Source organism: Thermococcus sp. 4557, assembly GCF_000221185.1.
Taxonomy (GTDB): Archaea; Methanobacteriota_B; Thermococci; order Thermococcales; family Thermococcaceae; genus Thermococcus.
On the sequence record NC_015865.1, the window covers coordinates 721400 to 778165 of the forward strand.

Annotated in this window: 54 protein-coding genes and 6 tRNA genes (2 of these 60 only partly in view); 39 read left to right on the top strand and 21 right to left on the bottom strand. The window is 56.8% G+C overall.

Annotation, left to right across the window (positions count from 1 at the left end):
- From GQS_RS03730 to GQS_RS03770, 9 genes are all read left to right on the top strand, one after another.
- A protein-coding gene (locus GQS_RS03730; RefSeq protein ID WP_014012336.1) for a 50S ribosomal protein L10 crosses the window boundary here: on the top strand, positions 1 to 383 show its 3' end. It extends 637 nt beyond the left edge of the window; only the last 383 of its 1020 coding nucleotides appear in the window; its start codon lies off the left edge, out of view; it ends in the stop codon at positions 381 to 383.
- 78 nt (positions 384 to 461) lie between these two features.
- Positions 462 to 779, top strand: coding sequence for a 50S ribosomal protein P1 (gene rpl12p, locus GQS_RS03735; protein WP_014012337.1), 318 nt, complete (start codon positions 462 to 464; stop codon positions 777 to 779).
- A gap of 125 nt (positions 780 to 904) precedes the next feature.
- A tRNA-Arg gene (locus tag GQS_RS03740) sits at positions 905 to 980 on the top strand.
- A gap of 487 nt (positions 981 to 1467) precedes the next feature.
- Positions 1468 to 1935 (top strand): dCTP deaminase, encoded by a 468-nt coding sequence (gene dcd, locus GQS_RS03745; RefSeq protein WP_014012338.1) that lies wholly within the window; start codon positions 1468 to 1470, stop codon positions 1933 to 1935.
- Positions 1936 to 2272: 337 nt separating this feature from the next.
- The gene (gene hpkA, locus GQS_RS03750) at positions 2273 to 2476 is read left to right on the top strand and encodes an archaeal histone HpkA (RefSeq protein ID WP_014012340.1); all 204 of its coding nucleotides are present in this window, start codon (positions 2273 to 2275) and stop codon (positions 2474 to 2476) included.
- Positions 2477 to 2549: 73 nt separating this feature from the next.
- The gene (locus GQS_RS03755) at positions 2550 to 3824 is read left to right on the top strand and encodes a TIGR04013 family B12-binding domain/radical SAM domain-containing protein (RefSeq protein WP_014012341.1); all 1275 of its coding nucleotides are present in this window, start codon (positions 2550 to 2552) and stop codon (positions 3822 to 3824) included.
- 79 nt (positions 3825 to 3903) lie between these two features.
- A complete protein-coding gene (locus GQS_RS03760) occupies positions 3904 to 4305 on the top strand; it encodes a toprim domain-containing protein (protein WP_014012342.1) in 402 nt (133 codons plus the stop codon).
- Positions 4302 to 5711, top strand: a complete 1410-nt coding sequence (gene dnaG / locus GQS_RS03765) for a DNA primase DnaG (RefSeq protein ID WP_014012343.1) — start codon at positions 4302 to 4304, stop codon at positions 5709 to 5711. Before GQS_RS03760 ends, dnaG begins: the two co-directional genes overlap by 4 nt.
- A 77-nt stretch (positions 5712 to 5788) precedes the next feature.
- Positions 5789 to 7510, top strand: coding sequence for a glutamate--tRNA ligase (locus GQS_RS03770; RefSeq protein ID WP_014012344.1), 1722 nt, complete (start codon positions 5789 to 5791; stop codon positions 7508 to 7510).
- Between the two features lie 62 nt (positions 7511 to 7572).
- Here GQS_RS03770 and GQS_RS03775 read toward each other — a convergent pair whose 3' ends face one another.
- From GQS_RS03775 to GQS_RS03785, 3 genes are all read right to left on the bottom strand, one after another.
- On the bottom strand, positions 7573 to 8865 hold the full coding sequence (locus tag GQS_RS03775) for a sodium-dependent transporter (protein ID WP_014012345.1): 1293 nt from the start codon (positions 8863 to 8865) through the stop codon (positions 7573 to 7575).
- Positions 8866 to 9005: 140 nt separating this feature from the next.
- A complete protein-coding gene (malP, locus tag GQS_RS03780) occupies positions 9006 to 11507 on the bottom strand; it encodes a maltodextrin phosphorylase (protein ID WP_014012346.1) in 2502 nt (833 codons plus the stop codon).
- A 112-nt stretch (positions 11508 to 11619) separates the two neighbouring features.
- Positions 11620 to 13497, bottom strand: coding sequence for a phosphoenolpyruvate carboxykinase (GTP) (locus tag GQS_RS03785; RefSeq protein ID WP_014012347.1), 1878 nt, complete (start codon positions 13495 to 13497; stop codon positions 11620 to 11622).
- Between the two features lie 225 nt (positions 13498 to 13722).
- On the opposite strand from GQS_RS03785, the gene GQS_RS03790 reads away from it, so the two are divergent.
- The 5 genes from GQS_RS03790 to GQS_RS03810 all read left to right on the top strand — a co-directional run bounded on the left by GQS_RS03790 (position 13723) and on the right by GQS_RS03810 (position 18608).
- Complete coding sequence (locus tag GQS_RS03790) at positions 13723 to 14808, top strand: sugar phosphate nucleotidyltransferase (RefSeq protein ID WP_014012348.1); 1086 nt, start codon at positions 13723 to 13725, stop codon at positions 14806 to 14808.
- A 10-nt stretch (positions 14809 to 14818) separates the two neighbouring features.
- Positions 14819 to 15526 (top strand): phospho-sugar mutase, encoded by a 708-nt coding sequence (locus GQS_RS03795; protein WP_014012349.1) that lies wholly within the window; start codon positions 14819 to 14821, stop codon positions 15524 to 15526.
- Positions 15527 to 15627: 101 nt separating this feature from the next.
- Positions 15628 to 16251 carry a dTMP kinase gene (tmk, locus tag GQS_RS03800; RefSeq protein ID WP_014012350.1) on the top strand — a complete coding sequence of 208 codons (624 nt, stop codon included), beginning with the start codon at positions 15628 to 15630 and terminating at the stop codon, positions 16249 to 16251.
- 240 nt (positions 16252 to 16491) lie between these two features.
- The gene (locus tag GQS_RS03805; protein ID WP_014012351.1) at positions 16492 to 17382 is read left to right on the top strand and encodes an ABC transporter ATP-binding protein; all 891 of its coding nucleotides are present in this window, start codon (positions 16492 to 16494) and stop codon (positions 17380 to 17382) included.
- Positions 17379 to 18608: an ABC transporter permease gene (locus tag GQS_RS03810; protein ID WP_014012352.1), complete on the top strand. Its 1230-nt coding sequence runs from the start codon at positions 17379 to 17381 to the stop codon at positions 18606 to 18608. The genes GQS_RS03805 and GQS_RS03810 overlap by 4 nt, the downstream gene beginning before the upstream one ends.
- On the opposite strand, the gene GQS_RS03815 is transcribed toward GQS_RS03810, so the two are convergent.
- From GQS_RS03815 to GQS_RS03830, 4 genes are all read right to left on the bottom strand, one after another.
- On the bottom strand, positions 18562 to 19323 hold the full coding sequence (locus GQS_RS03815) for a DUF2334 domain-containing protein (RefSeq protein WP_014012353.1): 762 nt from the start codon (positions 19321 to 19323) through the stop codon (positions 18562 to 18564). The two genes, GQS_RS03810 and GQS_RS03815, sit on opposite strands and share 47 nt — an antisense overlap.
- Positions 19324 to 19361: 38 nt before the next feature.
- On the bottom strand, positions 19362 to 20228 hold the full coding sequence (locus GQS_RS03820) for an alpha/beta hydrolase (protein WP_014012354.1): 867 nt from the start codon (positions 20226 to 20228) through the stop codon (positions 19362 to 19364).
- A complete protein-coding gene (locus GQS_RS03825; protein WP_014012355.1) occupies positions 20225 to 21478 on the bottom strand; it encodes an MFS transporter in 1254 nt (417 codons plus the stop codon). Before GQS_RS03825 ends, GQS_RS03820 begins: the two co-directional genes overlap by 4 nt.
- Positions 21479 to 21549: 71 nt before the next feature.
- A complete protein-coding gene (locus GQS_RS03830) occupies positions 21550 to 22872 on the bottom strand; it encodes an SLC45 family MFS transporter (RefSeq protein ID WP_014012356.1) in 1323 nt (440 codons plus the stop codon).
- Between the two features lie 108 nt (positions 22873 to 22980).
- On the opposite strand from GQS_RS03830, the gene GQS_RS03835 reads away from it, so the two are divergent.
- The 6 genes from GQS_RS03835 (at position 22981) to GQS_RS03860 (ending at position 29296) form a co-directional block, all read left to right on the top strand.
- Complete coding sequence (locus GQS_RS03835) at positions 22981 to 23682, top strand: glycerophosphodiester phosphodiesterase family protein (RefSeq protein ID WP_014012357.1); 702 nt, start codon at positions 22981 to 22983, stop codon at positions 23680 to 23682.
- Positions 23683 to 23707: 25 nt separating this feature from the next.
- A complete protein-coding gene (locus GQS_RS03840) occupies positions 23708 to 24451 on the top strand; it encodes a glycerophosphodiester phosphodiesterase family protein (protein WP_014012358.1) in 744 nt (247 codons plus the stop codon).
- Positions 24452 to 24505: 54 nt separating this feature from the next.
- On the top strand, positions 24506 to 25987 hold the full coding sequence (gene glpK / locus GQS_RS03845; RefSeq protein WP_014012359.1) for a glycerol kinase GlpK: 1482 nt from the start codon (positions 24506 to 24508) through the stop codon (positions 25985 to 25987).
- 218 nt (positions 25988 to 26205) lie between these two features.
- Entirely contained in the window at positions 26206 to 27693 is a 1488-nt protein-coding gene (locus GQS_RS03850; RefSeq protein WP_014012360.1) for an NAD(P)/FAD-dependent oxidoreductase, read from the top strand.
- Positions 27693 to 28949, top strand: a complete 1257-nt coding sequence (locus GQS_RS03855; protein WP_014012361.1) for an FAD-dependent oxidoreductase — start codon at positions 27693 to 27695, stop codon at positions 28947 to 28949. The genes GQS_RS03850 and GQS_RS03855 overlap by 1 nt, the downstream gene beginning before the upstream one ends.
- Positions 28946 to 29296, top strand: coding sequence for a DUF1667 domain-containing protein (locus GQS_RS03860; RefSeq protein WP_014012362.1), 351 nt, complete (start codon positions 28946 to 28948; stop codon positions 29294 to 29296). The genes GQS_RS03855 and GQS_RS03860 overlap by 4 nt, the downstream gene beginning before the upstream one ends.
- Before the next feature lie 5 nt (positions 29297 to 29301).
- On the opposite strand, the gene GQS_RS03865 is transcribed toward GQS_RS03860, so the two are convergent.
- From GQS_RS03865 to GQS_RS03890, 6 genes are all read right to left on the bottom strand, one after another.
- Positions 29302 to 30108 (bottom strand): hypothetical protein, encoded by an 807-nt coding sequence (locus GQS_RS03865; RefSeq protein ID WP_014012363.1) that lies wholly within the window; start codon positions 30106 to 30108, stop codon positions 29302 to 29304.
- 108 nt (positions 30109 to 30216) lie between these two features.
- Positions 30217 to 30846, bottom strand: coding sequence for a hypothetical protein (locus GQS_RS03870; protein ID WP_014012364.1), 630 nt, complete (start codon positions 30844 to 30846; stop codon positions 30217 to 30219).
- Between the two features lie 14 nt (positions 30847 to 30860).
- A complete protein-coding gene (locus GQS_RS03875; protein WP_148236361.1) occupies positions 30861 to 31502 on the bottom strand; it encodes a hypothetical protein in 642 nt (213 codons plus the stop codon).
- Between the two features lie 53 nt (positions 31503 to 31555).
- Positions 31556 to 31759, bottom strand: a complete 204-nt coding sequence (locus tag GQS_RS03880; protein WP_014012366.1) for a hypothetical protein — start codon at positions 31757 to 31759, stop codon at positions 31556 to 31558.
- The gene (locus GQS_RS03885) at positions 31756 to 32463 is read right to left on the bottom strand and encodes a PrsW family intramembrane metalloprotease (RefSeq protein WP_014012367.1); all 708 of its coding nucleotides are present in this window, start codon (positions 32461 to 32463) and stop codon (positions 31756 to 31758) included. The genes GQS_RS03880 and GQS_RS03885 overlap by 4 nt, the downstream gene beginning before the upstream one ends.
- 44 nt (positions 32464 to 32507) lie before the next feature.
- Entirely contained in the window at positions 32508 to 33275 is a 768-nt protein-coding gene (locus GQS_RS03890) for a hypothetical protein (RefSeq protein ID WP_014012368.1), read from the bottom strand.
- Positions 33276 to 33434: 159 nt separating this feature from the next.
- Here GQS_RS03890 and GQS_RS03895 point away from each other — a divergent pair, with 159 nt between their 5' ends.
- Positions 33435 to 33719: a hypothetical protein gene (locus GQS_RS03895; protein ID WP_014012369.1), complete on the top strand. Its 285-nt coding sequence runs from the start codon at positions 33435 to 33437 to the stop codon at positions 33717 to 33719.
- On the opposite strand, the gene GQS_RS03900 is transcribed toward GQS_RS03895, so the two are convergent.
- Positions 33720 to 34400, bottom strand: coding sequence for an HAD family hydrolase (locus GQS_RS03900; protein ID WP_014012370.1), 681 nt, complete (start codon positions 34398 to 34400; stop codon positions 33720 to 33722). It lies immediately after the preceding gene.
- A 176-nt stretch (positions 34401 to 34576) separates the two neighbouring features.
- Between GQS_RS03900 and GQS_RS03905 the strand changes: the two genes are divergently transcribed.
- The 3 genes from GQS_RS03905 (at position 34577) to gcvPB (ending at position 38844) form a co-directional block, all read left to right on the top strand.
- On the top strand, positions 34577 to 35872 hold the full coding sequence (locus tag GQS_RS03905; RefSeq protein ID WP_014012371.1) for a phospholipase C: 1296 nt from the start codon (positions 34577 to 34579) through the stop codon (positions 35870 to 35872).
- A gap of 122 nt (positions 35873 to 35994) precedes the next feature.
- On the top strand, positions 35995 to 37335 hold the full coding sequence (gcvPA, locus tag GQS_RS03910) for an aminomethyl-transferring glycine dehydrogenase subunit GcvPA (RefSeq protein WP_014012372.1): 1341 nt from the start codon (positions 35995 to 35997) through the stop codon (positions 37333 to 37335).
- On the top strand, positions 37336 to 38844 hold the full coding sequence (gene gcvPB / locus GQS_RS03915) for an aminomethyl-transferring glycine dehydrogenase subunit GcvPB (protein ID WP_014012373.1): 1509 nt from the start codon (positions 37336 to 37338) through the stop codon (positions 38842 to 38844).
- 317 nt (positions 38845 to 39161) lie between these two features.
- Here the strand turns inward: gcvPB and GQS_RS03920 are convergent.
- Positions 39162 to 39238, bottom strand: a tRNA-Thr gene (locus tag GQS_RS03920).
- Between the two features lie 141 nt (positions 39239 to 39379).
- Here GQS_RS03920 and GQS_RS03925 point away from each other — a divergent pair.
- From GQS_RS03925 to GQS_RS03980, 12 genes are all read left to right on the top strand, one after another.
- Positions 39380 to 39455 (top strand) — tRNA-Asn (locus tag GQS_RS03925).
- Positions 39456 to 39460: 5 nt separating this feature from the next.
- Positions 39461 to 39538, top strand: a tRNA-Ile gene (locus GQS_RS03930).
- Positions 39539 to 40387: 849 nt separating this feature from the next.
- The gene (locus GQS_RS03935; RefSeq protein WP_014012374.1) at positions 40388 to 40636 is read left to right on the top strand and encodes a DNA-directed RNA polymerase subunit H; all 249 of its coding nucleotides are present in this window, start codon (positions 40388 to 40390) and stop codon (positions 40634 to 40636) included.
- A gap of 17 nt (positions 40637 to 40653) precedes the next feature.
- Positions 40654 to 44022, top strand: a complete 3369-nt coding sequence (locus tag GQS_RS03940) for a DNA-directed RNA polymerase subunit B (RefSeq protein WP_014012375.1) — start codon at positions 40654 to 40656, stop codon at positions 44020 to 44022.
- Positions 44023 to 44026: 4 nt separating this feature from the next.
- Positions 44027 to 46744: a DNA-directed RNA polymerase subunit A' gene (locus GQS_RS03945; protein ID WP_014012376.1), complete on the top strand. Its 2718-nt coding sequence runs from the start codon at positions 44027 to 44029 to the stop codon at positions 46742 to 46744.
- Between the two features lies 1 nt (position 46745).
- Positions 46746 to 47921 carry a DNA-directed RNA polymerase subunit A'' gene (gene rpoA2 / locus GQS_RS03950; protein WP_014012377.1) on the top strand — a complete coding sequence of 392 codons (1176 nt, stop codon included), beginning with the start codon at positions 46746 to 46748 and terminating at the stop codon, positions 47919 to 47921.
- 13 nt (positions 47922 to 47934) lie between these two features.
- Complete coding sequence (locus GQS_RS03955; RefSeq protein WP_014012378.1) at positions 47935 to 48243, top strand: 50S ribosomal protein L30e; 309 nt, start codon at positions 47935 to 47937, stop codon at positions 48241 to 48243.
- Positions 48243 to 48680, top strand: coding sequence for a NusA-like transcription termination signal-binding factor (locus tag GQS_RS03960; protein ID WP_014012379.1), 438 nt, complete (start codon positions 48243 to 48245; stop codon positions 48678 to 48680). The genes GQS_RS03955 and GQS_RS03960 overlap by 1 nt, the downstream gene beginning before the upstream one ends.
- A 10-nt stretch (positions 48681 to 48690) precedes the next feature.
- Positions 48691 to 49134, top strand: a complete 444-nt coding sequence (locus GQS_RS03965) for a 30S ribosomal protein S12 (protein ID WP_014012380.1) — start codon at positions 48691 to 48693, stop codon at positions 49132 to 49134.
- A 5-nt stretch (positions 49135 to 49139) separates the two neighbouring features.
- On the top strand, positions 49140 to 49787 hold the full coding sequence (locus tag GQS_RS03970) for a 30S ribosomal protein S7 (RefSeq protein WP_014012381.1): 648 nt from the start codon (positions 49140 to 49142) through the stop codon (positions 49785 to 49787).
- Between the two features lie 82 nt (positions 49788 to 49869).
- On the top strand, positions 49870 to 50064 hold the full coding sequence (locus GQS_RS03975; protein ID WP_148236362.1) for a hypothetical protein: 195 nt from the start codon (positions 49870 to 49872) through the stop codon (positions 50062 to 50064).
- 67 nt (positions 50065 to 50131) lie between these two features.
- Complete coding sequence (locus GQS_RS03980) at positions 50132 to 50515, top strand: hypothetical protein (RefSeq protein ID WP_014012383.1); 384 nt, start codon at positions 50132 to 50134, stop codon at positions 50513 to 50515.
- A 202-nt stretch (positions 50516 to 50717) separates the two neighbouring features.
- Here the strand turns inward: GQS_RS03980 and GQS_RS03985 are convergent, their stop codons facing one another.
- From GQS_RS03985 to GQS_RS04005, 5 genes are all read right to left on the bottom strand, one after another.
- Complete coding sequence (locus GQS_RS03985; protein ID WP_014012384.1) at positions 50718 to 51836, bottom strand: alkaline phosphatase family protein; 1119 nt, start codon at positions 51834 to 51836, stop codon at positions 50718 to 50720.
- A gap of 3 nt (positions 51837 to 51839) precedes the next feature.
- Complete coding sequence (locus GQS_RS03990; protein WP_014012385.1) at positions 51840 to 52028, bottom strand: hypothetical protein; 189 nt, start codon at positions 52026 to 52028, stop codon at positions 51840 to 51842.
- A gap of 65 nt (positions 52029 to 52093) precedes the next feature.
- Positions 52094 to 53362 carry an Nre family DNA repair protein gene (locus GQS_RS03995; protein ID WP_014012386.1) on the bottom strand — a complete coding sequence of 423 codons (1269 nt, stop codon included), beginning with the start codon at positions 53360 to 53362 and terminating at the stop codon, positions 52094 to 52096.
- A 746-nt stretch (positions 53363 to 54108) separates the two neighbouring features.
- Positions 54109 to 54183, bottom strand: a tRNA-Cys gene (locus GQS_RS04000).
- Positions 54184 to 54204: 21 nt separating this feature from the next.
- A tRNA-Ser gene (locus GQS_RS04005) sits at positions 54205 to 54290 on the bottom strand.
- 102 nt (positions 54291 to 54392) lie between these two features.
- On the opposite strand from GQS_RS04005, the gene GQS_RS04010 reads away from it, so the two are divergent.
- Positions 54393 to 54596 (top strand): MoaD/ThiS family protein, encoded by a 204-nt coding sequence (locus tag GQS_RS04010; RefSeq protein WP_014012387.1) that lies wholly within the window; start codon positions 54393 to 54395, stop codon positions 54594 to 54596.
- Positions 54597 to 54610: 14 nt separating this feature from the next.
- On the opposite strand, the gene GQS_RS04015 is transcribed toward GQS_RS04010, so the two are convergent.
- The gene (locus tag GQS_RS04015) at positions 54611 to 55810 is read right to left on the bottom strand and encodes a pyridoxal phosphate-dependent aminotransferase (RefSeq protein ID WP_014012388.1); all 1200 of its coding nucleotides are present in this window, start codon (positions 55808 to 55810) and stop codon (positions 54611 to 54613) included.
- A 186-nt stretch (positions 55811 to 55996) separates the two neighbouring features.
- Here GQS_RS04015 and GQS_RS04020 point away from each other — a divergent pair, with 186 nt between their 5' ends.
- On the top strand, positions 55997 to 56242 hold the full coding sequence (locus GQS_RS04020) for a hypothetical protein (RefSeq protein WP_014012389.1): 246 nt from the start codon (positions 55997 to 55999) through the stop codon (positions 56240 to 56242).
- Positions 56239 to 56766, top strand: the 5' portion of a protein-coding gene (locus GQS_RS04025; RefSeq protein ID WP_014012390.1) for a lysine exporter LysO family protein. The gene runs 66 nt beyond the window's last position; only the first 528 of its 594 coding nucleotides appear in the window; it begins with the start codon at positions 56239 to 56241; its stop codon lies beyond the right edge, outside the window. Before GQS_RS04020 ends, GQS_RS04025 begins: the two co-directional genes overlap by 4 nt.

The window sequence follows — 56766 nt, forward strand, 5'->3', positions numbered from 1 at the left end:
TCAACCTGCTCCAGCAGGCCTACATGCACGCGTTCAACCTGTCCGTCAACACCGCCTACCCGACGGGCCAGACCATCGAGGCCATCATACAGAAGGCCTTCCTCGGCGCGAAGAACGTCGCTGTGGAGGCTGGCTACGTCACCCCAGAGACCGTCGAGGACATCTTTGGCAGGGCTCTGCGTGCAGTCCTGCTCATAGCACAGGAGCTGCCTGAGGACCTGCTCGACGAGAAGACCAAAGAGCTTTTAAACCAACAGGCACAAATAGCCGTTGCCGCTCAGCCTCAGGAGGAGAAGGTTGAGGAGGCTGAGGAAGAAGAGGAGGAAGAAGAGGAAGCCTCAGAGGAGGACGCGCTCGCCGGACTGGGCGCGCTCTTCGGCTGAACTTTCCATTTCCCTCGTATCCCTGAACAAATCCGTGTGAAATGAATGAAAAAATGAAGATGATTGGAGGTGCGAAAAATGGAGTACGTGTATGCCGCTCTGCTGCTCCACGCCGCTGGTAAGGAGATAACCGAGGAGAACCTCAAGGCCATCCTTGAGGCCGCTGGTGTCAGCCCGGACGAGGCTAGGATAAAGGCCCTCGTTGCCGCCCTTGAGGGCGTCAACATCGACGAGGTCATCGAGAAGGCCGCCATGCCGGTTGCCGCCCCGGTTGCCGTTGCCGCTGCTCCGGCTGCCGAGGCCCCGGCTGAGGCCGCCGCTGAGGAAGAGGAGGAAGAGGAAGAGGAGGCCAGCGAGGAGGAGGCCCTCGCCGGTCTCGGCGCCCTCTTCGGCTGAACTCCTTTTCCCTTTTGTCCGCCCCCGGGCGGACACCCAGCAACTTTTCTTTGAAGTTCTTAATCAAAGGGAATGATTCTCTGACCACCGCAAACTTTATTTTTGGGCCCCGTTACTTACCACGGGGGCCCGTGGCCTAGGGGATATGGCGCCGGCCTTCGGAGCCGGTAGTCGCGGGTTCGAATCCCGCCGGGCCCGCCATAAGAAACTTTTGCCAAGCAAAAGTTTCATCAAAGTTCATAGCTCCTTTTTGAGGGTTCGAGGTTAGAATGATTTTCTCGTTGAATAGCTTGTCCTTGATGTGGGAACTTTCTAGATTGCTCCTTCATTGTGGGTTTAACATTGGAATAGACGCCCGAGGGGCGTCATGAAGGAAGTAAACCCTCTGGCAAGGCTGGTCTAAATGCCTTCCCCTTGGAGCAAGAACTTGTTCTGATAAAAATCCTGCATTACGGCCCTATTAGAAGAGCTACGAACTTTTGGCAAAGCTTTTTCCAAAAACTTCCGCGAAGTTTGGCCAAGTTCGTGATTTTTTGACGTGGTGTTCTACTGAAAAAGGGAATCACAAACTTTGATGAACCCTTTCACATCGCCCGGTGCCGGCCAACCGCTCAGCCCAAAGAGGGCATAAGCGCATCGGCAGGATTGTTTTTATACCACTCCCCTAAATCTTCAGCGGTGGTTACCAATGATGCTCCCGGACTGGAAAATCAGGAAAGAAATTCTAATCGAACCCTTCAACGAGAAGTCCCTCCAGCCGGCAGGCTACGACCTGCGCGTTGGGAGGGAAGCCTACATAAACGGAGAACTGATAGACGTTGAAGAGGCCGGAAAAGTTGTGATTCCCCCAAAGACATACGCCCTCATCCTTACCCTCGAGCGTGTTAGGCTCCCGGACGACGTCATGGGTGACATGAAGCTCAGGAGCAGCCTTGCCAGGGAGGGTTTACTCGGCTCGTTCGCATGGGTCGATCCTGGCTGGGACGGCAACCTTACCCTCGGGATCTACAACGCCTCCGATGAGCCCATCGAGCTCTCCTATGGAGAGCGCTTTGTACAGATAGCCTTCATAAGGCTGGAGGGTCCCGCAAAAAGTCCCTACCGCGGGAACTATCAGGGGAGCCAGCACCTGGCGCTCTCAAAGAGGAAGAAGTAATTTCCTTGGGATGGGGATTTTCCCTCTTCTTCTCCCTCCCGTCGCCCACGTTTGAATAATTTTCCGGTGCCGTTAGCAGTATCGACCAGCGCTTTTTTTCAATCGTGCCCCCAGCCGTTAAAAGGCCCCACCTGGGTGGGCCCTCCGATGGGCCGTAGTGTCATGACGGCAGAACTGGAAGGAAAGCAGGTGTCGATGAACACCCAGCTGGCCAAGCTAAATTTATTCCAGGGTGCATCCGGCGTTAAAGCGGCGGAAACGCCTCCGTTTACCGAAAGGTTTATATATCTCCAATTCCTTAAAGAATACCGAAGAACCCGTTAAGGAGGTGTTGCGAATGGCCGAGCTTCCGATTGCCCCGATTGACAGGCTTATAAGGAAGGCCGGCGCTGAGAGGGTCAGCGAGGACGCTGCCAAGGTTCTCGCCGAGTACCTCGAGGAGTACGCCATCGAGCTTGCCAGGAAGTCCGCTGACTTCGCCAGGCACGCCGGCAGGAAGACCGTCAAGGCCGAGGACATCAAGCTTGCCATCAAGGCTTGAAGGCCTTTCTGGCTTCTTTTACTTCTCATTTCTGAACCGTTAGCATTTTAAGTCAATTCTCCAGGCTTCAAACATGCCCGAGATAGCCGTCCGAATGACCAAGCGCAATCACAACGCCTTCGTTCATCTGCTCGGGGCCCTGGAGAGCCAGGGCTTTGACCTGAGCGAGCTCCTGATAACAAAGGATTTCCGGGAGATACTGAAGGCCAGACCGAAGGTTGTTCTCTACTCCTTCTTCACCGAGGAGATATGGGGAAACCTGCCCCAGGAGATCCACCTCCTGAAAGATATGGGAACCCTTCTCGTCGCGGGCGGCTACCACGCGATAGCCATGCCGAAGCACACCCTCAATCAACTCGGCTTTGACATCGCGGTTATAGGCGAAGGGGAGGAGGTTCTCTACCAGCTCCTCACCGTGCTGAAAAGGACAGGGTACCGAATCACAAAGGAGCTCCTCGACATCAGGGGACTGGCCTTCTACCTCAACGGTGAGTTCCTCTTTACGGGCTTCGCCAAGGTTGAGGATTTCTGGCGCTTCCCTCCATATCCCGAGAGCGTTCGTTTGATCTCCCCCATAGAAATAACCCGCGGCTGTCCCTTCGGCTGCTACTACTGTCAGACACCCTATATCAAGGGACTGAGGATGAGGCACAGGCCGATAGACCAAATCGTAAAGTACTCCCGCAGAATGAGGGACATGCGCTACATAACCCCCAACGCCTTCGCCTACGGCTCGCCGGGGGCAATACTAAAGCTCAACAAGCTCGAGGCCCTGCTCAAGGCCCTCCAGCCCCTTCGGAAAGAGGGCAGAAGGCTCTACTACGGCACGTTCCCGAGTGAGGTCAGGCCCGAGTTCGTCCTTCCGGAGACGCTGGAGCTCCTCATCGACTATGCAGACAACAGGAGGCTGGCCATAGGCGCCCAGAGCGGGGACGATGCCATGCTCAGAGCAATGCACAGGGTTCACAGGGTCGAGCACGTCCAGCGGGCGGTGGAATACATGCTCGAGTACGGCTTCGAGCCGGTCGTTGACTTCATAGTTGGCCTTCCGAATGAAACGGAGGAGAGCCAGCGCAAGAGCATCGAGCTGATGAAGTGGATCATGGGGAAGGGCGGGAAGGTCAGGGCCCACTACTTCATGCCGCTCCCAGGAACGCCCTGGGCGCGCTGCAGGCCGAGTCCGCTGAGCGAGGAGATGAAGAAGTTCCTCGGCAGGATGGCCGCGAAGGGCAAGATAGAGGGCTCGTGGGGCAACCAGATTGAACTGTCGGGGAAGCTTCAGAGACTCTTGGAAGAATTCTACGAGGAGCCGATGAGCCACACAGTGCCCGTCAAGAACGTCTGCTGATTACCATTCACATGGACGTGTCAAAGAGCCATCCAATAAGCTTATAACCCCATTCTTTCGTTATCCAACCGACGGCGAAATGTACGCCGAAAACTATAAAAGATTCCTGGAGCTTATAGATAAACTGCGAGAGTTTGAGGGTGCCCTCATAGTGGAGGGCATGCGAGACGAGGTGGCTCTGAGGAATCTGGGGGTCAGGGCGGAGATAATAAGGCTCTCCCGCCTGCCTTTAACGGAAGTTGCGCTCATCGCCTCATCATATAAAGAGGTCATGATACTTACGGACTTCGACAGAAAGGGCGAGGAACTCGCAAGGAAGCTCCTCCGGTACCTGGAGGGCTATCCCTGCAGGGTCGATGCAGAGACGCGCAGGGAGCTCAGGAGAATCGCAAAGAAGGACATCAAAGGAATTGAGGACCTATACGGCCTTTACCTTAAGGTCGTCTCCGTTTCTGACCCCCATCCGGAGGGGATTCGATGAAGAGGAAGAAGACAGTGCTTCACCACATTTTGGCTGAAAAGCAGAAGTTTGAAAAACGGAAAGAGGGTGATGGTATGTCAGCCAAGGACGAATTCGGAACGACCAAGTATGTAATATACGCGGAGTTTGAAGCAAGCGGAATTGTTGAAAGGCCGGACGTTGTTGGTGCTATTTTTGGACAGACTGAGGGTCTTCTCGGTGACGATCTTGACCTCAGGGAACTCCAGAAGACCGGAAGGATTGGAAGGATAAGGGTTGAAGTTCACACCAAGGCCGGAAAAACCTACGGAACGATAACGGTCCCTTCAAGCCTCGACAGGGTTGAGACCGCGATTCTGGCGGCCGCCCTCGAGACCATCGACCGCGTTGGTCCGGCGGAGGCCCACATAAAGGTCCTCCGCATCGAGGACGTTCGTGCCACCAAGAGGAAGTACATCATAGAGAGGGCCAAGGAGATACTCGAGGGGCTCATGGAACAGGAGATCCCCGAGACCCAGGAGCTGACCGAGGAGGTCAAGAAGGCCGTCCGCGCCAAGGAGCTCATCGAGTACGGCCCAGAGAAGCTCCCTGCCGGGCCGCACGTTCCGTTCTCTGACTCAATTATCGTCGTCGAGGGAAGGGCCGACGTCCTCAACCTGCTCAAGCACGGCATAAAGAACGCCATAGCCGTGGAGGGCACCTCGGTTCCAGAGACGATAACCAAGCTCAGCAAGGAGCGCATCGTTACCGCCTTCACCGACGGCGACCGCGGCGGCGAGCTCATCCTCAAGGAGCTCCTTCAGGTAGCAGATGTTGACTACGTTGCCCGTGCCCCCGAGGGCAAGGAAGTTGAGGAACTCACCAAGAAGGAGATAGTCAAGTCCCTCAGGAGCAAGGTCCCGGCCGAGCAGGTCATAACCGAGATATTCTACAAGGGCAGGAACTTCTACGAGGTCATCAAGGAAAAGGAGAAGGCAAAGGCAAGGGAAGAGCGGAAGGAGGAGCGGAAACCGGTCGTTACCCACGCTCCCAGCCAGGTGCAGAGGGGGCAGGTGGAAAGGAAGCCTGAAAAGCCCGAGAGGCCCGAGCCCAAGAGGGAGGAGAGGATAATAAAACCCATCCAGCAGCCGAAGTCGAGCGAGCTCGATGAGTTCGGCGAGTTCATAGAGAAGGTCAAGGCCTCCAAGGAGTCGATGGCACTCCTCCTCGACAAGGATAAAAACATCCTGGCGGAGATACCCGTCAGGGAGATGACCGGGCGGCTCAAGGAGCGCAAGGACGTCTACGCCGTCGTCTTCAACGGCGTCATCACCCAGAGGCTCATCGACACGGTGAGCGAGAGCGGCGTCAAGTACCTCGTCGGCGCGAGGAAGTACAACGTCGTCAGGCGCCCGATAAACCTCAAGATAGTCACCTTCGCGGAGTGAGCTCCGCACCCCTTTTCTCCCAATTTCTGAGGACTAACTTTATAACCGCTCCCTCCATTCTCCCACCGGTGAGGAGAATGAACGTGGAGGAACTCATACTGAAGTACGCGCTCATCAATGCCTACACCCACAAGGGAAAGGCAAACCCGAAGGCTGTTATAGGAAAGGTTCTCGGCGAGAACCCTGAGCTGAGACCGAAGGCGAAGGAAGTCATCCCCATAGTGAACGAAATCGTGGAGAAAGTCAACGGCATGGGCATCGAGGAGCAGGAGACCAAGCTCAGGGAGATTTATCCCGAGTTCTTCGAGGCAAAGAAGGAGAAGAAGGAAGAGAAGAAAGGCCTCCCGCCCCTGCCGAAGGCCGAGAAGGGGAAAGTGGTTACCCGCTTCGCCCCCAACCCGGATGGAGCCTTCCACCTCGGAAACGCGAGGGCCGCTATTCTGAGCCACGAGTACGCGAGGCTCTACGGCGGCAGGTTCATACTCCGCTTCGACGACACTGACCCGAAGGTGAAGAGGCCCGAGCCGAAGTTCTACGAGTGGATTAAGGAAGACCTCGAGTGGCTCGGCTTCAAGGTCGATGAGGTTCACATAGCCAGCGACAGGCTGGAGATATACTATAAGTACGCGGAGGAGCTCATAAAGGGCGGAAAGGCCTACGTCTGCACCTGCCCGCCGGAGAAGTTCCGCGAGCTTAGGGACAAGGGCATCGCCTGCCCGCACAGGGAGGAGCCGCCGGAGGTTCAGCTCGAGCGCTGGAGGAAGATGCTGAACGGCGAGTATAAGGAGGGTGAGGCCGTCGTCAGGATAAAGACCGACCTCAAACACCCCAACCCTGCCGTCCGCGACTGGCCGGCGCTGAGGATAATCGAGGACGCGGACCACCCGCGCGTGGGCGACAAGTACCGCGTCTGGCCGCTCTACAACTTCGCCTCGGCCATAGACGACCACGAGCTCGGCGTCACCCACATCTTCCGCGGACAGGAGCACGCGGAGAACGAGACGAGACAGCGCTACCTCTACGACTACTTCGGCTGGGAATACCCGCAGACGGTTCACCACGGAAGGCTCAGTATCGAGGGGGTCATCCTCAGCAAGTCCAAAACCAGGAAGGGAATAGAGGAGGGCAAGTACCTCGGCTGGGACGACCCCAGGCTCGGCACCATAAGGGCCCTCAGGAGGCGCGGCATAAGGCCGGAGGCAATAAGGGAACTCATCATCGAGGTCGGCCTCAAGAGGAGCGACACCACGATAAGCTGGGACAACCTCGCGGCGATAAACAGGAGGATAATCGAGCCGATAGCGAACCGCTACTTCTTCGTCGCTGACCCGATTCCGATGTACATCGAGGGCTATGACGAGGAATTCACCGCCGAGATTCCGCTCCACCCGGACCACCCGGAGCGCGGTGTCAGGAGGCTCAAGTTCGTGCCCGGAAAGCCCCTCTACGTCTCGAAGGACGACATGGAGCTGTTCAAGCCGGGCAGCTTCGTCCGTCTGAAGGACCTCTTCAACGTCGAGATAGTCGAGGTCTCCGAGGAGGGCATAAAAGCGAGGTTCCACAGCGTTGACTACGAAGTCGCCAGGGAGAACCGCTGGAGGATGGTGCACTGGGTCACCGAAGGCAAGCCCTGTGAGGTCCTTGTCCCCAAGGGGGACGAGCTCGTTGTGAGGAAGGGCCTCCTAGAGAGTGATGCCGGGGTCAGCGTGGATGACGTTGTTCAGTTCGAACGCTTTGGATTCGTCAGAATAGACGAGGTAACGCCCGAGAAGGTCGTGGCGATATTCGCCCACAGGTAACGCGCTTCCACCTCTTTTTTTATCCTTTTCAGTATGGGATTAAAGAGAAGATAAAAGGGGAATCATGCGGTCGTTTTCTGGGCGACCAGCCTGTCGCCAAAGAGACCGAAGAGCACCACGATGGCCGCCAGGACTCCCGAGACCACGTAGAGCCCGCCGGTTCTGAACACTCCGAAGAAGGCGTAGAGACCTCCCACCACGAACACGAGGGCGCCTACTGCAACCACCGCCATAGCGGGCATCGATAGCTTCTTTCCGGACGAAACCACCGGATAGAGCTCGTATATTGCCGTGAAGAACGTGGCAACGACAACCGCCTTGAGAACCATGTCGGCTATCGAGGGCGGGGAGTCAAAGATGCCTATCAGGAGGGAGATTCCTATGAGGTAAGTCGCGGCCCTGTTTCTTCCGATACCCACCATCGACTCGATGATCTGGAGACCAACCTCCGCGGTTGGGAGCAGGCTGGTCACACCGGCGAAGAACGCCGAAAGGCCGATCAGTGCGAGCAGCGTTGGGTAGTCCGCGAGTATTGTGGGAAGGTCACCCATCATCTGGATGGCGCCCTCTTCACCGCCGTAGACGTACTGGAGGAGCCTGTCCGGGGTGGTCGGGGCAATGGCGTAAACCACGGTTATGGTTGAGAGAACGCCTATGAGGAGCTGGATGAATATACCCGTTCCGATGATGACCTTGGCGTTAAAGCGCTCGTTTATGAAGCTGCCGAGCATGAGGTAGAAGGCCATTCCCAGGCCGACACCGTAGATGGCCCTCTCCGCGGCAGCCTTTATCATGGCGAGGCTTATTCCGTGCCTGGCAACCATCATATGCTTGGCCATTCCCAGGAACGCGGCGTTCTCGGGTATCTGAACCTTGAAGGCAACTGCGGTAACGGCCACCGCGACGACGAAGATTATCGAACCAAAGGCCATGATGGCGAACGTCTTCTCCTTGGCCCTGGTGAGTATCAGGAAAACTATGGCGAACATCAGTATCTTCGCTATCAGCCTGGCAACGGTTCCCGTGCCGAGAACGGGCGAGAGCACCGACAGCATTGTGTTGGCAGTGTAGTACGAGAGAAACATTGCCACGACGACGAAGATGGACAGCACCATCGCCGGCCGCTTGGAAACCTTGTTGTAAAGCTCGACGAAGTAGTAACCCGACTTCATGACAGTCTCTGCCTCAAGTATGGCTATGTAAGTCAGCACCGCCAGGAAGACAACGTAAACCGCCATCCCGGTGATGCCGTACTGGAGCCAGAACTGTGGGAACAGGCCTATGCTGCCGATGCCAGTGGCGAATCCGGCAACCAGGAATATAAGGTACAGGGTCCACTTCTTCACCTCATCCATGATTTCACCCCCTGCGGGTTGGTCGGCTTTTACAATGAACGCTTCCGGTTAAAAATATGTCCCCCCACCACGAAAGTCTAAAAGTTTCAACTTGTATTCTAAGGCACAGTACCGCGCAGAGATGAAACAAAAAGGAAAGTTCAAGCGTCGAGGCTCTTCCACTTCACCAGACCGAGGAGGAACCTGTGGGGCAGCTTCTCGTGGTGCGGGTAAACGCGGAGTGCGTAGTGCCAGCAGGGGTCGCCCAGATGTCTGAGAGCGTTGCCCTCGTAGGTGTAGAGCCACCTGCCGCCTTCGAGCTTCTTTGGATGCCTGAGCTCTATTATGTGGGCCCTCTCGACGTTGTATCCCTCCGCCTTGACCCCGTAGTAGAGCTCCACGCGGACGTCTTCGGGCCTCAGTCCGTCCAGGACGACCTCCACCTCCAGACCGGTTCCGTCCTCGCGAACCTTCGGGTCGCAGAGCCGCACTTCGTCCCACGAGGCGGTAACGCGGTCCTTCCATGCAGCAATGTCCTTCGCACCGCGGTATCCGTCGCGGGTGAGCCATATGTGGTTGCTCATGGCCCTCGAGTAGAACCTGTCCATGTACTCCTTGACCATGCGGTGGGTGCTGAAGCGCGGGGCGATGCCCTTGATGCTCTCCTTCATCATGTAAATCCAGCGCTCGCGGTTGTCGTAGTAGGTCGGGATTATCTCCCTCTCAAGGAGCTCGTAGAGAGCCTGCGCATCCTTCACATCGTCCGCCTCGGTCTCCGGCTCCGTGCTCTCCTCACCGATCACCCATCCGTTCTTTCCGTTGTAGCCCTCGACCCACCAGCCGTCGTAGATGCTCGCGTTGAGGACGCCGTTCAATCCTGCCTTCATTCCGCTCGTTCCGCTCGCCTCCAGAGGTCTGCGCGGGTTGTTGAGCCAGACGTCAACTCCCGCAACCATGAGCCTGGCGCTGCCCATATCGTAGTTCTCCATCACGAATATCTTGCCCCTGAACTCAGGCATCTGGCTGACCTCGTAAACGCGCTTAAGGAACTCCTTCCCCGCCTCGTCCATCGGGTGGGCCTTTCCGCCGAAGACCAGATATACCGGGCGCTCGGGGTCGTTGAGGATCCTCTTCAACCGCTCGAGGTCAGTGAACAGAAGGGTTGCGCGCTTGTAGGTTGCGAAGCGCCTGGCGAAGCCGATGATGAGAGCGTTCTCGTCGATGTTCGGGAGGGGGTCGTCCGTACCGAGGCGCTGGTTCCTCTGCATGACCTTCCTTCTGAGAAGGGCAAGGAACTGCCTCTTGGCTTCGAGATGCGCCTCCCAGAGTTCCTCGTCGGGAATCATCTCAACGGCGTACCAGATACCCTCAAGGTTCGTGTGTTCGCGCCAGACCCTTCCAATGTAGCGGTCGAAGAGCTTCCTCATCTCGTTGTGAACCCACGTCATGGTGTGGATTCCGTTCGTGATGCCCTCGATGGGTATCTCGTCTATGGGAACGTCGGGCCAGAGGTCCTTCCACATGCGCTTGCTGACCTCCGCGTGGAGCTGGCTCACGCCGTTGACGTAGCTCGAAGTTCTTATAGCCAGGAGGGTCATGTTCAGCTGGTCACCCTCCCTGCCGAGTTCCAGAAGCTCCTCCCTGCCCTCGAGGAACTTTGCCAGCCTCTTCCTGACCTCATCTATCGGGAACCTGTCGTGGCCGGCCGGCACCGGGGTGTGGGTGGTGAAAACCGTCGTGCCCCGGACTATGCTGAGCGCCTCGGTGAAGGTGAGGCCCTCCTCCATGTACCAGGCCATCCTCTGGAGGTTCGCGAAGGCAGGGTGCCCCTCGTTGAGGTGAACCACTCCGGGCTCTATTCCGAGCCTCTTCAGGAGCCTCATGCCGCCGATTCCAAGGAGTATCTCCTGCTTTATGCGCTTGTCCATCTCGGCGTTGTACAGGTAGTCGCATATCGTCCTGTCATCGGCGCTGTTCTCCGGCACGTCCGTGTCGAGGAGGTATATCCTGACCCTGCCAACCTTCACCTCGAAGGCCCTGGCGTGGACGATGCCGTCTCCAATCGGAACCTCGACCAGGAGCGGTTTTCCATCGCTGCCAAGAATCGGGGTAATCGGCATCTCCTCCGGCCGATACTCGGGGAATATCTCCCTCTGCCTGCCGTCCCTCTCTATCTCCTGCCTGAAGTAGCCGTGCTTGTAGAGAAGGCCGACCGCTATGAACGGAAGCCCGAGATCGCTCGCGGTCTTCACGTGGTCGCCGGCTAGGATTCCCAGGCCGCCGGAATAGATGGGCAGGCTCCTGCTTATGCCGTACTCCATGCACAGGTAGACTATCGGCTTGTTCCACTTGGGATAGTTGGTCGAGAACCAGGTGCTCTCTGGGTTCATATAAGCCTCGAACTGGTCCATCACCAGCTCGTAGAGGTTCATGAAATCATCGTCGCGGAGGAGCTCCTTGAAGCGCTCTTCAGGTGTGTCCAGCAGGAGCTTAACGGGGTTCTTGTGTTCGCGCCAGAGTTCCGGGTCTATCCGTTCCCAGAGCTTGGTGGCACGTCTGTTCCAGCTCCACCAGTAGTTGTAGGCCAGGTCGGCCAGGCCCTTAAGCGGATGGGGAAGCTTTTCCCTGATTGCATCACACGTGCAAGTATCGAGCTCTGCCATGGCAACCACCCATATATCATCCTGGGTGATACTTAGTCAGCGATGTCCTTAAAAAGCCTTGCCGCTCGACGTTTGACGAAGGCTCACAAAAGGGGAAAAACGGGAGAAAAGCTCACTCCCCCTCAAGGGCGAAGGGGCTGATGTAGTCCCCGTACTTCGCCCTGGCCTCAAGAAGGCGCTTCCGTTCCTCCTCGAGAACCTGGAAGAGCTCATCCGGGACTTCCTTCACCTGCTCGCGGTAGATGCTCTCGATGCGCTCTATCTTGGCGAGAAGCTCCGGAACGCGGATGGTGAACTGCTTCTCGTAGTCCTCCCTGGTGTAATCCTTGTCCAGGACCTCCTTAAAGAGCCTCGCCAAGTCCTCGTACTTCGGAATGTAGCCTATCGGCGTCTCAATGGCATCGACGTCGCCGTGAACCCTCAGCTCCATCCACTTGAGCCAGACGCCCTTGTCGAGCTTGTGGTTGAGCCAGTTCCCGTTCTCATCGCGGAGGAAGTAGTTCACCGCGAATATCTTTGGTGCTTTCCTCAGCTTTTCCCCAAATTTCAGGTAGTTCTCGATGTACTCGCCGAGCGGGACGCTCATGAAGTCGAGTATGGCCATCGGGTTGAAGGCCCTGACGCCCTCTTTTCCGAGGGTGGCAGCGGTGGTCTCGCTCTCAAGCGAGGCGCCCATCGTGATAACGCCGTGCTTCCAGTCAAAGGCCTCCCTCACCGGCGGCCAGGTGTCCTTGTCCCTGCCGCCGAAAATCATTCCGCCGACTTCAACGCCGCACGGGTTCTCCAGGGCCTCCATGTCAACGTTTGGGAAGTGCTCGAGCGAAACGGTGAAGCGGGCGTTCTTGTGGCTCGGGGGTATCTCGTTTCCTTCCCTGTCCTTCTTCCCGCGCCACCACTTTCCGCTGTGGTTCTCGCCCTCCTCCGGAATCTCGACGCCCATCTCGTTCCAGTAGGGCTTTCCGTCCTTGACGAGGACGTTGGAGAAGATTATCTCGACCGGCGAATGCAGTATCTCCCAGATTATCGGGTCGTCCTTCGGGTTGACGCCCTGGATGATGCCGAAGACACCCTTCTCGACGTTGGCTCCCCTGGCAACGCCGTTGACGGGCACTATGAAGCTGAGGTCATCCCCCACGATGTTCTCCCAGCTTATCATGGCGGTGGAGGTCTTTCCGCACATGCTCGGGTAGGCGCCGGTGAAGTAGGTCTTCCTTCCGTTCGGGCCGTTCACGCGCATCAGGAACATGTGCTCGCTGAGCCAGCCCTCCCTGACGGCGCGCTGGATGGTGAGCCTGAAGGCGAGCTTCTTGAGACCGATGGTGTTTCCTCCGTACTGGGTGTTGACGGAGTAAACCGTCTCCCCAACGAGGTCTATGTAGATGCGCCTCTTGTCGAGGTTCTTGCTGGTCTTTCTCTCGTCGAGCTCACCCTCGCTGTGGACGAAGCGGAAAAAGCGGGCGTTTCTACCCAGGCGCTTGAACTCCTCGTAGCCCTTCCTGTAGAGGATGAACTCAGAGTGGGCGACGTAGGCCGAATCCGTGAGCTGGACGGCGGGAATCGTGAAGACCGAGTTCCTGGGTCCGAGGACGAAGAAGCAGACGAAGAGCTCCTTGCCCTTCATAACGCCCTTCATGAGCTCGCGTATCTCCACCAAACCCTCGTCCCTGTCCTTGGTGTTGAGGAAGGGAATCTCCTTTCCACCGGGAACGAGGAGCTTCGTGTTGGCCTTGTCGCGGGCCTGGTCGTAGTAGTTATCGTAGTGAACCGTGTGATTCGGGGTCTCGAGCATCTTTTCCTCGCCGTAGTAGAGGGCCTTCCATTTGACGTAGGCCTCGTCCTCGGGGCTGTCCGTGCAGACGAAGACCTTATCGGGTTCGAGCCACTCAATCCACTCCGCCAGAAACTCGTGGAGTTCGGGGTTGTCCAGGGCCTTGATTTTTTCAAACTGCTCTCTATCAAGGAGCTTTTCAAGCTTCTCAAGGGCGTTCATAATATCGCCTCCGTTGGGAGTTGGATTCAGGCTTAAAAATTCTTCGTCGTTGTGACCAGCAGATAGGGCAATTCCAGGACGTGTTTTGATTATTGTTCAGAAAAAGGAGGACAACCTGTCACAACGACAGGTACCCGATGCCCATATCCATCGACCGGTGTTCATCTCCAGGCATCAGGCGCAAAGTATATTAACTCGCGGTGATATAGACTATCGGTGCTTGTAATGAAAGCCGTGATTCTGGCCGGAGGCAGAGGCACGAGGTTGCTCCCGCTGACTGTGTACCGGCCAAAACCGATGATACCTTTCTTCAATCGGCCGCTTATGGAGTACGCCGTTCAAAACCTGGTGAAGGCAGGCGTGGATGAAATATACGTCCTGGTCGGATACCTCAAAGAGCGCATAACCGACTACTTCGGGGACGGCAGCCAGTGGGGGATCCAGATACACTACTCCAACAAGGACAATGTAACGCTCGGAACTGCAGGTGCCACCAAGAAGGTTGTAAAGAACATGGACGAAACGTTTTTCGTCGTCTCCAGCGACGTGCTGACGAACCTTGACCTGAAGGCGCTCTACGAGTACCACCGCAGGAAAAAAGCCCTCGCCACGATAGCCCTGTCAAGGGTTGAGGACCCCACCCAGTACGGCATAGCCGTGATCAACGACGACGGCAGGATACTCCGCTTCAAAGAGAAGCCGAAGCCAGAGGAGGCCTTCAGCAACCTCGTGAACGCGGGGATCTACGTCTTCGAGCCGGAGGCGTTTGACCTCGTCCCCAAGGGCAAGAACTTCGATTTTTCCAAGGACCTGTTCCCCCGGATGCTGGAGAACGACCTCGCCCTGTACGGGTTCCCGTTCAATGAATACTGGAACGACGTGGGCAGGCCATCCAGCTACCTCCAGGCGACGGAGGACGTGTTCCACGGGCGGCTCCTGCTGCCAGGGCTGCGGACGGAGGGCCTCAAGGGTAACCTCGAGTACGGCGGGGCGCTCGTCACGGGAAGGCGGTGCGTGCTGAGGCGGCCAGGGATAAGGGGGTTCGCGGTGCTTGGAGACGACGTTGAAATCGGCAGAAACGTTAAAATAGAGCGTTCGGTGATATTTTCAGGTGCCGTCATAGAGGATGGTGCCGAAATTCGGGAGGCCATAATAGGCGAAAACGTCCGCATTGGAAAGGGCGTTGTGATACAGCCCGGAAGCGTAATCGGCGACAACACGCTCATCGAAGACTTCAGCAAGATCGGCTCCAACGTCAAGATCTGGGTGGAGTCCCGGATTGGAAAGGAGAGTATAATACTGCCGGATTGAGGTGATGAAAGTGGAGGTGTACTATTCCCCCAGGTTCAACCCTGAGGAGCTCGCCCTTCTCGGAAGGGCAATAGGAACGATATCCCACGGCACGATAATAGTCGGAAGGGACGGAAGGGCCATCTCAAGGTACGGGAAGCGCGCCATGGTGGTCGGAATCGTCAGTACAGGCTCAACCATCATGGACGTCAGACTCATTCCCCTCATAGCCCTCAAGGACTTCGCCATGAGGAAGGGCCTGCCCCTGGCCTACGTGTACTACTACGGCGGCGTCCGCGTTTACGTCAGCGGCATCGATGGCGACGAGATAGGGGCCATACTGGAGAGCAGGAGCTTCATAGAGGCCCACCCCAACGACATCGGGGCGACGGTCTATTATCCCAACGCCCTCGACGACTTCCTCCACGAGGTCTTCAAGCACTACAACTTCCACATCGATGGAAAGGCCCTCGTCGATGCCATGAACACCCCAGCGGTGCTCTTCTTCCCGCGCATGAGCGACCACTTCGGCTTCGAGATTGAGCTGATCAACGATATGATGACCAGCTACCTTCCCCCGAAGCCCAAGGAGGTCTTCCTCCACAAGCTCGGGAAGGGTGACTACGACTTCGGACTGCGCTTCAGGCCAGAGGGGGTCGTCGAGTTCTACAAGGACGGGGAGGAGCTGGAGTTCGGCAGCATCTGGAAGCTGCTCGACCACATGAAAAAGAACCTTTGAATTTTTGGACTCTTTTTAAATCCTTTTCAAAAATTTTCACGGAAAAGCGTTAAAAAGGCCCGCGCCGTTATAATTCTCCGTCCATTTTGGAGGTGACCTCTGTGGGAGCATTCATAGTCATTGAGGGCATCGATGGCGCAGGTAAATCAACTCAGGCAAAACTTCTGGCAGAGTGGTTTGAGGAAAAGGGCCACGAGGTCGTTCTAACAAAGGAGCCGACCGACACTGCTTTCGGGAAGCTCATCAGGAAGCTCGTGCTCACCGGCGGAAAGGAGGGCATCATAGACGGGGCGAGGATAAGCCACGAAGCGGAAGCGCTCCTGTTTGCCGCCGACAGGGCAGAACACGTCAGCAAGCTAATAAAACCCTCAGTAGAAGCAGGTAAAATCGTCATATCCGACCGCTACTTCTACTCGTCCCTCGCCTACCAATGGGCGAGAGGGCTCGACCTTGAGTGGCTCATTGACCTCAACAGATTCGCCGTGAGGCCCGACCTCGTGATACTCCTTGATCTGCCCGTTAAGGAGAGCATGAAGCGCATAAACGGGCGGAGCATAAAGACCGAGTTCGACAAGATAGTCGAGCTCCAGAAGAAGGTGCGCGAGAACTACCTCAAACTGGCGGAGCGCTTCCCCGAGATGAGGATAGTCAACGCCCTGGCGAGCGTTGAGGACATCCACAACGACATAGTCGCGCTCGTGGAGCACGAGCTCTTCAAGAAGTGATGGGGTCTGCCAGTGCCAGTCTCATCATTCGGTAGCAAATCAGACCGGTAAACGCTCTTCATCCCCCTTCCCTTCTCGGCGGTTGCTTTTTAAAAGGTTCCCCCAAGATTCTCCCGGCCGATGACGAGCGTTAGCCACGCTGAGCGGTGAGGAGAAGAGGGTTAGCCGAGGCCGTTCTGAATCTCAGAATTTCTTGAGGGTTTATATCACATGACGCCCAAATAGAGACTGGGTGAGCCGATGAGAGCCCTTGAGATTAGGGGACTGAAGAAGAGTTACGGGGATTTTTTGGCATTGAAGGGAATAGACCTCACGGTCGAGGAGGGCGAGGTTTTCGCGCTCCTGGGGCCGAACGGGGCCGGAAAGACGACGCTCATAAGGATTCTGGCCGAGGGGCTGGGCTACGACTCCGGTGAGATAGCGGTCTTTGGTGAGCCCCTCTCAAAGAGGACCGCCAGACTGATCGGCTACGCGCCCCAGGCGAGTGTGGCCTACGACCTCTTAACCGTGGAGGAGAACCTGCGCTTTTACGCCGACCTCTACGACGCACCGAAAGAACGGGTGAAGAAGCTCATTTTGGAGTTCTCCCTGCCCGCGAAGAAGAAAGCCAGAGAGCTGAGCGGCGGCTTTAAGAGGCGCCTCAATCTGGCAATAGCGCTTCTCTACGAGCCGAGACTCCTCATCCTCGACGAACCTTCCGCCGGACTCGATGTGCCGTCGAGGAGGGAGCTCTGGAGCCTGATCATGAGACTCCGCAAGGAGGGGCGGACGGTACTCCTGGCGACCCACTACATGGAGGAGGCGGAGGCATTAGCGGACAGGGTGGCGATAATGAACGAGGGAAGGGTGATAGCCGTCGGGACCCCGGACGAGCTGAAGTCGCTGGCGGGGGAGGGAAGCGTGATACACGTCGAAGGCATTCTGAAGGACACAGAACTCGTGAGAAAGGAGTTCCCGAGGACGATAGAGCGCGAGGGGACGCTCAGGATTGGCGTGGAGGAAGCAAAAACTGCCCTGCCGAGGGTCGTCGAACTGCTCGTTGAAGCTGGGAGTGAGATAAGGACGATAAGGGTTGAAGAGCCGACACTCGAGGACGTTTTCCTGAAGCTCACCGGGAGGGGATTGGAATGAAGGCTAGAGCCATCAAGGCCATAATCGGCAAGGACTTGAGGGAGACGAGAAGGGAGAGAATGGCGCTCTTCTGGATATTCGTCTTTCCGCTCATGTGGATCACCCTGCTGGGGGGAATATGGGGCGGCCACAACCCGCCGATAACCGTTGACGTCGGCGTCGTATACTTCAACGAGAGTGCCCCCTTCACCGCGGCGGACATTGTTAACGTGATGGAAAACGTGACGATGGAGGGTGTCCACGTTTTCAAGGTCAGGGGGTACCCCAACGAGAGCGCTGGGGTGGATGCCGTTAGAGCCGGAAGAATCGATGTTCTCCTGGTATTTCCAAAGGGCTTCGGAGAGAACGTTTCGAGCGGTCTGCAGGCAGAGGTTTACGCCTACTTCGACAGGAGCGACCCTCAGAACTACCAGATAGTGAGCGGCGTCATCAAGGGCTTCTTCTCCGAGTTTGAGAAGGAGATGACCGAAAGGCGCTTGAACATAACCCTGGGCTACATGGAGAAGTACGTTCCAGCGAATGCAATGGGGAACTTCACGGTGGCTGACCTCGAAAGGTACATGCTCGGACTCACGAATCCACTCGAGCTGGAGGAGAGGGAAGTGAAGGGAGAAGCGCCCTCCGCTATTCAGTTCTACGTCACGAGCTTCATCGGGATTCAGTTCCTCTTCGCCACGATGCTCATGATAGGCTCCGGGACCCTTGAGGAGATAGAGCACGGAACGCTGAGGCGCATAGCGGCCTCGCCGGCGACGGCGTGGGACTTCCTGGCCGGAAAGATGCTCTCGACCTTCATCGTCATAACCGTGAGCATAGTCATTGGAATAGTTTATGCAAAACTGGTCTTCGGAGAGACCATCTTTCCAAGTGCCCTCGGCTGGCTCATAATATTTCTCGCGGCGGTCTTCTCAATGAGCCTCGGACTGGCGATAGCCATGGGCACGAGGAGCATAAAAGCAACGAACGCGATAGTCAACCTCATCTCGATGCCCCTGCTTTTCCTAGCCGGCATCGTCGTCCCGGCGAGCATACTTCCCGAGTGGGCGAGGCCCATAGCGAACTACTTCCCGCTCGGAACTGCACTGAAGAGCCTCCGCCTGCTGGAGCTCTACCACAGGCCAACAAGCGAAGTCCTGCCCGACGTTGTCTGGGTCGCCCTCGCAACGCTCGGCATGCTCTTCATCGCGGTGATACTCTACAACTGGGCGGTGAAGAGGCTGACCTAACCCTTATCTTTCCCCTTACGAACCCCAAAAACTCTCTGAGGAACTCCATCCCGGCATCGTTGTTCACCGCCTTGGGGTGGATGGACAGGAGGAAAGTTCCCCTGGTGTGGGCGTACGAGGCCCTGGCGCTCGCCAGCTGGTAGTCTAGGAAGGGGCTGGGAAGGTACCACGTGTACTCCCGGTTGCAGACGGGTTCAACGGTTCCGTTGGGAAAGTACACGAAATCCTCCCCGATGACGGTTATGTTGCGGGACAGGAGAACCGCCAGTGCATCCTCCGAGAGGGAATACCTGGGGGCTATGAAGTAAGCAGGCGATGCGTTGAGCAGGGCGAGTGCCTCGAGGCCGAGCTCGAGCTTCTCCGCGGCCAAGTTCGCGCCGCAGTCAAACTCGTCCCCTGTGTGGGTGTAGCCGTGAAGCTCCACGTGGTAGCCCTCCGCCTCCAGCTCTCGAAGGAAAGCCACGAAGGCGGGGTAATCCTCAAGCGGCATCTCCCCGCCGTGGTTCGGAATCACGAAGAGGTAAGTCACGTTCTGGAGAGAATAGGCATCTATCAGGGCGGTTATCTCCCTCAGCTGCTCGAAGTATCCGGGGCTGACGTCGTGTATGAGAATGGCGAAGTCCCCGAACCGGGGGATGTAGGCGGGCGCGGATGTGGATGACGACGCCGCGAAGACGAGGACGATGATGACAATGGCCGAGATTTCCGCTTTCATGCTCCCACGGGAAAAAATAGAAACCAGGGGCTAAAAGCCTAACCCATGACCTTTCTCAGAAACTCCCCAACCCTGGCCTTCCATTCCTCGGGGTGGAACTTGAGCGTTCTCACGTGGGGGGCGTCGGTAACCCAGAGCTCAACGCCAGGGTTGATCTTCCTGTTCCTCTCGTAGAACTCCCTGATTTCCTCAACCGTGACCAGGGGGTCTTTTTCACCGGCTATCAAGAGGATCGGCTTTCTGACGTCATCGGCGTACTCTACGGGGTGAACCTCCTTCCCACCGCTGAAGAGCCTCGTGAAGGGCTTAACGAAGATGTGCAGCCACTCGGGCAGTTTGGCGAAGTACCTCAGCCCCCTGGCACCCGTCTTGTCGAGGTCCATCGGCGGGGAATCGGCGACGCCGCAGCAGACCTCCGGAATCTCGGCGAGCGAGCGTATGGTCAGCATGGCACCCATCGAGAAGCCTATCAATCCGATTCTACTGCTGCTCTCGGGGTGCTTCTCCCTCAGCCACCTTACGGCCGCCCTCACGTCGGCTATCTCCCTATCGCCGACCGTAGTGTACTTTCCTTCGCTTTTTCCGTGGGCCCTGAAGTCAAAGGCGAGGACGTTGTAGCCCTCCCTGAGAAGGAACTCGATCGTGGGCTTTATGTAGAGGTCGTTCCACCTGCTCGCCGTGTAGCCGTGGAGCGGAACAACGGTTCTGTCGCTCCCGTTCGGAATCCACCAGCCGCTCAGCTTGATCCCGTCCTCCGTTTCAATGGTGACATCCTCGTAATCGTAGCCGAGGTCTTTCGGAGTCCAGCCTCCCACCAGGCGCGGCGGCTTCACCATTTTGTAACCCACGAAGGCCGAAAAGGCCAGGAAGAGCAAAAGGAGGAAGAGAACGAGCCAGACAATCATCCCCTCCTCACCTCGAGCTCCTTCATGCTCCATATAAGGGGCATCGCGAGGAACACAAGGATGGCCCCTATCGGGAAGAGAATGCGGTAGTTACCGCCGGCGAGGTCAACGATGGCCCCACCCACCGTGCCGGCGAGCAGTACGGGGATCGACTTGGTGGCCTCGTAGACACCATAGTAGCGCCCCGTAAAGGCCTCCTTCTCGAACCTGGTGAGGAGGTCGCCGACCACGGGGTAGGATGCCGCTATGAGCGCCCCCCATCCGATTCCGGCCATGAACAGAGCCATGTAAATCTGGGCCTCAGTGTGGATGAACCACCCCCAAAGGAGCGGCAGGGCGAAGATGAAGCCCCCCATGATTATGCTGAGCCTCCTGCCAACCCTGTCGTAGATGTAGCCGCCAGGGAGGGAGCCAACGAGCACGGCAACGTTGAAGAGCGCCATCAGGTAGAGGCCCATCGAGGTTACCGCATCGATGTTCTCGGGTGTCGCACTGCCCTTGAGTATGAACGCTATGATGCCGTACAGGAATATGGCTATGAACTCGAAGCTCATCCACCAGAGAATCTGGGCGGTGTAGAACTTCAGGAAGTCCTTCGTGGCAAATATGCTCTTCACGTATCCCGAAAGGCTCTCGTTTTCCTTTATCTCCGGGACCTCCGGCTCCCTGACCCTGTGATAGACAAAAGCCGCCGCGATGAAGAGGAAAAGCGCAGTGAGCCCGAACGGACCGATGTAGTCCTTCCCGTACTTCACAACCATGAAGCCCCCAAGGCCGAAGAGGAAGAGGTTGCCGGCCCACTCGAGGAGCGTTATGACTCCGCTCGCCTTTCCTCGCTGGCCGCTCTCAACCGTGTCCGGCATCAGGGCCCTGAACTGGGCGGTGTAGAGGTGGAGTGAGAAGTACAGGAAGCCCAGCGTGAGGGCAAAGGCCCACAGGGGAGCCCCCATCCTGTAGGCCGTCCATATCATGAGCGTCGCCAGCGCCGCGAGGATGCCGCCGATGAATATGAAGGGCCTCCTCCTTCCGTGCCTTGACTTGAGGGTATCGCTGTAATAGCCGAGGAGCGGCGGGATTATCAGGCCTATGAATCCCTCGAGTGCCAGAATGCTTCCCTTCACAAAGGCGGAACTCGTGTAATCGGAGAGCAGGGGGAAGGAGAACCCCTTGTTGAGGGCCCATCCCATGCTCCTGCTGAACCCCAGGAGTGCCAGACCGAGAACAACACCCCAGTTGAACTTCCGTTCCATGGTACCACCCCCTTATTCTTAGCAATCCACGGCGATTTGAATTTCAAATAAATAGGAGGGGAAAATTAAACTCAATCCATGTCCGGAACGTAGTCGAGGGCGTCGCCCTTCCTCCGAACGATGTCGCCCCTCCGGACGAACTGCATCGCCACGGCCGCGAGTATGAAGAAGAGCGTCGCGAAGGGCAGGAGGGTCCTGTAGCCGATAACGTCGAGGAACGCACCCGCGAAGGGAGGGGCAACGAGGTTTGCCGCCTGGCTGAAGAAGTAGTAGAGACCCGTGTACCCTCCGAGCTTCTCCTCGGTCGTCATGTCCACGACCATCGGCAGGGAATTGACGTTTACCATGGCCCATCCCATGCCGCCCACGAAGAACAGGCCCATGAACGTCATGACGACGGGGTCGCTCAGGGAGCTGGATTCGGGTTTCGAGCCCTCGCCGACGAGATACGCGGCAAGCATTATTCCAATGACTATTATGAGACCCAGGGTTATCGTCCTCCGCCTTCCGAAGCGGCCGCCGATGAACCCGGCGGGGATTGCGAAGAGCATGAAGCTGAGGCTGAAGACTCCGAGCATGAAGGCCCCGGTGCTCTCCTCTATCCCAAGGTAGTACTTGGCGTAGCTGGTGAAAAAGGTCTCCAGCGAGTTGAAGGCTATGAACCAGAGGAATATCGCGAGGAGGACCGCCAGGAGGCTCCTCTCGTGACTCGTGAACACGTCCTTGAGGTTGTCCTTCAGCTCACCGAAGCTCTTGTGGGACGTCTCTGAGAGCAGTTTACTTACGCGTATCTTCTTCCCGGGAACGCGGTACTCTTCAGGCTCTGGAACAACAAAAACGACGAGTATGTTGGCGAGGAGCATTATCGCGGCACCGAAGTAGAATGGATAAGCGTAGTTCATATCGTAGAGCGCCTTGCCCCCGAAGTACGCCAGCAGGGCGCCGAGACCCCCCATGAAGTTGATTATTCCGTTGGCCTGGCTCCTCTTTTCGCTCGGCGTTATATCCGGCATGAACGCAACGACCGGGGAGCGGAACAGCGCCATAAAGAAGTTCATCAGGATAATCGTTCCCATGAAGAGGGCCAGGCTTTCGTGGGTCCTCGCCACCGGGATGAGCGCGAACATCAGAGCCGCCGACGGTGCGCCCAGCAGGATGTACGGCTTACGCCGCCCGATCCGCGTTCTCGTCATGTCGCTGAGCGCGCCCAGGAACGGGAGCAGGAGAACCGCGAAGAGGTTGTCGATGGTCATGATGAAGCCCGTGGCTGTCTTGCTGAGGTGGAACGTATCCTGGAGAAAAATCGGGATGTACGCGTTGTAGAGGGCCCAGATGATGCTTATTCCAAAAAATCCAAAACCGAGTATGAATATCCTGCTGTACTTAAACTCCAATCCTTGCACCCCCATTCGATTATAGGGTTTTAATTAACAGGGAAAATACACGGATGAAACTTTTAAGGCTTGTGAGCTCATTTTTGAGCGGTTGGAGAGGTGACAACTATGGACAGTGAGAGACCTCTCATCCTTGGACACAGAGGGGTCAGGGGAAGGCTCGAGAACACGCTACCATCCTTCGAGAGGGCGCTCAGATACGCGGATGGAGTGGAGTTCGATGTGAGACTGACCCGCGATGGAAAGCTCGTAACCCACCACGACGCGGGCTTTTACTCAGACGGAGCTTTCTACCCCCTCAAAAATCTAACCTTCGTCGAGCTGAGAAGGCTGCACCCGAGGGGGAGGATAATACCGCTGGTGAGGGACGTCTTCACACGGCTTAACAGTGCGGTATTCAACGCCGACGTTAAAGAGGTCAATGCAGTTGAACCCCTGCTAAGGGAGGCGGAACGGTACGGGACCCTCAAGAGAACCGTCTTTTCTTCGGAGAGACCGGAGATAGTGGAGACCGTTCTGAAGGCATGTCCCAACTGCAGGGTGGGTTTTTCAATAGTGGGCTATTCCTCCATCCTGTGGGTTCCGCGGTTGAAGGGAATCTACTCCCTCCACGTGCCGATAGATGCAATTTCGTACGTTGGGTACGGGGCGTTCAGGAGCCTTCTCCAGACCTTCAGAAAGCGTGGACTTAGAATTTACCTCTGGAACCACGGGATGAACGAACTCCTCTGGGTACCCAGGCTTCTCCCGCTCGTGGACGCCGTCATCTCGGACGACCCGGTGAGACTTAGAAAAGTTTTTACGGCCTGAGGCGAGTATCAGGGAGGTGATTTTCGTGGCGGAAAGAAAGGTCTTCCTGCTCGGCCACAGGGGCTACTCCGCCAGGTACCCCGAGAACACGCTTCTTGCTTTCAAAAAGGCGGTTGAAGCGGGTGCCGATGGAATTGAGCTGGACGTGTGGCTGACAAAGGACGGGGAGGTCGTGGTGATCCACGACGACACGGTTGACAGGACGAGCAACGGGAGCGGTAGAGTCAAGGATATGACGCTGGACGAGCTGAAGTCCCTGGACTTTGGGAACGGAGAGAGGATTCCAACGCTCGAAGAAACCTTCGAAGCCCTCCCGGAGGATGTTCTAATCAACGTGGAGATAAAAGATGTAGAAGCGGTGAAAAAGACGGCCGCAATAATCGGGGCAAACAACCCGTCGAGGGTTATGGTGTCTTCGTTCCTAATCGATGCCCTCCATGAGTACAGGAAACACGACAGGGAGACAAGGATGGGGCTCCTCGTGGACAGGGAGGAGACGCTCGCACGGCTCCCTGCCCTCATCGGCGAGCTATCTTTGTGGTCAATAAATCCGCCTGTGGAGGCGCTTGAACTCATCGGTGTGGAAAAAACAGTGGGTGCCCTCCAGATGGCCAGGGGGGCGGGCCTTAAGGTCGTTCTGTGGTCCCTCAAAGATGAGACCTACTACGCCAACGATAACCTCGTCCGCCTCGGCGGACTCTTCGATGGGGTCATAGTCAACGACGTGGAAAGGATGATTGAGTACCTGTCAAGGTTAGGGTTAAGGTGAAGACCGAATCCCTAATATACCTCCTTGCTCTTTCTTCCTCTTCGGTGGGCATCAATGGAAAGGTTCATCCTCTCCCTCGACGAGGGAACTACCTCAGCCAGAGCAATAATCTTCGACAGAGAGAGCAACGTTCTAAGCGTCGGCCAGTACGAGTTTCCCCAGCACTACCCCAAGCCCGGCTGGGTCGAGCACAACCCGGAAGAGATATGGGACGCCCAGTTCAGGGCCATCAAGACCGCCCTGGAGAGGGCAAAGATCGAACCAAGCCAGATAGCGGCGATAGGCGTTACTAACCAGCGCGAAACGACGATAGTCTGGGACAGGAGCGGTAAGCCGCTCCACAACGCGATAGTCTGGCAGTGCCGGAGAACGGCCGAGATGGTGGAGAAGATAAAGAGGGAATACGGTGATGTAATCAAGGAGAAAACGGGCCTCGTGCCGGACGCATATTTCTCGGCCAGCAAGCTGAAGTGGCTCCTCGACAACGTCCCAGGTTTGAGGGAAAAGGCCGAGAAAGGGGATGTTCTCTTCGGAACGGTTGATACATTCCTAATCTACCGCCTCACCGGAGAGCACGTCACAGACTACTCCAACGCCTCAAGGACGATGCTTTTCAACATCAGGAGGCTCGAATGGGACGATGAGCTTCTCGAAATCTTCAACATCCCAGAGGAGGTTCTGCCCGAGGTCAGGGAATCGAGCGAGGTCTACGGCTACACCAAGAGGGAACTCCTCGGTGCGGAGATACCCGTCAGCGGCAACGCGGGCGACCAGCAGGCGGTACTGTTCGGCCAGGCGGGATTCGAGGCAGGAATGGTCAAGGCCACCTATGGAACGGGGAGCTTCATCCTGGCCAACACGGGCAAGACCGTCCGCTACTCCAACAACCTGCTCACGACGATAGCGTGGGGACTCAACGGGAAGATCACATACGCCCTCGAGGGGAGCGTCTTCATAACCGGTGCGGCAGTTCAGTGGCTCCGCGACGGAATCAGGATAATAAAGAGCGCGCCCGAGACCGAAGAACTCGCGAGAAAACTTGAGAGCAACGAGGGGGTCTACTTCGTCCCGGCCTTCGTAGGACTCGGTGCCCCCTACTGGGACCAGTTCGCGAGGGGGCTGATAATCGGCATAACGCGCGGAACCGGCAGGGAGCACCTCGCGAGGGCGACTTTAGAGGCCATAGCATATCTGACGCGCGACGTGGTCGAGGAGATGGAGAGGCTCGTCGGAATAAAGGAGCTCCGCGTCGATGGGGGAGCGACTGCGAACGACTTCCTGATGGAGTTCCAGGCGGACATACTCAACAGGCGCGTCGTCAGGCCCGTCGTGAAGGAGACCACAGCCTTGGGGGCGGCATATCTGGCAGGCCTCGCCGTCGATTACTGGGAGAGCCTCGAGGAGATAAGGAGCCTGTGGAAGGCGGAGAGGGTCTTTGAACCGACGATGGACGAAGAAACGAGGGGGCGGCTCTACCGCGGCTGGAAGGAGGCCGTGAAAAGGGCGATGGGCTGGGCGAAGGTTGTTGGGGCCTGACGAACGCACGGCCCCGGCCCCTTCTTTTTTGATGTAAATGCAAAACCTGAAGTTGCCGGCAGGGCGAACGCCATATCTGTTCATTCGGCGAGTGTCCACCCATGTCCTTCCTTCTCATGCCCAGAACTGTTCTGTCCGCCCTTTTCAGCCAAACTTAAGGTTAAGGAAAGCTTTAAAACGGTGAAAGTCCTTTCTCAAGTTAAATCGAGGTGAAGGGTATGAAAACGAAAGTGGCCATAATAGGCGCGGGGATTAGTGGAGCCAGCATAGCGCGCGTCCTGAGCAGGTACGAGAACCTCGAGGTTCACCTGATAGAGAAGGCACCGGACGTTGGCTGGGGCGTCAGCAAGGCGAACACGGCTTTGATCCACGGCGGTTACGATGATGACCCGGAGAGGTACCCAATGAGGGCGAAGCTGTGCATAAGGGGAAACAGGCTCTGGCACCAGTGGGTCAAGGAGCTAGAGATTCCCCACATCTGGAACGGTGCTTTAATCGTCGCGACGAAGGATGATGACTTCGACGAGCTTGAGAAACTTTTAGAGCGCGGAAGGAAGAACGGCGTCCCCGAGATGAGGCTCGTTGATAGGGAAGAACTCTTCCACCTTGAGCCGAACCTGACCCCCGAAGCGATAGGCGCCCTGTGGGTTCCGATAGTGGGGCAGATTGGGCCGATTCCAGCCGTCATAGCGATAACCGAGAACGCAGTGGCGAACGGCGTAAAAACTCACCTCGAGACAGAGGTCACCGGCATAAAGGTCGAGAACGGCGAGGTTAAGGGAGTGGAGACCAACAACGGGTTCATAGAGGCTGACATCGTCATCAACGCCGCGGGCCTCTACGCCGACAGGATAGCGAGAATGGCTGGCATAGACTACTTCGAGATACACCCGAGGAAGGGAGAATACTGGCTCTTCGACGAGGGACTCCCCGGACCGAGGAGGGTTCTCTTCCCGACCCCGACCCCGATAAGCAAGGGAATCGTGGTAACAACCGAGGTATCCGGCCATCTGATGATAGGGCCGAACGCCCAGGATCTGCCGCCCGAGGAGAAAGAGGACCTTTCCACCACAAGGGAAGGGCTCGAGGAAGTCTGGGAAGGGGCAAAGAAGCTCTGGCCCCAGCTTCCGCCGAGGAGCAAGGTCATCAGAACCTTCGCCGGATTGAGGCCAGAACCGACGGGAGGGGACTTCATAATCAAAGCCGAGGAAGAGGTCGGGGGCTTCATCAACGTCGCCGGAATACGCTCTCCGGGACTCACAAGCGCCCCTGCCATAGCCCACGAGGTTGCCGGGATAATCGAACGCGACCTCGGGGTAAAGCTGGTCGAGAAAGAGAAGTGGAACCCCTACAGGAAGGAGATAAGCCACCTCTTCATGATGAGTCCCGAGGGGGTGAACGAGGCCGTAAAGAGGAACCCCTCTTACGGAAAGGTGGTCTGCAGGTGCAACAACGTGAGCGAGGGGGACGTGCTTGAAGCCATTGAGAGGATGAAGTTCATAGGCGTTAAAACGCCGAGCGTGGATTCCGTGAAGTTCAGGACGAAGGCAACCACCGGGACATGCCAGGGGAGCTTCTGCAGGCCGAAGATAGTCATGCTCCTCGCGAGGGAGTACGGAGTTGAGCCGTGGAAGGTTACCCTGAAAGGTAGGGGAAGCGAGATTGGAGTGGGCGACGTCAAGGCCCTTCTCAGGGGGGATGCCTGATGTTCCCGGGGATTCCGATGCTGAACTACGATGTTGTGGTCATCGGCGGCGGACCGGCAGGCATGGCGGCCGCGGCAAGGGCCAAGGAACTGGGGCTGAACGTTCTCCTCCTGGATGAGAACGACTACCTGGGAGGGATACTCCCCCAGTGCATACACCCCGGCTTCGGACTGCACTACTTCAGGGAGGAACTGACCGGCCCGGAGTTCGCGGCGAGGCTCGCGAAGAGGCTGGTCGAGCTCGGGGTGGAATACAGAACCGCCGCGAGGGTTATGGAAATCAGAAACTACTCCGACCTGGAGAAGGTCGTGATCTTCACATCCCCAAGCGGGGCTTACCAGGCGTGGGCCAAGGCAGTCATATACGCCGCCGGCGCTCGCGAGAGGCACGCCTTCGAGATAGGAATCGTCGGCGATAGGGTTGCCGGAGTCTACACCGCGGGGGAGGCCCAGACGCTCATGGACATCTACGGGGTTCTGCCCGGGAAGGAAATCGTCATCGTCGGCTCCGGGGACGTTGGCCTGATAATGGCGCGCCGCTTCGCCCTTGAAGGAGCGAAGGTGAAGGCCGTCATTGAGCTGATGCCCTACCCCGGTGGATTGGCCAGAAACGTTATGATTCTGAGGGACTTCGATATTCCACTCTACCTGAGCCACAAAGTCGTGGAGGTCCGCGGAAAGGGAAGGGTCGAGAGGGTGAAGGTAGTAAAAGTGGACGAGAACCTCAACGAAATCCCCGGAAGCGAGTTCTGGATCGAGGCGGATGCACTGATTATCTCCGCCGGGCTCGTGCCCAGCGTCAAGAAGCTGACGGCCATAGGGGTTGAGATTGACCCGTCCACCGGCGGGCCGGTTGTGAACGACAGGCTCGAGACGAGCGTTCCCGGGGTTTTTGCCGCTGGAAACGCGCTCCTCATCAACGACCTCGTCGATTACGTTGCGGAGCAGGGAGAGCTGGCGGCCGAGGGGGCGAAGGAGTTCATCGAGAACGGCGGAATAGAGAGCAGGAAGTGGATCCGGGTTGAGAAAGGAGAAAACGTCCGCCTCCTCGCCCCACACCGCCTCAGCGGGGAGCGCGACGTTTACCTCTACCTGCGCGTTGCCAGGCCAATGGAAGACGTCGAACTCAGGATTCCCGAGGTCGGGAAGCGCGTAAAGCTCTCCCTGGCAACGCCGGCAGAGATGCTCAGGGTGAAGCTGAAGGCGGAGGAGATCAGGGATGCAGAGAAGCTCACCGTCGAGGTGGTGAGGGAATGACGAAGACGTACCGCTTCACCTGCATCGTCTGCCCCCTCGGCTGTTCAATCGAGGTCGAGGTGGAACACGGAAAGGTGAAGGACGTCAAGGGATGCAAGTGTCCGCGCGGTAAGGAGTGGGCGAGTCAGGAGGCCACCAGCCCCAGGAGGGTCGTCATGAGCGTCGTTCATGTGGAAGGCGGCGCGCTGCCAACGGTGAGCGTTAAAACTGCGGAGCCGGTGCCGAAGGAGCTGATTCCAGAGCTGATGAAATTCCTGGCGGGGCTGAAGCTCAAGGCGCCAGTGGAGATAGGGGAAGTCGTTGCCGAGTGGAACGGAATAAAAATAGTGGCCACGAGGGGGGCTTAGCCCCCTCACCAGAATATTTCCTCAAAGTCTCCAGCGTTCTTTATACCCTCTGAGGCCTTTATCTCAACGGGCTCGTTGATGTTCGACAGGGCAACGGTTTCATGGAGGATCATGTGGATATCGGTCGTCTCCCCGCTGTAGTTCTTTATCGTCATTATGAGGTACATGTGGGTTTCGATGAAAGTTGGCATTCCGTCCTTCGTCAGGTGAACCTCCACCCAGCCGGAGTTCGTGGTGACGTTCACCCCCCTCTCGCCATCGACGCTCCAAAGCTCGTTGAGGTATCCGGTCTGGTTTGTGGCGTTCGCGAACTCCCAGAAGGTAACGTTCACCCTGAAGGCGTAGCCGTCGGCGAGTTTCTCTATGGTGACGTTCTTCTCGTTGAGGAGATTCCTTATGTAGTCCACGTTGAGGGAGCCCCTGGCCTGGGAGTAGAGGTCATCGTCGGGGGAGACGTTGTACCACTTCCCGTCGACCATGAAGTAGACGCTGGAGTTGTTGACGAAGTAGGGCCAGTCCATGTTAACGTCCATCCCCATCATGTGCATCGTTATGCTCATGTTTCCTTTCTCCAGCCCGGCCGTGTTGTTGAAGACGCCAACGGAGCGACCCGACATCGTGAAGTTTATCGTCTTATTGGTGTACGGGTCGGTAAAGTGCATGCTCATTGAAAAGTTCTGGTCGTAGCTGGCGGTTTCTATGCTCTGGAGGGCCTCGAGGACCTTCTCCTCGGTGAGGCCAGCTTGATCCCCCATGCAACCACTCGCCAGCACCACGAAGCCTATCAGGAAAAGCGCCATCAGCCGCTTCATTGTACTACCCCCAGTTGTGCTCAGGAGAATGTGGGAAAGTTGCTTTAAATACTTTTTCTATTCAGATTTTGCACACCATCGATAAAAGTTTGCAAAAAGTGGAAACAATCACCAGGGCTCCCGCTCCCAGGGCTTTGGGTAGGGTATCTCCCCGAGCTGGTCGCGTAGGTACCTCTTGAGGAGGGGCTTCAACCAGCCTATTAAAACCTGCCAGCAGTGGGTCTCTTCAATCTCGTAGGTTTCGTAGGTATCCACGTAATCCACCAGAACGCTGCTGTTCCTCGGGTCGTAGTTGAGGGAGTGGGTGGTGTTGAAGGAGACCCACCTTAGAGTGTCCCCCTCATAAACCGCCTTAAGCCGGAGGTGGGTATTCAACGGCCATCCTTTCGCGTCCTTGGAGAGCACCAAAATTGAGTACTCGTCTTTACTGACGAGCCGCCTCGACAGGGCCTTTTTCTCGAACTCGTCTATTAGTGCGTGGGGGTCGTTGAACCTCTTGGAATCGTTCTCCTCCGGGAAGTAGGAGCTAACGAACCTAACCCTCCATTCGTCGTCCACCTGGTAGTAGGCCCTGAAGACGCCCGGACACGCCACCCCATAGCCCATCTTCGAGAAGGACATGAAACCTCGGCTTTCAAGCTCGTAGCGGTAGGTGTAGCCCTCCAGGGACATCGGAACGAGGAGCAGAATTGAGAGCAGGAGAAGGACAACACCGAGCACCTTTCTCCGCCTCGACATGCAGACCACCCGGGTCAGTTGTTCCACGGGCCGAGCATCTCGAAGCTCCCTCGGATTTCTGCAACCTCTCTCCGGTTCCAGTCAATGTAGTTCCTCTCGCTTCTCCATGTGAAGCGTCCGCCCTTAAGCTCGCCCTCCCCGTTCACCCGGAGAAAGGCGATTATCTCGTACCTCTCCTCGACCCTGCTCCCATTCTCGATGGTCCCAACGGCGTAGCTCTCCCTCCCCCCGAGAACGACGCGGATTTCGTATTCATCCCGCCCGACCTTCTCGATTCCCTCAACCGTGCCCTCCTTTAAAACCCAGTTCGCGAAGTTGAGCGCGTTCCACTCCACTCCTTTGCTGTAGAGTGCAACGTCCCAGTTGAGGTCGTAGAACTCCTCGCCAGGAACTGCCCTTACAATCGAGGTTCCGTTCCCCGAAGTCACCCTCCAGAAGGCGCTTTGGTTTTCATAGCTAACGCAGGCAAAGATTTCCTTCTCGGTGAGATTGTCGGCAAGCTCCGCCCTCCAGCAGAAGGAGTTCTGGTCCCCAATGGCATCGAGAACGTCCTCCGCAGATGGCCCTTCCAGCGTCCCATTCACCACGGCCCAGACCGCCAGCACTACGAGAACAGCCACCGCGGCAGCAACCGCCGTTTTTCTCATCACGCCCACCGAAAAAAGTTTGAAAATGAAAGGCTATAAAGGTTACCATCAAGGGTGGAATCTCACAGCGCCTCAAACTTCTGCAGAAATATCCTGAGGTCCGTCCTGAAGGGTTCCTCGGCCCGCTCCATCTCCTCGTTCAGCAGCTGGAGGAAGTTCTCCCTGTCGGTGGCCTCCTCCCAGAGGCGCTTTACCAGATTCTCCAGCCGATCATAATACTCCACGTAAGGCCTGGCTTCAAATAAAGCCTCCTCTAGCTCGGTCACAGTCCGTCCCTCCTCTTGAACCAGTAATACCACAGCCTGCTCCTGTCCTCCGCCTGTCCAAGGAGGAGGAAGTAGCGGAGCAGGGCAAGGTTCAGGATTATGAAGAATACCAGCAGGATGTTGTACGCGGGGACGCCGGCACTCATGAACGCGTAGTAGTCCCAGATGAAGTGCAGAAACATCGCCAGCAGGAAGTACGAGGCCGTGGAAGTCATTTTGCCCTCCGCCTTCATGCCGTAGGCCACTCCTATCACGGCACTCCACGTGGCATGGGCGATTGGGGTGAGGAACGCGCGCATCACCGTCACTCCGAGACCCCAGCCGAGGCCGTAGAGGAAGTTCTCCGTCGCGGCGAAACCGAGGCCAGCAGCCACGCCGTAGACGAGGCCGTCCATTATCCCGTCCATCTGCCCCGCCTTGAACGGCCAGCGTATGGCCAGCGCCTTGGCGGGTTCTTCCACTATTCCGGCCACGAGGGCGACGTAGAATGCAGACGCGGGCAGGAGGGGCTGAATGGCTCCACCGAGGGTCAGAAAGCTCTCCAGGATGAACGCTATGCCAACCGAGAGCGTTCCTCCCAGGATGAACGTGCCCAGGACGTACCTCCTCGGCTCGGGCTCGTACCTGTCGGCGTGATAGAAGTACCAGAGTATCGCCAGTGCAGGTCCGTACGCAAAGAACACCAGACCGCTGAACGCATCCACCGCAGATCCACCAAAAGAAAATGGGGGAAGTGGGATTTAAAGGTTTAGCATCCACTCAGGAAGTCCGTCAGGTCGATACCCTGTGCCTTGAGGTACTCGACGAGCTCCTCGGGCGGCTCCACCACTGCGGCGTTGGGGTTCCTGACGTCTATTGTGATCACGTCTACCCACTTGGCGCCACCCTTCTCGTAATAGACGGTTTTCTTTATCCCCACAGGAACCAGGTTCTTGGTGAGCCTGACTTCGATCCGGGTCTTGTATGCGTTCGTCACGTTGGGCCCAATCGCGGTGCCGCCGGTCTCGTTGGCGTAGATAACGTAGTAATCCCCATCCTCGACGACCCTGACGCTATCGATGTTAAGGACCTCCCAGAGCCCGCTGAGGATCGTGGAGTTAAAATCCGGCCCTTCGCCCGGTCCGTAGCATGAGGCCTCCCAGGTCACGGTGCCGTTACGGTCGAAATAGCTTGCGTAGCCGCTGGATGTGGTGTAGTAGTAGCTCCTGTAGTACGAGCCGCCGCCCACGGAGCTGTTCGAGAAGGTGGAGACGGATTTGAGCTTCCTTTCAAAGTCGATCGCACCCTCGTTCGAGAGCTGGGCCACGAGTTTTGTTCCATTGTAACTGTCCACGTGCATGGTGTACTCGTAGCTCTTGAGGGATTTTATTGCGTTCTCCATATCATCGGAGGTAAAAGGAAGGTTCGCGGCGGTCGTCGTGGTCGTGGTTGGGGCAGGGGTCGTCCCGCCACCGGAGATGCAGCCCGCGGCAAAGACCACCAGAACAATGAACAGGCCAATGTAAAGCTTCCTCATTCCATCACCCGAGATAACTCCCCCACGGGGTATTAAAAGGTTAGCATCGCCTCCTGGGTGTTCCGGTGCCAGTGAGGTTTCTTCTTCACAGTCCAAATTTTGTTAGGAGAACCGAAAAGGTTTTAAATCCGTCCACCAATGGAACATCGGTGAGTAAAAATGCCCTACATTGGTTTCGCCAAGAGCCCCTACGGCCCCGGGAGAACCTACGAAACGGTGCTCGAAGAGCTGGGGAAGATGGGCTTCAGAATAGAGTTCGCAAAGCACCACTGGGCGGGAGACCTTCCCTTCGGCCTCATCGTCGCCGAGACCGCTCGGGGGCCCGTTGCCGTGAGATGGTCTCTCGGAAGGGAGTTCTTGCTCCGGCTGGAGGAAGTTGATAGGGAAAACTACGACGAGTTCGTGGAGGACACGATAGAGTACACCAACGCGGACTCAGGCTGATTAAATCATGCCCCTCTCCTGCTTTACCCGCTCAATGACGTCGAATATGCTCCACAGGTCCCTTATGACGTGGAGGTGAGGTATCAGGGCCAGCTTCTCGGGGTTCTTCTCCACGAACTTCGCTGTGAACGGGAAGTAGTACCAGACGTACTCGGTGTTCTCGTCGCCGTGGCCGATGAAGCGCCAGGGCTTGTCGTCCACCCAGATGAAGACGTCATCGCCGTACTTCTCACGAACAAGCCGGAACGCCTCATCTATGGTCATGTCGTGGCCAAAGACGATGACGTCGTCGAAGAGGTCGTAGATGCCCATCCGCTTCAGGCGCCGCACCTTCATGCCATCGATGAAATCCTCCGCCGAGAAGGAAAGGACCACGTGGCCGTCCTCCCTGAGCTTCCTCAGCAGTTCCGGCGAGTCGTCTATGGGCTTCGTCAGCTTCGCCCTCTCCTCGAACCATGCCTCAAAGAACTTTGTGCGGAGGAAGAACGGCGGCCTGCTTTTCTTCTTGTGCTTTCCAAAGGTGGGCCTCTCAAACTGGAGCTCGATTTTAGTCAGGAGCTTCGCCCAGACGGCCTTTCCGGGAAGCCATCGGTAGCGCCTCTCGAGCGCACGCTGAAACGCCTCCTCAATGCACGAGTACGTGTCCGCTAGCGTTCCGTCGAAGTCGAAAGCGATTATCATTGACGACCCCCTAACTGGGGAGGAAGATGGACATTTAAGCGTTGTCCCGGGTGACTTTTTCCATGTCGGATGATACGGCATGACCTAGAGGGCTCCAAAAGCCATAACCCCAGTAACTCGAAAAAGTTTTAACCCCGCGTCACCTCACAAGCCTCGCATACACTTGGGGTGATAAAATGAAGAGGGCTGGAGCCATAGTTCTCGTCCTTATAGTCCTCAGCGGGCTGGGCTTCGTGAGCGCCTGGCCGACCGACGGACCGACCCTCGACAACCCTATGAACGTCCACCAGAAGCTGACCTACAAGGCCATACAGGCGGTCTACAAGGACAACTCGCAGCTGGGTTCAATCCTCATGCAGTACCAGGACAAGCTCCTCTACGGAGCATACGATGAGGACTGGCGCGGTGGAAGCATCGAGTTCAAGGGTAAGACCTACACCCTCCAGAGCCAGTACCACTTCCTCGACCCGATGGACCACTCCGAGCTGATAACCGTCGATCTCTTCGGAGACCGCGACAGCTCCGGCGCCGACATGGCCCAGAAGCTCTACGAGCAGGCGGTTCAGCTCTGGAGGCAGGGCAAGAGGGAAGAGGCCATGTTATACCTCGGCAGGACGGTTCACATCCTCGAGGACATGAGCATGCTCGTCGCCCACACCACCCCAGCGCTCTTCGAGGACCTTGAGCAGTTCAGCTACATAGAGGACGCCCACGACTTCGTCGAGAACGATATCTCCCCCACCGTCGCCGACGACATACTCAACGACCGCGTTCCCCTCGACCTCACGCCGATAAAGTGGTGGCAGATTCCGCAGGAGAAGCAGAGGTTCATCTACGGCTACGACATCTACATAGCCGACAACGAGAACGGCCACATGAGCCTCGCCAACGGCGTCGCCTGGGCCTACGCCGACCTCATCGCCCACAACGCCTGGAGATACATGCTCTACTCGACCGGCAAGGACATCAACCTCTGGAGCGAGCGCGGCCACCTCGGAAGCTACTTCTGGACGAAGGAGCTCAAGAAGGGCGACTGGAGCGTCCTCAAGCTTGAGTTCAAGGGAGCCAGCTCGATAACCCTCGTCTTCAAGGACATAGACATGCAGAACGCCTACTTCAAGACCCTCGGCTACGTTGAGGTCTACGACAAAAACTGGAACCTCATCGCCCGCTACGCCCAGGACCCGAACCCACTTGAAGATACCAGCGTCACCGTTCCTGGAGATACCGTCTACATCTACACCTACGTCACCGGCGACGACTGGCTCGACGACGACGTGGACGGCTGGGCGGTAAGGAACATCGAGCTCCACGCCAACTTCGACGTGAACGCACCGAGCGGCTTCAAAACCCTCGACGGCAGGGAGTACAGCCTTGTCCAGTGGGCCGTCTACGAGACCATGCAGTACGATATAAGGGCCGTTGCTGGCCTGATGGAGAAGTTCTTCGAGGACGTCGGCGTTACCGGCTGATCTTTCTCCATTCTTTATTGTTTATGTATGCCCATCTCCCTTCTCCCCGTGCCCGGGCACAAAACATATATTCCCCACGCCCAACTTTCAACGAGCATCTTAAAGCTCAGAAGGTGATAGGCATGGGAAGGCACTACCTCCCGAACCTTGCGCACAGGGATGAAATGCTGAAAGAAATCGGGTTCACGTCGATCGAGGACCTCTTCTCCGACGTCCCGAAGGGCATGGTCCAGAAGTTCAACCTGCCCGAGGGAAAGAGCGAGTATGAGGTCTTCATGGAGCTTAACGAAGTCCTGGGTCAGAACAGGACCGCCCTTGAGATGCCCAGTTTCCTTGGAGCCGGGACGTACTTCCACTACGTTCCCGCGCACGTAAAGTACCTCATCGAAAGGAGCGAGTTCCTGACCGCTTACACACCATACCAGCCCGAGGTAAGCCAGGGGATGCTCCAGGCCCTCTTCGAGTATCAGAGCATGATAGCCGAGCTCGTGGGTCTCCCAATAGTCAATTCATCGATGTACGACTGGGGCACGGCGATGGCAGAGGCGGCGCTGATGAGCGCCCGCGTTACCAGAAGGAAGAAGTTCGTCGTCCCCAAGGCCCTGAGTCCCGAGAAGAAGGCCGTTCTCAGAACCTACACCGCGGGCCCGGGCATGGAGATAGTCGAGGTGCCCTGGGACGAGAGGGGACAGGTCGATATGGAGAAGCTCAAGGAAGCCGCCGATGGTGCGGCAGGTGTTTACGTTGAGGTGCCCAACTTCTTCGGGCTGATCGAGGAGAACCTAAGGGAAATCGGCGAAATCGCCCACGAGGCAGGGGCGCTCCTCGTAGTCGGCGCCGACCCAACGATCCTCGGCGTAGTAGAGGCGCCGGGAGAGCTCGGGGCCGATATCGTCGTCGGCGAGGCAGCCTACTTTGGAAACCCGATGAACTTCGGAGGTCCGAGGGCGGGAATCTTCGCGGTCAGGAACGACAAAAAGCTCATCCGCCAGATGCCCGGAAGGGTCATCGGAATGAGCAGAGACGCGGACGGAAAGAGGGCCTTCGTGATGACGCTCCAGACCAGGGAGCAGCACATAAGGCGCGCCAAGGCGACCTCAAACATATGCTCAAACGAGGCCCTGGTGGCGGTTGCCGCGGCAATACACCTCGCAACCCTCGGCCCCGGCGGCCTCAGAGAGCTTGGAGAGGTCATCTTCAAGAACACCGCCTACCTCAAGAAGAGGCTCTCGGAGGTGGCGGAGGTTCCGTTCGATGGCGTGAACTTCAAGGACGTACTCGTCCGCTTTGAGAGACCCTACAGCGAGGTACACGAGAAGCTCCTGGCAAGGAACATCCACGGCGGCTACTACATAGGGGAGCACTTCCCCGAGCTGGGTGAGGGGGCCCTCTTCGCCGCGACCGAGACGACGAGAAAGGAATGGGTCGATGCCCTCATAGAGGCCCTCAAGGAGGTGGCCTGAATGTTCCGTCAGGCTAAATGGAGCGAACCGCTCATCTTTGAGCTCTCAAGGCCGGGAAGGGCTGGCTACACGATGCCGGCCCCCATAGAGGACGTGGCGGTTGAAATTCCCGAGAAGATCAAGAGGAAGAGCCCATTGAACCTTCCGGAGCTGAGCGAGCCGGAGGTTGTGAAGCACTACACCCGCCTCAGCGAGATGAACTACGGCGTCGATTCCGGCATCTACCCGCTCGGCTCGTGCACCATGAAGTACAACCCCAAGATAAACGAGGAGATAGCTGGGCATCCGGGAGTAGCTTATATCCACCCCTACCAGGACGAGAGGACCGTTCAGGGAGCTCTAAGAGTCATGTGGGAGCTTGAGCAGTGGCTCAAGGAGATAACCGGCATGGACCGCTTCACCCTTCAGCCTGCTGCCGGAGCCAACGGTGAGTTCACGGGCGTTTCGATAATTCGCGCCTACCACCTCGACAACGGCGAACCGCAGAGGGACGAGATGCTGGTGGCCGATTCCGCCCACGGAACCAATCCTGCCTCCGCGGCGATGGCCGGCTTTAAGGTCATCGAAATCCCCTCGACCGAGGAGGGAACGATGGACCTGGAGGCCCTTGAGAACGCCGTCGGTGAAAGGACGGCAGGTTTAATGCTCACCAACCCCAACACCCTCGGCATCTTCGAGGACGAGATACTCGAGATAGCGAAGATAGTTCACAAGGCAGGTGGCCTGCTCTACTACGACGGCGCCAACCTCAACGCCGTTCTCGGAAAGATAAGGCCCGGCGATATGGGCTTCGACGTCGTCCACCTCAACCTCCACAAGACTTTCTCAACCCCGCACGGCGGCGGCGGTCCTGGCAGCGGGCCGGTCGGCGTTAAGGACTTCCTCAAGGACTACCTGCCGGTTCCGCTCGTGGGCTACGATGAGGAGAACGACCGCTACTACCTCGACTACAACGTGCCGAAGAGCATAGGCAAAGTCAAGGAGCTCTACGGCAACTTCGCGGTGATGGTTAGGGCCCTGACCTACCTCAAGATAATGGGCAGGGACGGCCTCAGGGAGGTCAGCGAGATAGCGGTTCTCAACGCCAACTACCTCACCCAGAAGCTGAAGGGAACGAGGGGCTACGAGCTGCCCCACAAGGAGCTCAGGAAGCACGAGGTTGTGTTCAGCGCCGAGCCCATGAAGAAGGAGACAGGGGTTAAGGCCCTGGACGTTGCCAAGAGGCTCCTCGACTTCGGAATGCACGCACCGACTATATACTTCCCGCTGATAGTCCACGAGGCGCTGATGATCGAACCCACCGAGACGGTCAGCAGGGAGGAGCTTGACGCCTACGTCGAGGCCCTCAAGAGGATAAGCGACGAAGCCTACAGCAACCCGGAAATCGTCAAGAGCGCGCCCCACAATGCCGCCGTTAAAAGGCTCGATGACGTACTTGCGGCCAAGAGGCCGATCATCACCTGGAGAATGTACAGGGAGCTGAAGGAGAAGGGAGAGGTTGACTACTGACTTCCCTTCCATTTTTCTTACTGCCTCTTTTGCACAGGCGAACAAACTTTTGAAAAAAGTTTGATCAAAAGATTGCCTTTCCTGCCAACGGGTAAAAAGTCAGTCATGCACTAATAGATTTGGCAATTCTTGAGTGAGTTTACTCCCCAAGCAAGCACCTTCAGGTAGTTTCAAACTTATTTTGGCGTCCAAAGGACGCCGTTGGGAGTGAAACCCTCTTCAAAGAGCAAATTACACAGAAACTCGCTTAAAAATTGGCAACTTCAAAAAAGCACTTAATTTCCGCCAACGCTTTGCGAAGCAAAGGGTTGATAGAATGGAGCCCCGGGCGGGATTTGAACCCGCGACCGGCGGATTACAAGTCCGCCGCCCCACCAGGCTAGGCTACCGGGGCACGGTTTAAGACTCCCCGGGGAAAATATAAAGTTTTCGCAGCCGGTTCTCGCGCCATGTTCCGCAAAAATGACTGACATTCCCCCATCGGGAGGCACCGTAAGATTTATAAATCCACTCCATATTCCCTACATTGGGTCGTGCCGCCGTAGCTTAGTCGGTAGAGCGCCGGACTGTTAATCCGGCGGTCCCCGGTTCGAGTCCGGGCGGCGGCGCCATCAGTGGGCCCGTAGCTCAGCCTGGTCAGAGCGCGCGGCTCATAACCGCGTGGTCGGGGGTTCAAAGCCCCCCGGGCCCACCATTGAAACTTTGCGCAAGCAAAGTTTCATCAAAAAGTTCTGACTGTGTTTGGTGCTGTGCCCTTGAAGTCGTGCGATATTTTAACTCCATTCTCAAGGGGGTTTAACTCTCGAATAATCCTCTTCAAGCAGTTTCAACCTTGTTATTGGCGTCCTTCGGACGCCGTTTGAAGAGTGAAACACTCAAAGAGCGCAATTAGAAGAGTAAACCCCAACAGAATCACCCGTTTAAAGTGCACGAAGTTTTTTCAGGCTTTTAACCAGTAAAAACATTTTTGATCAAACTTTGCTCTGCAAAGTTTCAGCGCCGTTCTCACTGTCGTTCGAACATCCTTGACGGATGGCGGAAGCTGAGATGCCCTCTGAAAACACCGATTTTTCAAGCGGGTTCGTACGGTTGAGCGGTAAAAACATTCTGATCCACAATACTGGACCTTTCAAGGCCGTATTGGACATTTAAAAGCGTCAGTAGGCGCCGTTTTGTACAAAAAACTGACCAAATTTTGCCCATATTTTTGCTAGATATGACAGATGAAACGGTTGACTAACTACATTGTGCCATTATCCTACCAGAAATCACGTCAAAATTACAGTAGATTTCGAGCATATGGCCGTTTTTTAGAAAGTTCGAATATCGAACCGACGGCAAACATTTATAAGTCTTTCCCCATACTGATGAACATAGAAGTACATCAGAGTAGCTTTTCGGCATGGAAAACGGTTCTTAAACTTTACGCAACCGATATAAACCCCTACGAGCCAGATACCACTCGAAAAGCTTATATACCGAAACCCGCAGGTGTGAGGTAGTGATAATCGTTCTTAAAAAATGTTAAAGGGGGCAATTCTCGGTGGCGACGAAAAAAGAGTTTGATATATTCACGCATGAGCTGGTTCCCGAGCACAGAATACTGAGCGAAGAGGAGAAGGAGGAGCTTCTCAGGAAGTACAGGATCAGAATCTCCCAGCTTCCGCAGATCAAGGCTTCAGACCCTGCTGTCGTGGCCCTTGGGGCAAAGCCGGGCGACATCCTTGAGATCAAAAGAAAAAGCCCGACAGCGGGCTACTACAACTACTACCGCCTTGTGGTGGAGGACTGATTCTGCGAGGTGAGATTATGGCATCGAGAGGACCAACCGTTGTGGATGTTACTCCTGACGACCTCTGGCTCGTTATGGACGCCTACTGGAAGGAGAGGGGGCTCGTAAGGCAGCACCTTGATTCTTACAACGCTTTCATTGAGAGCGGCATGCAGCGGGTCATATACGAGTTCGGCGGCCTGAAGCCGGACATCCCGGACTTCGAGGTTAAGTTCGGTAAAATACGCCTGGGCGAACCCGAGTTCCAGGAGGCCCAGGGGCAGAGGAAGCCGCTCTACCCGATGGACGCCAGGATAAGGAACCTGACCTACTCGGCCCCGCTCTACCTCGAGCTCATCCCCGTCATCAAGGGCATCGAGCAGGAGGCCGTTGAGGTCCGCATTGGAGAGCTCCCGATAATGCTCAAGTCCAAGGCCTGCAGGCTTTACGGCCTCAGCGACGAGGAGCTCATCAAGCTCGGCGAGGATCCAAAGGACCCGGGAGGATACTTCATCATAAACGGTTCTGAGAGGGTTATAGTCTCTATCGAGGACCTCGCCCCGAACAAGACCCTCGTTGAGCGCGACGAGAGGCAGAACAGGATAATCGCAAAGGTCTTCTCATACAGACACGGTTACAGGGCCCTGATAACCGTCGAGAGGAGGAAGGACGGTATCCTCTACGTCAACATCCCGAACGTTCCGAGACCCGTCAAGTTCGTTTACGTTATGCGCGCCCTCGGTCTTCTGAGCGATAAAGAGATCGTCGAGGCCGTGAGCGATGATCCGAGGATACAGCAGGTTCTCTTCGACAACCTCGAGGACGCCAGCGACGTGATGAACCAGGAGGACGCTCTCGACTACATAGGAAAGCTCTCCCTGCCCGGCCAGCCGAAGGAGTACAGGCTCAGGAGGGCCGAGCACATCATAGACAACAACCTCCTCCCGCACATGGGCGTCGAGCCGGAGAGGAGGAAGGCCAAGGCCTACTACCTCGGCATGATGGCCCTCAAGGTTCTCGAGCTTTCGCTCGGCCTCCGCGGTGAGGACGACAAGGACCACTACGCCAACAAGAGGCTCAAGCTCGCTGGAGACCTCCTCAGAGACCTCTTCCGCGTCGCCTTCGGCCAGCTCGTCAAGGACATGCAGTACCAGATGACCAAGACCTACCAGAGGAAGGGTGAGCGCTACACCTTCGAGAACATCCAGCGCTTTGTGAGAAACTCCATAAGACCGGACGTCCTCAGCGAGAGAATTGAACATGCCCTCGCGACCGGTGCCTGGCCCGGCGGAAGGACCGGTGTGAGCCAGCTTCTCGATAGAACGAACTACATGAGCACCCTTTCACACCTCAGGCGCGTTACCTCCCCGCTCAGCAGGGACCAGCCCCACTTCGAGGCGCGTGACCTTCACGGAACCCACTGGGGAAGAATCTGTCCGACGGAGACTCCGGAAGGTCCGAACTGTGGTCTCGTTAAGAACCTCTCACTGATGTCCCAGATAACCACCGGCATTCCCGAGGAGGAGGTCAGGGAGTATCTGAACAAGCTCGGCGTCGTTTCCATCGAGGAGCGCCGCCCGAGCCCCGAGCTCTGGCGTCTCTACCTCAACGGTGTTCTCATCGGAACCATAGAGGACGGAGAGTCCCTCGTCCGCAGGATAAGGAGCGACAGGAGAAGCGGAAAGATAAGCGACGTCATCAACGTGGCGATGTACCAGGACGAGGAGGTCAGGGAAGTATACGTCAACAGCGACGACGGCCGCGTCAGGAGACCGCTCATCATCGTCGAGAACGGCAAGCCTAAGCTAACCAAGGAGCACGTCGATGCAATAAAGAACGGAGCCCTCACCTGGAACGACCTGGTGAAGATGGGCATCATAGAGTACCTCGACGCTGAAGAGGAGGAGAACGCCTACGTTGCCACCTGGCCCTGGGAGGTCACGGAGGAGCACACCCACCTCGAGCTCATGCCGGCCGCGATACTCGGTATCCCGGCTTCGCTCGTCCCGTACCCGGAGCACAACGCGGCCCCGCGTAACACCTATGGGGCGGGTATGGCCAAGCAGAGCCTCGGCTTTGGTGCCGCCAACTTCAGGATAAGGGTGGACACGCGCGGGCACCTCATGCACTACCCGCAGGTTCCGCTCGTCAACTCACGCATCATGAAGGCCGTCGGTTTCGAGGAGAGGCCCGCCGGTCAGAACTTCGTGGTCGCGGTTCTCAGCTACGGCGGCTACAACATGGAGGACGCAATCATCATGAACAAGGCCTCCATCGAGCGCGGTCTCGGAAGGAGCACGTTCTTCAGAACCTACGAGGCCGAGGAGAAGCGCTACCTCGGCGGTCAGACCGACCGCTTTGAGGTTCCCGACCCGACCATACAGGGCTATCTCGGCGAGAAGTACTACCGCCACCTCGACGAGGACGGTATAATCTTCCCGGAGTCAAAGGTCACGGGTAAGGACGTTCTCGTCGGCAGAACTTCACCGCCGAGGTTCCTTGAGGAGCAGAGCGGTCTCGGAGGAATAATCCTCCAGGAGAGAAGGGAAACGAGCGTCACCGTCAGGCCGAGCGAGAGGGGTATAGTTGACAAGGTCATCATCACCGAGACCGGCGACGGAACCAAGCTCGTCAAGGTGACCACCAGGGACCTCCGCATCCCGGAGTTCGGAGACAAGTTCGCATCGAGGCACGGTCAGAAGGGTGTCGTGGGCCTCATCGTTCCGCAGGAGGACATGCCCTGGACCGAGAGCGGAATCGTTCCCGACCTCATCGTCAACCCGCACGGTATCCCGAGCCGTATGACCGTCGGACAGCTCATCGAGGCCATAGGCGGAAAGGTCGCCGCCCTCACCGGAAGGAGGGTCGATGGAACCGCGTTCATTGGTGAGCCCGAGGAGAAGCTCAGGAAGGAGCTTGAGGAGCTTGGATTCAAGCACAGCGGCAGGGAAGTCATGTACGACGGCATAACCGGAAGAAGACTGGAGGCCGACATATTCGTGGGCGTCATCTACTACCAGAGGCTCCACCACATGGTCGCCGACAAGATGCACGCGAGGAGCAGAGGTCCGGTGCAGGTTCTCACCAAGCAGCCGACCGAGGGAAGGGCCAGGGAAGGTGGTCTCAGGTTCGGTGAGATGGAGCGTGACGTCCTCATCGGACACGGCGCCGCGATGCTGCTCATAGAGAGACTGCTCGAGGAGAGCGACAAGACCGAGGTATGGGTCTGCGAGAGCTGCGGACACCTGGCACTCGAGGACAAGCGCAGAGGAAAGGTCTACTGCCCGGTCTGTGGAGAGGAAGAGAAGATCAGCAAGGTGGAGATGAGCTACGCCTTCAAGCTGCTGCTCGACGAGCTGAAGGCTATGGGAATAAGGCCGTCCCTCAAGATAACGGATAGGGTGTGATAGCATGCAGTCGATGAAGAAGATCATCGGGAGTATTGAATTCGGTATCCTCTCACCCCAGGAAATCAGAAAGATGAGCGCGGCCGAGATAACCGTCCCAGACACCTACGACGACGACGGCTACCCAATCGAAGGCGGCCTCATGGACAAGAGACTGGGTGTTGTTGACCCGGGACTCCGCTGTGAGACCTGTGGGGCGAGAGCCGGAGACTGTCCGGGTCACTTCGGCCACGTTGAGCTCGCCAGGCCGATAGTCCACGTCGGATTCGCCAAGACCATTCACCGCGTCCTCGAGAGCACCTGTCGCGAGTGCGGAAGGATAAAGCTCACCGACGAGGAGATAGAGGAGTACATGCACAAGTTCGAGGTCATGGGCGACAGGAAGAAGGCCAAGGACAGGCTCATCAAGGAGATACACAAGAAGGCCAAGGAGAGAATGGTCTGCCCGCACTGTGGAGCGCCGCAGTTCCCGATCAAGTTCGAGAGGCCGACCATCTACTGGGAGCTCAGGAAGGACGAGGAGGGCAACGAGTACAGGCACAGAATGATGCCGAGCGAGGTCAGGGACAGGCTCGAGAAGATACCGGACAAGGACCTGCCGCTCCTCGGACTCCACCCGGAGAAGGCCAGGCCCGAGTGGATGATACTGACGGTCCTGCCGGTTCCGCCGGTTACCATGAGACCGTCCATCACCCTCGAGAGCGGCATCAGGGCGGAGGACGACCTCACCCACAAGCTCGTTGACATCATCCGTATCAACAACCGCCTTAAGAGCAACATCGAGGCCGGTGCACCGCAGCTCATCATCGAGGACCTCTGGGACCTCCTCCAGTACCACGTCACCACATACATCAACAACGAGACCTCCGGTATTCCGCCGGCCAAGCACAAGAGCGGAAGGCCCCTCAAGACCCTCTCCCAGAGGCTCAAGGGTAAGGAGGGCCGCTTCCGTGGAAACCTCAGCGGTAAGCGTGTCAACTTCTCGGCCCGTACGGTCATCAGCCCCGACCCGATGATAAGCATCAACGAGGTCGGCGTTCCAATGGCCGTCGCCATGGAGCTCACCGTTCCGGAGAAGGTCACCGAGTTCAACTTCGAGAAGCTCAAGAAGATGGTTCTCAACGGGCCCGAGAAGTATCCGGGAGCCAACTACGTCATCGACCCCGAGGGAAGGAGAATCCGCCTCATGGAGAACAACCTCGAGATCATCGCCGAGAAGCTCGACCTCGGCTGGACGGTCGAGAGGCACCTCATGGACGGAGACATAGTGCTCTTCAACAGGCAGCCCTCACTCCACAGGATGTCCATCATGGCTCACCGCGTTCGCGTTATGCCGTACAGAACCTTCCGCCTCAACCTCTCGGTCTGCCCGCCGTACAACGCTGACTTCGACGGTGACGAGATGAACCTCCACGTGCCGCAGACCGAGGAGGCGCAGGCCGAGGCGAGGATACTCATGGAGGTCCAGAACCACATCATCTCGCCGAGGTACGGAGGCCCGCTCATCGCCGGAATCCAGGATCACATCTCCGGCGGCTACCTGCTCACCCGCGAGGGTGCATACTTCACCCGCTCAGAGGTCGAGCAGATGCTCATGTTCGCGGGAATCGACATCCGCGAGCTTCCGGAGCCGGACAAGGTTGAGGACGGCGTTGAGCTATGGAGCGGAAAGACCATCTTCTCGCTCGTCCTGCCGGAGGACCTCACCATCTGGTACCGCAACAAGCTCTGCGACGAGCCGGAGCGCTGTGAGGCTCTGGAGAAGCTCATAGAGGAGAAGCTCGTCCCCGACCCGGGGGAAGTCAGGAAGCTCGCCTACGACGGCTTCGTTTACATCCAGAACGGAAAGCTCCTCAGCGGAGCCATAGACAAGAAGGCCTACGGAAGGGAGGACGGAAAGCTCCTCGACCTCATAGTGAGGGAGTACGGCGTTGACAGGGCGAGGCAGTTCCTCGACCAGGTCACCAAGCTCGCCATCTGGACCATCACCCACAAGGGCTTCACCACCGCCATAGACGATGAGGACCTCCCGAGCGAGGCCCTCGACAGGATTCACGAGATAATCCGCGAGGCTGAGGAGAGGGTCAACAGGCTCATAGAGGCCTACAAGAACGGTGAGCTTGAACCGCTGCCGGGTAAGACCCTTGAGGAGACCCTCGAGAGCAACATCATGGCTGTCCTCGCCGAGGCGCGTGACAACGCCGGTAAGGTCGCCGAGCGCTACCTCGGTATGGGCAACCACGCGGTCATCATGGCCAAGACCGGAGCAAGGGGTAAGATGCTCAACATCACCCAGATGGCCGCTATGCTCGGTCAGCAGTCCATCCGTGGAAAGCGCCTCTACCGCGGCTACCGCGGAAGGGTTCTCACCCACTTCAAGCCGGGAGACCTCGGCGCGAGGGCGAAGGGATTCGTCACCAACTCCTACAAGAGCGGCCTTACCCCGCAGGAGTACTTCTTCCACGCAATGGGTGGACGTGAGGGACTGGTTGACACGGCGGTCAGGACTGCCCAGAGCGGTTACATGCAGAGAAGGCTCATCAACGCCCTCCAGGACCTCAAGGTGGACTACGACGGAACCGTCAGGGATCCGACCGGAATCATCGTCCAGTTCAAGTACGGTGAGGACGGCATCGACCCGATGAAGAGCTGGCAGGGCAAGACCGTTGATGTTGACAGGGTCATCCTTAGAACCCTCGTCAAGATGAGGGGAGGTGAGTGAAATGGTCGCAGCGAAGACCATCAAGAGCCTGGTGGACAAGGCGGACCTCCCGGAGAACCTCAGGGAGGAGCTCTACAACAAGCTGGTCGAGTACAACAAGAAGTACAAGCTCAAGAAGGCGGAGATAGAGGCCATCATCGAGGAGACCGTCCGCGAGTACCAGAACGCCCTCGTCGAGCCTGGAGAGGCGATAGGTACCGTTGCCGCACAGTCTATCGGTGAGCCGTCAACCCAGATGACCCTCAACACCTTCCACTACGCGGGTGTCGCGGAAATCAACGTCACCCTCGGTCTGCCGAGAATCATCGAGATTGTCGACGCGAGGAAGAACCCATCAACGCCAATCATGACCGTTTACCTCGACGAGAAGCACCGCTACGACAGGGAGAAGGCCCTCGAGGTCGCGAGGAGGATCGAAGGTACCACCCTGGAAAACCTCGCCCGCGAGATGAGCATCGACATACTCAACTACGAGTTCGTCGTTGACATAGACCTGGAGAGGCTTGAAAAGGCCGGTCTGGACATGGAGAAGGTCCAGAGGAAGCTCGAGGGCTCTTTCAAGAGCGCTGAGTTCGAGGTTGATGGATACACGCTCATAATGAGGCCCAAGAAGGTAGGCAAACTCTCAGACCTCAGGAGACTTGCCGAAAAGGTTAAAAAGCACCGCCTTAAAGGCCTCTCGGGCGTCGGGAAGACCATCATAAGGAAGGAAGGCGACGAGTACGTCATCTACACCGAGGGCTCGAACTTCAAGCAGGTGCTCAAGGTCCCGGGCGTTGACCCCACGAGGACCAGGACGAACAACATCTGGGAGATCGCCGACGTGCTCGGCATCGAGGCGGCAAGGAACGCCATCATAGAGGAAATCGTCAACACGATGCGCGAGCAGGGTCTCGAGGTTGACGTCAGGCACATCATGCTCGTCGCCGACATGATGACGCTCGACGGTGTGATACTGCCCATAGGCAGGCACGGTATAGTTGGGGAGAAGGCCAGCGTGCTTGCCAGGGCTGCCTTCGAGATAACCACCCAGCACCTCTTCGAGGCCGCTGAGAGGGGCGATGAGGACCCCCTCAACGGTGTCGTGGAGAACGTGCTGATAGGACAGCCGGTTCCAGTCGGAACCGGAATGGTCAAACTGGCAATGAATCTCCCCCTGAGACCGAAAAGGGAGTAGGGAGGTGTGATGTATGGTTGATTTCGCATTCGAGCTTAGGAAGGCAGAGGACACCGGAAAGATAATCATGGGAGCGAAGAAGGCCATCCAGTACGCCAAGATGGGCGGCGCCAAGATGATTATCGTGGCCAGGAACGCGAGGCCGGACATAAAGGAGGACATACTCTACTACGCCAAGCTCAGCGGCATACCGATTTACGAGTTCGAGGGCACCAGCGTCGAGCTCGGAACCCTCCTCGGAAGGCCGCACACCGTTTCGGCCCTCGCGATAATTGACCCCGGTGAGAGCAGGATACTGGCCTTGGCTGGGGGTAAGGAGTAATGCCGCTCAAGCTCAACACCGACCAGATCAAGTTCATAGCACTCTTCGAGAGCATGACCGGAGCGACAGTGATGGACTGCCTCATCGACACCAACAGGAACAGGCTCATATACGTCATTAAGAAGGGCGAGATGGGACTGGCCCTCGGAAAGAAGGGAGCCAACGTCAAGCGCGTCCAGAACATGCTCGGGAAGGAGATAGAGCTCATCGAGCACTCCGAGAACCCCGAAGAGTTCCTGAGGAACATTTATAAGAGCCTCGGGGTTAAGGTTAAAAAGGTCCACATCACTGAGAAGCGTGATGGTAAGAAGGTCGCCCTCCTCGACATCGGGCCCCGCGACAAGGCCAGGGCTATCGGAAAGGGCGGCCAGAACATCAACCTCGTGAAAGAGTTGATGGAGAGACACCACGGCATTCACGATGTGGTCATAATTTGAGGTGATGATCATGGCTGGAAAGAAGGCCCCGTATGGAGAGTTTGCCGGAAGGAAACTCAAGCTCAAGAGGAAGAAGTTCCGCTGGAGCGACATCAGGTACAAGAGGAGAGTCCTCAGGCTCAAGGAGAAGAGCGACCCGCTTGGAGGTGCCCCGCAGGCCAAGGGCATCGTCCTTGAGAAGATAGCCGTCGAGGCAAAGCAGCCGAACTCGGCTATGCGTAAGGCCGTCAGGGTTCAGCTCATCAAGAACGGTAAGGTCGTTACCGCCTTCACCCCCGGTGACGGTGCCATCAACCACATCGACGAGCACGACGAGGTCATCATCGAGGGAATCGGTGGTCCAAAGGGTGGTTCCGTCGGTGATATCCCGGGAATCAGGTACAAGGTCGTCAAGGTCAACAGGGTCTCCCTCAAGGAGCTCGTCAAGGGAAGGAAGGAGAAGCCGAGGAGGTGAAGTGAATGGCCAAGGCAATCACCGAGAGGTTCTATCAGCCTAAGGAGCTCAAGGTCATGGGCAGGTGGAGCGTTGAGGACGTCGTCGTGAACGACCCGTCCCTCAGGCCCTACATCAACCTGGAGCCGAGGATCCTCCCGCACAGCCACGGAAGGCATGCCAAGAAGTCCTTCGGCAAGGCCAACGTTCACATCGTTGAGAGGCTCATCAACAAGGTCATGCGCAGCGGTGCCAGCGGCCACAAGGTCGGCGGCCACTTCATGAGGCGTGAGAGCCGCTCCCTCATGAGCAAGAAGATGAAGGCCTACGAGGTCGTCAAGGAGGCCTTCATGATCATCGAGCGCAGAACCAAGCAGAACCCGATACAGGTTCTCGTCAGGGCCCTTGAGAACTCCTCCCCGAGGGAGGACACCACCACCATCGCCTTCGGTGGAATCCGCTACCACATGGCCGTTGACGTTGCCCCGCTCAGGAGGCTCGACATAGCCCTCAAGAACCTCGCCCTCGGTGCTTCAGCTAAGTGCTACCGCAACAAGACCAGCTACGCCCAGGCCCTCGCCGAGGAGATAATCGCTGCAGCCAACAAGGACCCGAAGAGCTTCGCCTACAGCAAGAAGGAAGAGATCGAGAGGATCGCCCAGTCCTCACGCTGAGGGCTGGTTGCTTCTACCCTCTTCTGCTTTTCTCTCCTCGTTTATCGGAAGGTTTTTGTGCTCGAATGAGAGTTCTTTTCCGGTGGTTGAATTGGGGAAGCGAAAATTTCAGGCCCTTGACTTTGGAGATGAAGTCGTTCTTGTCCCGATTGAGGATGGCGTAGAGTTGCGTGGAATTCTAAAGCTCGACAAGTCTGCTAAGGAGATCATGCAGGAAATTCGCGAGGAAGAAAAGGCATTTGAAGAACGCAAACTCCTCCGTCTCGGACTGCTCTGAGCTTTTCTCCAGATATTATACCCTTCGGGAGAAGGGAAATCTATAAGTACCCGGAGGGAGAAGGGAAATGGGAACACTAGCTTTTATAGGGGGTACTATTTTGTTTATATCGAGTTTTATCGGATTACTTGAACCCGCTAAATGGTTCAAACGCCCTGAATTTGGCAAATTGGGGGTTATTGACCAAATGAAAGAATCAGCAATCATCTTGATTGGAATTGTGGCAGGCAATATTATTTTGTTCTTTGATCCCGAGTGGTATGCTGAAGTACCAATCTGGATGTTAGCTCTCTCTTCACTAGCATTCACGTTTGCTTTGGTGTCTTTAGTAATAAACTACCGCCGCCTCAAACGCTTCGAGCAGGAGGAAATGCTCGAAAGGCTCGCCGAAAAGATGGGCGAGAAGCTTGGAGAATCAATGGCTAAGGGCATAAAGGCGAAGGAGTCCTAACTCCAACTGGTTTTAATTCCCCTTTCCCATCTCTCACAATGAAGCCTGAAAAACGCCGACGTCCTGAGGAAAATACGAAGAAAAGGCTGACCAAGTACTATGAAAGTCCAAAGGCGAAAATCTGGGGACGGAAGAAGATTGACAAGTTGATTGAGAAAGAGACGGAAGAACTTTTGCGAAAAGAACTGTGAGGCATTTCAGCTTAAACCAAACTCTTCCCCACCATGTTTCCGGGTTTTTCTATCCCGAAGAACCTAAGCACAGTCGGCGCTATGTCCATCAGGCTCGGCTCTTCGAGTTCAACGTTCTCGAAGCCCCAGAGAACCAGCGGGACCTTCATGACCGGCTCGTTCATCGAGCCGTGCATTCCCTTAACCCAGTGGCTCACTCCCTTTATGCCCTTGCACATCCTGTGGGAGCAGAACCAGTAGCCTGGCCTGGCAGAGACTATCAGCTCGCCGCCCTTCGGGCTGTCGAGGTGGGAGAGTTCGTCCCGGAAGAAAACCTCCTTAACGCCCGGTGCCTTTCTCAGAACTTCAAAGGCTTCCTCGGCCTCGTTTGGATTCCGCAGATAGACATGAACCCCGCCGCCGGAGGAGACGCGTAGCGTCTCGATTCCGTGCTTTCTCAGGTAGGTTTTCAGGTTCACCCAGGTGTGAACCTCTTCCTGCCCGTGGTCGGCGAAAATAACGAAAGCGTACTCATCTTTAAGGCGTTCCCAGAGAGTTCTGACTGCTGTGTCCACGGTCTCCACAGCTTTAAGCGCTCCCTCGCTCAGCGGCCCGTGGTCGTGGCCCATGCCGTCTATCGAGGCGAAGTGGACGAGGAGCAAATCCGGTCTGCACTCCTCGTACAGGTATATGGCCGAGTTCATGACCCAGACGTCCTTCCTCCAATCGCGACCGTGCTGGCGGTACATCCTGTCGCCGGCAAAGAAGGGTGGGAAGATTCTAACGTCAGTCCCGCTGAACGGGGGCATCGTATAGCCGCTGACGGCCGCGGTTCTAACACCTTTCTGCCGCAGCAGGTCAACGATGGTCGGGGCCTTAATGACCCTGTGGGGATTAAAGGCCACCTCGTAGTCGTAGAAGTTGACCTTCCTGTCGCTAAGCCGGTCGTAGTAGCCGTTCTCGACGACCCCGTGGTCTTTCGGCCACACCCCCGTCATCACGCTGGTGTGAACTAAGTCCGTGAGCGTTGGAAAGATGGAGTCAACCACCGCGAACTCACCGCTTTCAGCAAGCTCGCTCAGGAAAGGCATGTGCTTCAGGTTGTAGACCCCGTTCCCGTCGAGACTTATGAGGGCGAGCTTCTTTCTCATGGTTCAAACCCCTAAAACATCGTGAACTGTGTAGAGGTCGGGCTCATCGAGGAACTCCTTTAGAGATTCTTCCGAGAGCTTCATTATAGCATAGCCCTCCTCCACCTCAAGCAACTCGTTCAGGAGCCGCTCTATATGCTCAAGCTTCTTCTCAATCCGCATGAGTTCCCTAACAACGTCAACCCCTTCCACACAATCACCCCCAGGTGGTGTCAGCCTGACGTGCACTCATCATCTTCAGTGGGATGGAGTGGTCATCATCCACCTGCTTTCTCTCTGTTGAGGCGGTATAAATTCTTTCCGAGCCACTCGTCTAAAGTTTTCTGCCTCGCCAAGCTGCCAAGTATATAGCTCCTGGCGAGGTACTTCTCAAACGGGTGTTCAAGGCGCCTCCTTACGGCGTCGAGCGCTTCATTGAGCGTCTCAAACCTGCCAATGAGATTACCCATCGCCTTCTTCACCCCGAGGCGAATCTGCCAGACGCCAACCGGTGCGTAGTACTCGGGGGTGACCTCCCTGAAGACAACGGCCCTCGCCTGCCTCCTTCTCTCCCGCAGGGCTTCGAGGACGCTTAAACGGGCAGCGTGATATGCGCCGGCGGTTTCCTTGACGTACTCCTTCCTCCCGCGGAAGTCCTCGTAGTCGTGGATTACACTCGGCTCGCTCGCACCGAAGAGAGACCCCTTAAGCCAGACCTCCAGAAGCTCAAAGGCGTAGCTTTCCGGCATGAGCAGAACGACGTAGTGGTTGCCGAGGAAACGGTAGAAGTAGACCTCGTAGTCGTTTATCTCCGGGTTGTGCAGAATCTCGCGCCGCAGGTTCTTGCCTATCGTATCCTGAACTGCCGTAATGCTCCACCTCGTTGGGACGAGCCTTTTGTCCAGGCCCAGAAGACCGGCGGAGAGGAGCCTTATGATGTAGTACTCGTCGAAGCCCCAGTTATAGAGGCGCATTATCGCCGCTTCCGCCTTCAGCTCGTCACTAACGACGTAGTCAGTCCTCCTCGGAATGCGGGGATTCTCCGTGAGTTCAAAATCTAAAAGTTCCGCCTTCGGCCCGATAGGCGGTGCAAACTCGCTCGGGAGGACTTTGAGAACGGGCTTCCTCTTGAGGAGAATCTCGCTGTCAACGGGCTTTATAGACATCGCCAGCTCCTGAACCTCGTCGAGGATCCTGCCGCTCCGTCTCACGTGGACGTCCGCCTTCGTCTCACCCATGACGAGGAGGGAGCGGTAGTAGAGGATGTCTCTTATCGTTTTGTTCTCCCATTTAAGCGGGTTGTCGAGGTAGTCAGTCTTCCCCTCGATGGGCGGAACAAGGGGGCCGATTCTAACCTTCGGATAGCCGTACTCCCCAACGAAGATGCTCGGCGGCGAGGAGCCAAAGAGGTGGCGTTTGTTCAGTCTCTGCTCGACGGTGCGGGCTACTCTAAACCTCTCAAGAATCGGACAGGTTGGCCTGCCGCAGAGGAGCTTTCTGCCCTTGCAGATCGCACAGAGTTTCGAGTTGAAGACCGGGGCGCTCATCGAAGGTAAGGTAAACGGGGAGGTATTTATGGTTTGTTGCGAGCAACCTTTGCTTGCGCAAAGCTTGACCAAAAGTTTGTGATTCGTTGTGAGGCTTCGTTATAGAAGGGATTTCAAGCCCAATCTAGGCCCTTAGACAGTTGGGTCGGCGAAAATAAGCTTTTTCCACGTTGGGTTCTACTTGAACCGCGCTCCAAAGGAGCGCCAAAAACGCTTGAACCCTCCTGAAAACTCCTCCCGGAATGAATACCCTTTCTACCCAAAAAGTGGTCCTTGAAGAAATCCACTCCAGAACACGCTTTTCAAAAGGAATCATATCATTAATCAAACCCTGCAAGACCGTCGCCCCTTGCGTCGAACAAAGCTCGACGTCGCGCAGACGAAATTTTGGAGGTGTGGGGGCGTTAGCCCCCCGGAGTTTTAGAGAAAACGGGGTTGTGGGGCGTAGCCCCACTCCGGGGGTTTGAGAGTACAGAGCAAGCTTTAACAAAGCTTGACCAAAAGAGTTCCCTTCCTTTTTAAACTGCTATAAATAGAGCGTGCGCTCTAAACTCTGCCTATGAAGGGGTTTAAATTTAAAACAAGCCATTAATCAGGTTTCACTTTTATTCTGGCGTCCGGTGGACGCCTTGTGGGGAGTGAAACGCTGTAAAAGTAGCAATTGGAGCGTAAACCACGTAGAAAACAATCGTTGTTAGAATTGCACGCAGTTTTTCCGTCAACGCTTTCGTTAGAAAGGGTTGAGGTGGAGCCGGGAGGGGGATTTGAACCCCCGTAAAGCGGATCTGCAGTCCACCGCCTCGCCTCTAGGCTATCCCGGCATTCGACCCGGAGAAAGATTTTGGCGCCGCGGAGGGGATTTGAACCCCTGTGGCCAACGGCCACCGGCTTAGCAGGCCGGCGCCCTACCAGGCTAGGCTACCGCGGCACTCCCGTGCCCAGGTTATATGAGCCGGGGAGGGTTTTTAAGTTTTTTGGCTTCCGGCGGATTTATAAAAGACTCCCTCGGAGTTCATGGGGGTGGTGAGAGATGATCAGGGTCAAGGTCCTGGGAAGGGGAATCGAGACGGAGGTCGAGTGGGAGAAGGGCATGAAGGTAGCCGACGTGCTGAGGGCCGTCGGCTTCAACACAGAAAGCGCGATAGCAAAGCTCAACGGAAGGGTCGCACTTGAAGACGAGAACGTGAAGGACGGCGACTACGTTGAAGTTATTCCCGTCGTTTCGGGAGGATGAAGAAAGGAGGGGCATCAAGCCCCAAGTCTCTTCCTCATGAAGCTTTCAAACCTGTTCATGGCCTCCTCGAGTATATCAACCGGCGGCAGGAAGACTATCCTGAAGTGCCAGTCACCGGCGTAGCCGAAGCCGGAGCCGTGGACGAAGAGCACGTGCGCCTCGTGGAGGGCATCCATAACGAAGTCGAAGTCGTTCTTCCAGGCTGAGCGCTCGTCTATCCTTGGGAAGATGTAAAAGGCACCCTGCGGCTTCTGGGCACTCACACCCGGTATCTCCTGGATGCGCTTGTAGACGTAGTCCCTCCTCTCCTTGAGCTTCGCCATGTACTCCTCCAGGTAATCCATCGGACCGGTCATGCCGGCTATGGCCGCGAACTGGGCGGGGGTGCTCGGGCAGACCCTAATGCGGGCCAGTTTGTCTATTGCCTCCCTGACCTCCTCAAGCCTGTTCTCCGGATCCACGTAGTAGAGGTAGCCGAGACGCCAGCCGGTGGCGAAGTAGACCTTTGAGAGGCCGTTCATGACGATAACGGGAACGTCCTTTGTGAGGGAGCCGGGTGAGACGTGCTTCCCCTCGTAGGTCATCATGTCGTATATCTCGTCGCTGATTACGGGCAGGTCGTACTCGCCGGCGAGGTCGAGGACTGCCTTCACTGTCTTCTTCTCGTAGAGCGCCCCCGTCGGGTTGTTCGGGTTTATGAGTGCTATGGCCTTCGTTCTCTCGTCTATCTTCCGCCTCATGTCATCGATGTCCGGCTGCCAGCCATCCTCCTCAACGGTGAGATATTCCCTCGGGTCGGCACCGTAGAACTTGACGAGACCGACGTAGGGGGGATAGCTCGGGCTCGGAACCAGTATGTTGTCTCCCGGATCAAGGAGGCCCCCGAAGACAAACTGGAGGGCTTCCGTGACGGCGGCTGTGACGCGGACGTCCTCGGGCGTTATATCCACCCCGTTCTTCCTCTTCTCTCTGGCTACTATCGCCTCCCTCAGCTCGGGCAGACCCTCGCTGGGACCGTAGTAGTTGTGGCCTTCCCTTATGGCACGACAGTACGCCTCCCTCATGTGTTCCGGCGGCTGGAAGTCGTATTTACCAGGATCGCCAATGTTGAGGCGTATAACATTTATTCCCTTCTTTTCCAGCTCCCTTGCGGGAAGGACGACATCCCTTATGGCGTATTTGATTCCCATGGCTCTCTCGGATGCGCGAATCATGTGGATCACCATTTGAATGAGAGGAGATTCATCGTAAAAACCTTTGCCCGGGAGGTTTAAAAAGCCGGGCGAGTAGTTTTTCGGGGCGATGACGATTAGCAAGCAAACTGAAAGCTCACGGATGATGACGTGAACACCCTCCGAGCCCCTCGATACGTTTATTAACATTCAGAGCCATCTCGTTGCATGAACATATTCATCCCCCTGCTTGCCGGCGTTCTGATAGGGTACGTTCTCAGAAAGCAAGGGAAAAAGCTCAACGTAGACCTCCCGATGAGCGCCGCACTGCTGCTCCTGATATTCTTCATGGGTGTCGAGGCAGGGAAGGTGAAGATAGACGCCCTGTGGCTCCTCAGTTCGTCCATCGTCTTCGCGGCCCTGACCATAGCGGGGAGCGTTGGGGTCGCTCTCCTCGTGGGGGGAAGGGGATGAGGTTTCTGGTCTACGTTCTGGTCGCACTGGGTGCAGGTATACTCGCCGGGCACTTCTATGCCCCCGAATTCGGCAACCTCTACGAGGTCATGCTCTACCTGCTGATACTGATAATCGGAATAGACCTCGGCCAGAGCTTCCGGCTTGCGGAGATTAGGAAGCTCGGAAGGCTCGCCATAAAACTGCCCCTCGGCACTCTCCTGGGTTCGCTCCTCGGTGGCATCGCCGCTTCCCTTATCCTGGGGATAGAACTCAGGTGGGGACTTGCCGTCGCCGCTGGCTGCGGCTGGTACAGCCTCGCGGGCCCCCTAATAGCCCAGTATTCAACGGTTTACGGCACCCTCGGCTTCCTGGCCAACCTCACCAGGGAGATATTCACCGTTCTGCTGTACCCCGTTGCCATCGGGAAGATGCGAAAGGAGCTGGCGGTTTCCATGGGCGGTGCAACCACTATGGACACGACGCTGCCGATAATGACGAAGTTTGGGGGAAGCGAGGTCGCGCTTATAGCCTTCGTCCACGGC

Bases quoted from the DNA above. Each gene is read 5' to 3' on its own strand.
- gcvPA (WP_014012372.1), top strand. From the start codon at position 35,995: ATGGGAAGGCACTACCTCCCGAACCTTGCGCACAGGGATGAAATGCTG.
- GQS_RS03775 (WP_014012345.1), bottom strand. From the start codon at position 8,865: ATGGATGAGGTGAAGAAGTGGACCCTGTACCTTATATTCCTGGTTGCC.
- hpkA (WP_014012340.1), top strand. From the start codon at position 2,273: ATGGCCGAGCTTCCGATTGCCCCGATTGACAGGCTTATAAGGAAGGCC.
- GQS_RS03965 (WP_014012380.1), top strand. From the start codon at position 48,691: ATGGCTGGAAAGAAGGCCCCGTATGGAGAGTTTGCCGGAAGGAAACTC.
- dcd (WP_014012338.1), top strand. From the start codon at position 1,468: ATGATGCTCCCGGACTGGAAAATCAGGAAAGAAATTCTAATCGAACCC.
- rpoA2 (WP_014012377.1), top strand. From the start codon at position 46,746: ATGGTCGCAGCGAAGACCATCAAGAGCCTGGTGGACAAGGCGGACCTC.
- dnaG (WP_014012343.1), top strand. From the start codon at position 4,302: ATGAAGAGGAAGAAGACAGTGCTTCACCACATTTTGGCTGAAAAGCAG.
- GQS_RS03945 (WP_014012376.1), top strand. From the start codon at position 44,027: ATGCAGTCGATGAAGAAGATCATCGGGAGTATTGAATTCGGTATCCTC.
- GQS_RS03860 (WP_014012362.1), top strand. From the start codon at position 28,946: ATGACGAAGACGTACCGCTTCACCTGCATCGTCTGCCCCCTCGGCTGT.
- GQS_RS03760 (WP_014012342.1), top strand. From the start codon at position 3,904: ATGTACGCCGAAAACTATAAAAGATTCCTGGAGCTTATAGATAAACTG.
- GQS_RS03980 (WP_014012383.1), top strand. From the start codon at position 50,132: ATGGGAACACTAGCTTTTATAGGGGGTACTATTTTGTTTATATCGAGT.
- malP (WP_014012346.1), bottom strand. From the start codon at position 11,507: ATGGCAGAGCTCGATACTTGCACGTGTGATGCAATCAGGGAAAAGCTT.
- GQS_RS03790 (WP_014012348.1), top strand. From the start codon at position 13,723: ATGAAAGCCGTGATTCTGGCCGGAGGCAGAGGCACGAGGTTGCTCCCG.
- GQS_RS03770 (WP_014012344.1), top strand. From the start codon at position 5,789: ATGAACGTGGAGGAACTCATACTGAAGTACGCGCTCATCAATGCCTAC.
- GQS_RS03970 (WP_014012381.1), top strand. From the start codon at position 49,140: ATGGCCAAGGCAATCACCGAGAGGTTCTATCAGCCTAAGGAGCTCAAG.
- GQS_RS04010 (WP_014012387.1), top strand. From the start codon at position 54,393: ATGATCAGGGTCAAGGTCCTGGGAAGGGGAATCGAGACGGAGGTCGAG.
- GQS_RS03900 (WP_014012370.1), bottom strand. From the start codon at position 34,400: ATGATAATCGCTTTCGACTTCGACGGAACGCTAGCGGACACGTACTCG.
- GQS_RS04020 (WP_014012389.1), top strand. From the start codon at position 55,997: ATGAACATATTCATCCCCCTGCTTGCCGGCGTTCTGATAGGGTACGTT.
- rpl12p (WP_014012337.1), top strand. From the start codon at position 462: ATGGAGTACGTGTATGCCGCTCTGCTGCTCCACGCCGCTGGTAAGGAG.
- GQS_RS03815 (WP_014012353.1), bottom strand. From the start codon at position 19,323: ATGAAAGCGGAAATCTCGGCCATTGTCATCATCGTCCTCGTCTTCGCG.
- GQS_RS03820 (WP_014012354.1), bottom strand. From the start codon at position 20,228: ATGATTGTCTGGCTCGTTCTCTTCCTCCTTTTGCTCTTCCTGGCCTTT.
- GQS_RS03985 (WP_014012384.1), bottom strand. From the start codon at position 51,836: ATGAGAAAGAAGCTCGCCCTCATAAGTCTCGACGGGAACGGGGTCTAC.
- GQS_RS03855 (WP_014012361.1), top strand. From the start codon at position 27,693: ATGTTCCCGGGGATTCCGATGCTGAACTACGATGTTGTGGTCATCGGC.
- GQS_RS03805 (WP_014012351.1), top strand. From the start codon at position 16,492: ATGAGAGCCCTTGAGATTAGGGGACTGAAGAAGAGTTACGGGGATTTT.
- GQS_RS03905 (WP_014012371.1), top strand. From the start codon at position 34,577: ATGAAGAGGGCTGGAGCCATAGTTCTCGTCCTTATAGTCCTCAGCGGG.
- glpK (WP_014012359.1), top strand. From the start codon at position 24,506: ATGGAAAGGTTCATCCTCTCCCTCGACGAGGGAACTACCTCAGCCAGA.
- GQS_RS03865 (WP_014012363.1), bottom strand. From the start codon at position 30,108: ATGAAGCGGCTGATGGCGCTTTTCCTGATAGGCTTCGTGGTGCTGGCG.
- GQS_RS03940 (WP_014012375.1), top strand. From the start codon at position 40,654: ATGGCATCGAGAGGACCAACCGTTGTGGATGTTACTCCTGACGACCTC.
- GQS_RS03890 (WP_014012368.1), bottom strand. From the start codon at position 33,275: ATGAGGAAGCTTTACATTGGCCTGTTCATTGTTCTGGTGGTCTTTGCC.
- GQS_RS03995 (WP_014012386.1), bottom strand. From the start codon at position 53,362: ATGAGCGCCCCGGTCTTCAACTCGAAACTCTGTGCGATCTGCAAGGGC.
- GQS_RS03850 (WP_014012360.1), top strand. From the start codon at position 26,206: ATGAAAACGAAAGTGGCCATAATAGGCGCGGGGATTAGTGGAGCCAGC.
- GQS_RS03810 (WP_014012352.1), top strand. From the start codon at position 17,379: ATGAAGGCTAGAGCCATCAAGGCCATAATCGGCAAGGACTTGAGGGAG.
- GQS_RS03755 (WP_014012341.1), top strand. From the start codon at position 2,550: ATGCCCGAGATAGCCGTCCGAATGACCAAGCGCAATCACAACGCCTTC.
- GQS_RS03895 (WP_014012369.1), top strand. From the start codon at position 33,435: ATGCCCTACATTGGTTTCGCCAAGAGCCCCTACGGCCCCGGGAGAACC.
- GQS_RS04015 (WP_014012388.1), bottom strand. From the start codon at position 55,810: ATGATTCGCGCATCCGAGAGAGCCATGGGAATCAAATACGCCATAAGG.
- GQS_RS03960 (WP_014012379.1), top strand. From the start codon at position 48,243: ATGCCGCTCAAGCTCAACACCGACCAGATCAAGTTCATAGCACTCTTC.
- GQS_RS03785 (WP_014012347.1), bottom strand. From the start codon at position 13,497: ATGAACGCCCTTGAGAAGCTTGAAAAGCTCCTTGATAGAGAGCAGTTT.
- GQS_RS03870 (WP_014012364.1), bottom strand. From the start codon at position 30,846: ATGTCGAGGCGGAGAAAGGTGCTCGGTGTTGTCCTTCTCCTGCTCTCA.
- GQS_RS03955 (WP_014012378.1), top strand. From the start codon at position 47,935: ATGGTTGATTTCGCATTCGAGCTTAGGAAGGCAGAGGACACCGGAAAG.
- GQS_RS03835 (WP_014012357.1), top strand. From the start codon at position 22,981: ATGGACAGTGAGAGACCTCTCATCCTTGGACACAGAGGGGTCAGGGGA.
- GQS_RS03825 (WP_014012355.1), bottom strand. From the start codon at position 21,478: ATGGAACGGAAGTTCAACTGGGGTGTTGTTCTCGGTCTGGCACTCCTG.
- gcvPB (WP_014012373.1), top strand. From the start codon at position 37,336: ATGTTCCGTCAGGCTAAATGGAGCGAACCGCTCATCTTTGAGCTCTCA.